Raw genomic sequence first — 57,671 nt, forward strand, 5'->3', positions numbered from 1 at the left:
CCTCAAGTACCGTTTCCTTCTTCAGCGCCTCCGCCTCTTTCTTCGCGTTCTCCACGATGACTACGGCTTCTTTCTCTGCGCTGGAAATCTTAGCTTCTGCAAGGGATTTACGAATAAAATAACCGAATCCAAAGAATGCTGCAGCTACAACGAGAACGACTATGACCCAGATCAATGGATCCATCTGTTCACCTCCTCGTTGATATCCTCCAAGGATCTTCCCTTGGGTATTTGTGCAGTTGTTAAACTATCCGTTCATCACCATACAAAAAACCGGTAATACACCGATTGCCATACTGCACATGCTGCACATGCACATTGCCCGCCTTATCCGGCGATTACATTTCATATGAGTTGTACGCGAACCGGAACATAAGAGTCTGCTTTTTGGGAAGGAAAAAGGAATCTTAGTTTATGCCGATTCATGTTATATTTTATTATTTATAAAAAGACCTTGTCAAGAGAGTCGATAACCGTAATAAAGTCAAGAGAATCAATCCGGGAAGTAAAACTCCTCTTCTTCCCCCTCAGAATCCTGCTCATCCCGCAGAATCCCGATCACTTGGCGCACCATTTCTCCTGAGAATCCCCGGCGCATCAGGAACGCCCCTGTCTTCCGGCGTTTGTCGTTCACATCTCCCCGGAGCGTATTCCATTTCTTCCGTCCGGTCTGCAGCGCGCTCTCCAGCTCCTGCTCGGGTGTGATCTCATCCAGCGCTTCCGCAATCAGCGACTTATCAATCCCTTTTTCCCGCAGCTCCTGCCGGATCCACATCTTGCCCTTACGCTGATTCAGAATCCGCTGCTCCGCCCACTGCTTGGCGTACAAGGGATCATCAAGCAGACGTTCCTCCTGCAGGCGGAGCAGAACTTCGGCAATAACAGTCTCCCCTATTTCCTTCTCCCTTAAACGGCGGGCCATCTCCTGTGCGGTTCTGGGCTTGCGCTCCAGATACCTAAGCCCCTCCACATACGCCCGCTGGCGCTCGTCTGCGGCAACGATATCCTCCAGATCCGCTTTTACAAAAGCACTCCCGGTAATCATCCGGTATTTAATCATGACATCTTCATGAACAGTCATGTTGTAGTCTCCGAAATGGATTAGATAACGATAATTAGACTTCTTAAGCCGCTCTACCTTTGTAATTACCAGCTCTTGATCTGCCGGGAAATCCGCCAGCACCTGCTGCTCATCCTGTTCTTCGAATTCCTCATCCAATTGGATAACCATCCTGCCATTCACCTACTTAAGCTGAAATATTTACGAAAAGGCACCCTGTTATATCTTCACAGGGCGCCTATCCATCTTGACTTCATTATTCAATTAGAAGTAGAGGAGTACTTAATTACTCAATCTCAAGCAGCAGCTTCTCTTCTTCCTCTTGCTCCGCAGCCACAGCCGCTTCAGATGGTGCCTCTACCAGAGTCGTGAGATTACTTGCCTCACGGATCTTGTTCTCGATCAGCAGAGCAATATCCTGATGTTCCTTCAGGAACTGCTTGGAATTCTCCCGTCCTTGACCCAGACGTTCGCCTTCATAGGAATACCAGGCACCGCTCTTGTTGACAATATCCATCTCCGTACCGATATCCACAAGGCTTCCCTCTCTGGAGATTCCTTCGCCGTACATGATATCTACATCCGCTTGCTTGAACGGAGGCGCTACCTTGTTCTTCACAACCTTGATCTTCGTGCGGTTACCCACGACATCGTTACCCATCTTGATACTCTCTACCCGGCGCACATCCAGACGGACAGAGGAGTAGAACTTCAGAGCGCGCCCACCCGGAGTGGTCTCAGGGTTACCGAACATTACGCCGATCTTCTCACGAAGCTGGTTGATGAAGATCGCAATAGTGTTGGATTTGTTAATGGCACCAGACAGCTTCCGCAAGGCCTGGGACATCAGACGGGCCTGCAAACCTACGTGGGAATCACCCATATCGCCTTCAATTTCTGCCTTCGGCACAAGTGCTGCTACAGAGTCAACTACAATGATGTCTACTGCTCCGCTGCGTACAAGCGCTTCAGCGATTTCCAGGGCCTGTTCACCCGTATCAGGCTGGGACAGCAGCAGTTCATCAATGTTAACGCCAAGCGCCTTGGCATACTTGGGATCAAGCGCATGCTCAGCATCGATGAAGGCAGCTTGTCCGCCCTGCTTCTGTACTTCAGCGATCGCATGAAGTGCAACCGTCGTCTTACCGGAAGATTCCGGTCCATATACTTCAATAATACGTCCTTTGGGAAGTCCGCCAATACCTAGTGCAATATCAAGTGCCAAAGATCCGCTAGGTACAACTTCCACTTTCATGTGAGTGGATTCTCCCAGTTTCATTACCGAACCTTTACCGAATTGTTTTTCTATTTGACGAAGCGCCATATCAAGCGCTGCACGACGATCTGACAATCAGACCACTTCCTTCACTGTTTATAGTATTATCATAACGTGTTTTGAAGGGCTTGCCAAGTCTTTTTTAGAACATACATTCGTTTTTTTTGCTCCCGGGGATAACAATCCCTTTTATTGTAAGATGCAGGCCTCCTTCCGGATGCAAAACTCAGCAGGTGCTTCTCTTCCGCTTCTTACGTTAATAGGAACAGCCATAGGATAATTTGTTATACCTAATATAAAACAAAAAACCGCAGCATGATCGCTCAAGCCACGGTTCTTCCGTATACATGAATTATATACCGGCCCGTACAGTTATTGCAAGGCCGAGCCTTCCAGCGGAGTAGCAACCTTGCGTTCTTCCAGGCGGCGCCACAACCGGTACAGCAGCGCCTTGACGGTACGCAGCCGGATGTTCTCACGGGTGCCCTTCAGATTCAGCTCATATACCTCTGTCTTGCAGCCCCGCTCAGCCAGTCCTACGAACACAAGACCCACCGGCTTGCGCTCAGAATATCCCGGTCCGGCTACACCAGTAACCGATAAGCCGAAGTCCGTGTCACCGATCATACGCACCTGCTCAGCCAGTACCTCCGCAACCTCGCGGCTCACCGCTCCCGGGGCATCCGGACCTTCAAGCATGGCGGAAGGCACATTCAGCAGTTTCTTCTTAATATCATTGGAATAACACACGATTCCTCCGGCAAACATGGAGGCGCTGCCCGGAATATTCGTAATGCTCTCCATCAGCAGACCGCCTGTACAGCTCTCGGCAGCACTCAGAGTGAGTCCCGCATCCGCCATCCAGTCCACAATCAGCTGCTCCAGCGGCACATCGATGTTGGCATACAGATTCTCCGGCAGAATGTCCGCAATCGTCTTCTCCAGAGCATCGAGCTTGACCATAGCTTCCCGCTCGGACGGCGCCTTGGTGGAGATACGCACGGTCACTTCGCCTTCCTTGGCATACGGGGCAATCGTTGGATCGCTCTGGCTGCGGATCAGTTCAATCAGCTTGTCCTCCAGCAGCGACTCGCCAATCCCGGCGAACTTCAGCATCTTCGAGTAGAGCGGCATTTCATCAGTAAGTGCATGCTGCTGAAGCCATGGCTTGGCCTTATCCGTGAACATCGGCTTCATCTCCCGGGGCGGGCCGGGCAGCACGATATAATATTTGTCTTCTTCTGCAAAAGCAATCCCTACCGCAAGGCCGGTATCATTGGACAGAGGAGTCGTCCCTTCAATAACAAGCGCCTGCTTGCGGTTATTCTCAGTCATTACAATCTTGCGGTCATCGAAGAAGCGCTGCACATGATCCATGGCCAGCTGGTCGATGTGCAGGGTCCGGCCAAGCGCCGCAGCCAGCGCATCCTTGGTCAGATCATCCTCGGTCGGACCAATGCCGCCCGTGAACAATATAACATCCGCCCGGCTCTGAGCAATCCGGATCGCTTCCAGAAGGCGGTTTTTGTTATCTCCCACAACGGTCTGAAAATAAACGTCAATGCCTAATGCAGCCAGCTCGACTGAAAGAAACTGGGCATTGCTGTTCACGATTTGTCCAAGTAAAAGTTCTGTTCCAACGGCAATAATCTCTGCTTTCATAGCTGACGTTCTCCTCCTGATTGTAGGTATCCTGCAAGGTTAAGCCTGTTCCAGCCTCTCAGGCTTTGTTCAAATCCAGCAGATCCTTATTCTTCACGAAATAATCAATGCCAGAGTAAATGGTAATGATGGCTGCCGCCCAGATGGCAATGTCATCCACAGGGATGCTGACGAACTGGAACGGGAAATTGTTAAGCAGCAGCAGGGAAATAGCAACAATCTGAATCACTGTTTTTACCTTTCCCCATTTGCTTGCAGCCACTACCTTCCCTTCCAGCAGTGCCACCTGGCGCAGGCCGGTCACGGCAAACTCGCGGCTGATGATGACAATGGCAATCCAGGAATCGCATCTTCCCAGCTCGACCAGCGAGATCAGCACGGCCGAGACCAGCAGCTTATCCGCAAGCGGATCGAGCAGCTTGCCCAGATTGGTGACCATGTTATATTTTCTGGCTATGTAACCGTCAATTCCATCGGTACTGGCTGCCAGCAGAAAAATAACTGCCGCGACCAAGTGATTAATTGAAAGCTGAAAGGAGCCCCAATGTATCGGTTCCGGATAGAAGCTGAAGTCCACCAGCAGAAAAAACATCATGATTGGGATAAGGCAAATACGTGCTAATGTGATGCGGTTGGGTAAATTCACTGAAGTTTCCTCCCCTAGTCCATACGAATCCGGTATTCCAGCATTTTCTTCAAAACTGCTTAGCTAGTATATTATAGCCATAAATAAGTGTCAAAAAAACATGAAGCACCCCGCAAGTAAGGTAAGTATACACTGCGGGGCACATGATCTTACTTTAAATTGTTAAACTGTAAATCAAGCGGCAAATCAGCCTTGCGTAAAAGCTGGATAATCTGCTGGAGATCGTCGCGGCTTTTGCCAGTCACACGGATCTGATCACCCTGGATCGTGCTCTTAACCTTCAGCTTGGAATCGCGGATCAGAATATTGATCTTCTTCGCATTCTCCTGGTCTATCCCTTGCCGCAGTCCCAGCCGCTGGCGCACCGTGCCGAGCGAAGCCGGCTCCACTTTGCCGAAATCCATATTCTTCAGCGTGATTCCCCGCTTCACCATCTTGGTCTGGAGGATATCAATAACTGCATTCAGCTTGTATTCATCCTCTGAGGCGATGACAAGCGCATCCTTCTCCAGCTTCAGGCTGCTCTTGCTGTTCTTGAAATCAAACCGGTTATCAATTTCCTTCTCGGTTTGATGAACCGCATTGGTCAGCTCCTGCATATCCATCTTGGATACGATATCAAATGAACTTTCTGAACTCATGGTTCCACATCCTTTACTTCCAATTAGTCTGTTCCTATTATATGAGATAGGGGCTCTTAAGTCTAATACTGGAAAAGAGTGCACCTAAAAACACGCCTCCCGGAACCTGTCCAGGAGACGCTCACCTCTAAATATTATCTGCTGCGTGCAGGAGCCCGGAACATATCCAGAATCCCCAGCAGAACATGTGCCAGTCCAAAGCCCAGAATACCATATCCCCAGGCGCCCGGTGTCAAATAATACCCCAGGAGACTGACAATAATGCCAAGCCCTGTTACAATCCAGCTGACGGTCATGAGAGAATACACCTCACTTTGGCGAGAGAACTGTTAAACACTTCTAGGTTCTCCAATCCGCCAAAGACTATACATCGGATGTATTATTCTCCGGTAGTACTCCCGCCAGCAGCGCCGTCCGTACCGCTGTCCAGTTCAAGCAGCAGACGCGAGGAGGTTTTGCCGTCGGTAATAGCCTGTCCGTTGACCGAAATCGCGGTAGCCGGTGAATATCCCGATTTGATATACATGCCTTCGCTGTCCAGCGTGAAGCTGAGATTATCGCCGGCCTTAGTGTTCCCGAAGCTGAGCTTCTCCCCCTTGGAGTTCTCGCCCTTGTACACTTCAAGCCAGCTGACTCCGGTTGAGGCAATCACGACCTGAACCTGGCTTCCGGCAGGCGCGGAGACCTTATAGATCGTTGTCTTGCCCGATTTACGGTCCTGAGTAACGGTGACAGCACCCGGAGAAGCCGATGGAGACGGCTCTGGAGTTGCAGCAGGCGCAGTGGTTGCCGCGGCTCCTGCATCAGGTGTAGCTGCCGCATCCGCTGTCGCTGAAGGCACTGCACCGCCTCCAGCGGCAGTAGGAGAAGGCTTAGCCTTAGCCGGATCTTGCGTCGCGGTAGTCATGCTTGCATTATCCGCTTTCTCCGGCGAATCATTATTCATCGTGGAAGAGGCATATAAGTAGATGACCACCAGAATCAGCACCGGGAAGGTCCACATCAGCAAGGTCGGGAGCCACTTGGCGTTACGCTCCGTTTCAGGCTTGCGGCTGCGCTTCTGAATCACGGTCTCCATGGTAGTATCGACGGGAGCAGCAGGCACATTGCCGTGCTCCTCCATCAGCTCATCCGGGTTGACCCCGACCGCCTCGGCATAGGTTTTGATAAAAGCCCGGACATAAAAGCTGCCGGGAAGCACTTTATAATCCCCTGCTTCGATGGCTTCCAAATATTTTTTGCGGATCTTTGTTACTTCCTGGACATCATCAAGACTCATCCCCTTTTGCAGACGAGCCTCCTTCAAATGCCGGCCCAGTTCCGACATACCATCACCTCCTGAATGTTGTGTGAGCAATGCTCTTAATGAAATATATTAAAGATCTTCACTGTAGCTTGTCGTAAACGACTCGTACAATATCTCTTCGTTCGGTGAATTGCGCAGCTCAATAATAATATCGAAGTCATCGAAGGTGAATTCGGACTCCCGCACAAAAATATCAGGATGCTCAATCACCTTGGTGCTTGCCATACTCATGACATTCTGCAGCAGGTTATAATGCTTCTCATTCGAGCGGATGGTGCTGACGATCCCGTCAATGATAAATACATTATGCGGATTCATCTCGTCTTCGGCGAGCTGGCTGCGGACGGTCTGGCGCAGCAGCGTAGAGGAGACAAACGTCCAGCGCTTCATCGCACAGACGCTGCCGGCAATAATCGATTCTGTCTTGCCTACCCGCGGCATGCCACGTAGTCCTATAACCTGATTGCCTTCTCTCTTAAACAGCTCGCCCAGGAAATCGACCAGCAGCCCGAGCTCATCGCGGGTGAAGCGGAAGGTCTTGCGGTCATCCGAATCCCGGTCGATGTACCGTCCATGCCGGACCGCCAGCCGGTCCACAAGCCGCGGTGTACGGAGTGCCGTAACCGTTATATTATCAACTTTCTTGAGCATTTCGCCCATCAGCATGATCTTCTCATCGTCGCTGGTTTCCAGCAGCATTCCGCGCGTCTTGCCTTCCACGCCGTTAATCGTCAGAATATTGACTTCCAGCATCCCCAGCATGGAAGCAATGTCGCCTAACAGACCGGGTCTGTTCTTATGTATCTTATACTCCATATACCATTGTTTATATTCCACTTGTGCGCACCTCATAGATTCCTTTTCCCTGCATGTTGTTTCAGATACACGGGTCATGTTAATGATATATAAAAAAAAATTGAAAGGCAAGGACACGATTGTAATAATTGCAGAAAAGCTCCCGCAAGGGGAGCTTCTTCCGCGTACCTATGCGTTTTTCTTCGCCAGTTTGACCATGAGTCCGGCAATGGTATGCTTCTCATCATCCGTTCCGACATCCCACAGCTCTTTGATGGCCCGGTTGGAATAGTTGCCCGGATCGACCTTCTTATCGAGGAATTCCCCGATTTCGAACGCCAGCTTGGTGATGGTCTCGTCGCTCATCCCCATTTTTTCAGCCTGAATGACCCGGTCGCCCAAAAAACTTTTCCAGGTATCAAAGTTCTTCACTACGGAATCTGTTGACATCTTAAATCCTCCTCAGGTTTGTAATGATATTGAGATTTAGAAGCAACAGTTATAATATGTCTCAAGCCGGAAGGTCTTATGCTGGAGCATTTCTCCAGAGCAGGCTCATGGTTCCTGGCATTATACCGGTTATTACGTAATCCAGCCGCCGTTCGGACTGATGACCTGACCCGTAATATAACCGGACTCAGGCAGTGCCAGAAAATAAACAAGCGAGGATATATCCTCAGGGGTAGCCAGCCTCCCCGCAGGGATCTCCTCCTCCAGCATTTTCAGTTCATCCGCCTGCAGATTGGACAGCATGGCCGTGTGAACTGCTCCAGGCGCTACAGCGTTCACAGTGACCTTGGAGGGGGCCAGCTCTTTGGCAAGCGCCTTGGTAAAAGCATTAACTCCGCCCTTACTGGCCGAATAAGCCACTTCACAGGAGGCACCCGAGATTCCCCACACAGAAGACACATTAATGATCCGGCCGTAACGCTGCGTGACCATATAAGGCATGAAAATCTGGCTGCACATGAAGGTGCCCTTCAGATTCACCGCCATGATATCGTCCCACTCCTCCTCGGTCAGATCGGCTAACATGCCATAATGAGCTTTACCGGCATTATTGACCAGGATATCCGGCATCATGCCGCTGCTCTCCAGCCTTTCGGCCATGCGTACGAGCTGACTGCGGTCTTTCATGTCCGCCGCTACGGTCATTACCTTCGCCCCCAGCGCCAGACAGCGCCGGGCCACATCATTTGCCGCTTCATGCGAATTCATATAATGAATCACAATGTTCATTCCCACCGAAGCAAAACGCTCAGCGATCGCGCCGCCGATTCCCCCGCTGCCTCCGGTAATGAGCACTGTCATTTCGCCAATCGGTTTGCTGTCCTCTCCCGGTAACATCATTAAGGACTCACCACCAGCGATACGGCCAGCTGCTCCCAGTTCACATGATCATGGAGCCGGGCATTCACTTCATCCAGAGTGATCGATTCATACAGGGGAAGCACTTCAAACAGATCTCCTCCACGGAACTGGTAACGGGTGAACTCATGGGCAATGCTCTCCGGCGAATTCAGCATCCGCAGGAAGCCGCCGATTTTCTTTTTACGGGCCCGTTCGAAATCCTTCTCCGCGAAGCCCGTCTCCAGAATGCGTCCAACTTCTGCCTTAATCCGTTCAAGCAGCAGACCCGGATCTTTGGTATCGCCGCCGATCGCCGAGAAGGCATACTCCGCAGAGCTGTTAAATTCATGGCCGAAGCTGTCCGAGATCAATTCCTCGTCATAGAGCTTCTGATACAATGCCGTACTGCTGCCAAACAGCAGGTCCAGCATCAGCTTCGTGGTCAGATCACGGCGCACCGCCGCTTCACCGATCAGACCATCCACCTTTTCCTTAAATCCGAACATCATTTTGGGAATGGAGACAGCAAGTCGGCTCTCCACATGCTTCGAGGCTACCTGCTCAGGCTCCTCCGCGAAGATACGCGTAATTTCACCCTGCTTCTCATAGCTCTTGCCTTGCTGATTGCTGCGGATCAGTTCAAATACCTGCTCAGGGTCCACTCCGCCGACAACGAACAGCAGCATATTGCTGGGATGATAGAAGGAGTTGTAGCAGGTGTACAGCGTTTCCTTCGTAATGGTTGAGATGGATTCGATCGTTCCGGCAATATCAATGTGAACCGGGTGAGTAGCATACATGGCTTCAATCAGCCCGAAATAGACGCGCCAGTCAGGATTGTCGGCATACATATTGATTTCCTGCCCAATAATTCCCTTCTCCTTCTCCACGTTCTCATCGGTAAAATAAGGACGCTGCACAAAATCAACCAGCGTGCTGAGATTCTGCTCAATGTTCTCCGTGGCCGAGAAAAGATAGACCGTCTGGTCGAAGCTGGTGAAGGCATTGGCCGATGCGCCATTCGACGCAAAGGTGGCAAAAATGTCGCCTTCCGGCTCCTCGAACATTTTATGCTCCAGGAAGTGGGCAATTCCGTCCGGTACTGTAGTCTCCTCGCTGCCCGCCACCTTGAAGTGATTGTCTACCGAACCGTATTTCGTGGCAAAGGTGGCGTAGGTTTTGAGAAAAGCCGGCTTCGGCAGCACATACACCTGCAGTCCGTTATCCATAACCTCGTGATAAAGCGTTTCTTGAAGCCGTTCGTAATGGAGCTTCTCCATCCCTATTCCTCCTTCCCTGTCAGGAAATAAATCGTATCCAGCTCAAAAGTATCCGCTGCAGCCTTCACTTCAGCCGCCCCCATGCCGTCGACCTGGTCCATCAGCTCCTGGGCAGAACGGTCTTTGCCGGATAGCTGGCGGTTGAAATCAAAGGAAATCATCTCAAACGCCGAATCCTGAATCTCGGACAGCAGGTTGCGGATCATCGCCTTCGTCTGGCTAAGCTCCAGGTCAGTGATATTGCCGGCCTTCAGCTCATCTAGCTGCTTGCGGATAATATCAACGGCTTTGCCGTAGTTCTGGGTCTCGATCCCCGATTGAATCGTTCCGATGCCCTTATGCCCGTCATAACGGGAGGAGGCGTAATACGCCAGACTCTCCTTCTCACGGACATTGACGAACAGCTTGGAATGCGGGTAACCGCCAAGAATACCGTTGTACATCAGCGCGGAAGCATACCGGTCATCCTTGTAGGTAATCGAGGTCCGCAGCCCCATGTTCAGCTTGCCTTGATTCACATCCAGCTTCTCCTCTACCGTCCGCACTTCCGTAACCGATACCGGAGTGAAGTCCGAGGTGTAGCCTCCGGCTTCGGAGTGATGGGCCCGGCCGAAATGAGCTGTCACCAGCTTCTCGACCTCCTCAGGTGTGGTATCGCCCACAACATACAGATCAAGCGTAGCTCCATTCAGCCAGGAGGTATAGCTCTGGTACAGCGTCTCAGGCGTGATAGCATCCAGATCGGCCCGTTGACCGAGGGGATGGAGACGGTAAGGCTCGTTGCGGCACATTTCCTCAATGCAGCGTTCTGCCGCGTAGCGGATTTTGTCATTCACAATGGATTCCAGCTTCTTGCGGATCGTCTCGCGTTCTGTAGCTACATAAGAAGCCCGGAAGCTTCCATTCTCAAGCAGGGGACGGGTCAATACCTCTCCCAGAAAAGCGAAGGATTCCCCAAGCAGGCTCTCCTTGCTCTGCACAAAGGAATCATTGATCGTATCCATCCGGAACTGGACAATCTGGTAATCCCCGCGTTTATAAATATCGAAGCCGAAGCCGGCACCGTACAGCTCCTCCAGACGCTCGCGGAACTGGGTAGTCTCCGGGTAGGACGCTGTCCCCCGGCGGAGTACAAACGGAACCAGTGCGGTAGAAGTCACTGTACTTTCTTCAAGCGGAACGCCTGCATACAGTGAGATGGCGAATGTCTTGAACGCCTTGGTCGGCAGAACATGTATGCGCATGCCTGCGGCATGGCCATGTTGAAATGCATTATTAGTCAAGTCCAAAACTCCTTTGCAGCGTGGATGGATGCTCTATAACAAGTTTATGAAGTATTATCCATTCTAAACCATTCCAAAGTAAGGAAGCAACCGGAGGACAGCGTACCGGTTGCTCTTACGGAGGGTTGTATACAGACACAGTAAGCTACATGCAGAAAATATGCTGGCCGATCGTCTTCACCTGCGGACGGGACCAAATCCACTTGGAAGTCGCCGTCTTGGGATTGAAGTAATAGATACAGCCGCCCGACGGGTCCCAGCCGCTCAGTGCCTGCTGCACTGCCTTGCGTGCCTGTTCATTAGGCTCCAGATAGATCTGTCCGTCAGCAACGGCGGTGAAGGCTCCCGGCTGGAAAATGACGCCCGAAGGCGTATTTGGGAAGCTTGGGGATTTTACACGGTTAAGAATGACTGCGGCTACAGCCACCTGTCCTTCAAAAGGTTCGCCGCGAGACTCGCCGTAAACCGCGTTAGCCATGATCTTCAGGTCGTTTTCGGACAAGCCCATGGTATTTCCGGAGGACAGTTCAGCCGTATTGGTTTTGGCTGCAGCTGCGCCGGAGGGCGCTTTCTTCTGGGCGGTAGACGTCTCGGGCGCTGTCGGCTTCCAGGCTGTAGTCGCATTGTATAGCTTAAGCTTCGTCTTGGCCCCGACTACCCCGTCGGATTTCAGGCCGAATTTCCACTGAAACCAGGTGACAGCATTTTTGGTTTTGGTCCCGAACTGGCTGTCAATCTTCCCGTTAAAATAACCAAGGTACTTCAATCTTCCCTGCAACTCATAGACATCCTGCCCGGAGGAGCCGACCTTAAGCGGAGTTGTGCCGAACACGGGCATGGCTTCCTCCCCTTCATCAGGGCTATCTGCGGCAACCTGTTCTGCTGCATATGGCTTGGCATAGATCAAATCATGATCTTTGAAGACTGCACCGGCAAACGGTGCAGCTGCAAGGGCAAGGGTAACGGCGGCAATGATCCACTGCTTATGTTTTGTCATGGGATTCGCTCTACCTTTCTCTTGGAAGTTCTGCATGAATGGCTAAAGTTATTATGACGACTGGCAGGACTTCCTATGCATGACCGCAAATCAAGGAACCGTAAATTCATTGCAACTGAGAACGATTATCAACTATACTTGGGTTATGAAACAACAGGAGTTGAGAAGAAACATGGATTTTAAGGACCATATTGTACTGTGGAACCATGCTGCTGTAGAAGTTATCGATATCCGCAAGGCCTCATTCATTTCTGGACAACCTCCGCTGAAGTATCGCCTTCCGGCTAGTACATACCTGTATATCGTTCGCGGCAGCGCAAGTCTGCTTATAGATGACAGCCGATATGAAATCAGCGGCGCAACTGTCTTTCACGGGGGCAAAGGCACTACGATTAAATTGCTGAAAACACATGAAATTCTGGATTATTACCTTATTATGTACCGTTCAACGTTAACTCTGCCTACGCGCCGCAATCTTACAGCGCTTTTGGAGCGCAGCAAGCCTTTTACAGCGCCATATCATTGCATTCCGGCCCATCCCCTGCCGCTGTATGAGCTTCTAGACCAGATGTATGGGGAGTGGCAGACAGGGCGCGACCTTGAGCATCTGCATGTCAAAGCCCTGTTCTATCAGTGGGTCCATGAGCTGCTTCATCAGATGCAGGGGCAGGAGCTGCACCTGCTTAGAGCAGATGTGCTCGACCAGGCTGTACGCTATATGCATGATTCTTACAGCAGGCCGTTCACCCTGGATACACTAGCCGACACTTTGGGCACCAGCCCGAGGACATTATCGAGGTTATTCCGCATGCGGCTTCAGAGCAGCCCCGCCCAATATCTGGTACAGATTCGCATGGACAAGGCACGTGAGCTATTGCTGGGCACAGAAGCCACACTGCATGATATTGCAGCTGCTGTGGGCTATCCGGATGCGTATTCTTTTGGCAAAATGTTCAAAAAGCACTTCGGAAACTCACCAGTAAGATACAAAAATTCTGTGCAGGCCGCTTCCCCGTGGCGGGATATGATATCTGCGCTGTCTGCAAATGACATTGCCCGTGAAGGCACTCTCGGATATATTGATGATGATAATCATTATCAATATGATCTAAAAGGAGCGTCATCCATGTTCAGAACGTCTAAGCCATCCCTAATGTTAACCTTGTTGTTATGCTTCACCATAGTGTTAAGTGCCTGTTCCTCAGGAAATGCCACTACAACGACGGCGGGCAACGGCAGCAATACGCCAACCTCTTCGCCTGCTGCGACGGCATCCTCTACAACGTCCCCTGACAACACTGCAGCCGAGGCACAGACCCGGACAATCTCTACAATAAAAGGGGATATCGAGGTGCCTGCCAATCCTCAGCGTGTCGTTGTGTTGTACTTGCTGGGCGATGTTCTGGCGCTGGGCATTAAGCCCGTAGGTGTCTCTAGTGTAAATGAAGGTGCTGCCTTCGAGAACGAATTGAAAGATGTACAGAAGTTGGGAAGTTGGTTCGAGGCCAGCCCGGAAGCTGTCTTATCGCTTGATCCCGATCTGATTATCGTTCCTTCCGAGGAAACCTACAATGCATTGCATGATATCGCACCCACCGTATTGGTGCCTTATGAGAAAATGACAACCGCTGAGCGGGTCAGCTTTATTGGACACACTCTTAATAAGGAAGATCAGGCCACCAGCCTATTAAATGATTTCAATGCCAAAGTGGAGAACAGTAAGCTGAAGCTGAAGGAAGCGGGAATTCTAGATTCGACCATTTCCATCATGGAAGGCGGCGGAGAGCGCAGTATGTTAGTGATTATGAGCAAACAATACGGCCGGGGTTCGCAGGTCTTATATGAATATCTTGGCATGAAGGCACCGGAGAAGATTCAGCAAAAAATAGATAGCAAGACCGATGTCGGCGGGGAGTCTGTATCCTTTGAAGTCATTACCGATTACAGCGGAGAGTATATCTTCCGTTCCTCTTATGACGGAATGACTGACCTGACGGGAGACCCGATCTGGAACAGTATTCCGGCAGTCAAGGAAGGCCGGTTAATGAATATCGACTTCGGATTATCGTATTACAATGATATCTACTCCCTAAATGCGCAGCTTGATTACATGGTTGATGCTCTGCTTGCAGCTCCCCGGGTAAAGTAATAGCAGTTCAACCAACCGTTGCATAACTTATCTTTAGCAAAAAAAGAGATGGCCCAAATATTGGGTCATCTCTTTGCCTATGAACTAAGTCTACCATGCTGATACTGCTCCAGCGACATCAGCACCTCACGCGGCTTGCTGCCCTCGTAAGGGCCGATTACGCCTCTGGCCTCCATCGAGTCGATCAAGCGTGCGGCACGGGTGTAACCGACGCGCATACGCCGCTGAAGCAGCGATACAGAGGCCTGCTTGGCTTCCAGGACAATCTGGACGGCCTGTTCATACAATTCGTCCTGCGGCTCCTGATCCTCGCTCATGGTGTCGTCTACCTCAGGCACAAGCGACTCATCGTAATTCGCTTCCCCCTGGCTGCTGACATACTGTACAATTGTCTCTACTTCCTGATCGCTCATGAAAGCGCCCTGGACACGAATCGGCTTGGAAGCCCCCATCGGCAGGAACAGCATATCGCCGCGTCCGAGCAGCTTCTCGGCACCCGGCATATCCAGAATGGTCCGGGAATCCACATTCGAAGAGACGCCGAAGGCGATCCGCGAAGGAATATTCGCCTTGATCAGGCCGGTGATAACGTCAACCGAAGGACGCTGTGTGGCGATAATCAGATGAATTCCCGCCGCCCGCGCCATCTGGGCCAGCCGGCAGATCGCATCCTCTACATCATTGGCCGCAACCATCATCAGATCCGCAAGCTCGTCCACGATGACCACAATATAGGGCAGTACTGCTGCCGGATTATCCTTCATCAAGTTGTTATAGCCTTCCATATTGCGTGTGCCTGATTTGGAGAACAGCTCATACCGCTTCTCCATCTCCACCACAATCTTCTTCAAGGCCAGACTGGCACGCTTGGGGTCTGTCACTACCGGAGCCAGCAAATGCGGAATGCCGTTATATACATTCAGCTCGACCATCTTAGGGTCAACCATAAGGAATTTCACTTCATTCGGCTTAGCCTTATATAGAATGCTGGTAATAATACCGTTGATGCAGACCGATTTACCGGAGCCGGTTGCTCCTGCTACCAGCAGATGGGGCATCTTGGCGAGATTGCCGATAATCGTCTGGCCGGAGATATCCCGCCCGAAGGCAATGGACAGCCGTGAATCCGCCTCCTGGAAAATCTGCGTCTCCATCACTTCACGCATGGTGACGACCGAGACCTCCGAATTCGGCACTTCGATACCTATGGCTGATTTGCCGGGAATCGGCGCTTCCATACGGATATCCTTGGCTGCCAGTGCCAGCGCAATATCATCGGTAAGATTGACAATCCGGCTAACCTTCACGCCGATATCCGGCTGAATCTCATACCGGGTCACCGCTGGTCCACGAACCACTTCCAGCACCTTCGCCCTTACACCGAAGCTCTCCAGTGTAGCCTCCAGCTTGCGTGCCGTTTGCATATAATCATTCTGATCGCCCGCCTTCGCCCCGTTACTCGGCTTAGCCAGCAAACGGAAGGACGGCAGCTTGTACGGCTTGGGCGGAGGTGGAGGCGGTATAATCGGAGCCGCTTCGCCCTCCTCTGCCGTTCCCGGCAGCCCGTCCAGCTCTACAGGCAGTATACCCTCCGCAGATTCCCCTGACGGAACAGAATCTGCTCCCGCTCTCGTAAGCTCAGCAGCACCTGTTCCGGTGACAGCACCACCACGTGCCGCTGGTGAGAATTCGCTCCATTCCTCCCGGTCCTCGGCATTCAGCCCTTCCGAGCGGATATGCTCGAAGAAGTCCCGGATGATCGGCGTTACAGGCTCAAGCTCCTCATCCGGGAAGTCCTCCTCGCCATACTCCTCCAGAGGAACACCTCCCGCTGCTGTCATTCCGGAGATGACCGGACCACCCCGCGGATCAGTAATGATAATATCCGGCAGTTCTTCCTCCAGATCATCCATGACTTCCGGCTGATTCTGGCGGGCAGCCCCGCTGAACCATCCGGTAATTCTGCCCAGCAGCTTCGACTGTCCGCGTCTTGGCAGCTGCTGACCCGATCTGTCGTCCTCTTCAAAGTAATCGTCATCATCCGCAGGTTCCGGCGTTGTAACTCTGCTGGCTCTGGCCGGTTTGCTGTTGACCACTGGAACGGCAGCCGGGCGGTTCGCCGCCCGGAGCTTAATTCCTTCAATCAGCTTGACGGCCCTTACCCGGAGTAAGGTAAACAGCTCTACATAGGAGAGATTGGTAATCAGCATGAAGCTGATGGCCAGCAATACAATCATCAGCAGCTTAGCGCCCAGATTGCCGAACAGCCACAGGAGCGCAGCGTATTCAAGCGCACCGATGTACCCCCCGCTGATGTCCTTGCCCAACATGTACACGCTGCTGTCGCCGGCGCCCGGTGAGAGTGCGCCGGATAGATCATTATGTATTTGAGACAGTACATTGCCCGGATGCAGCATCCCAAGCGGGCCCAGCTTCTGCTGCATCGCCGATATGGTACTCATCAGGCACATGGACAACAGCAGGAGCAGGCCGCCGGTATAGCGGCTGTTCCAGGTGGACGGCCATTTCCTGTGAATCATTACCATCAGACCATAAAAGGTTCCCGCCAGCGGCAGCACAAAATAGAATCTGCCGAGCAAATAACCTGCCATGCTTGAGAGCGAGCGGCCGACAGCCGCTTCCCCCGACAAAGCAATGACGGAAATCGTAATCAGCAGAATTCCGTAGATTTCATATTTTAAAACACTGCCCAGCAGCGCTTTCTTCTTCTTTCTTCTCCGTTTAGCCACGCCAGCCACCCCCGAGTCAACATTATACCATATAATGGCGTGGCGTACCTATGTTCTCTTTTGTCAGAATATGCATCTTTAGGGGGGTTGTTCGTACTTAGCGGTCCAGCTGAACGATTGCACCCGGGGAGAAGGCCGCATCCAGATATTTATCCAGCGGACACTGCAGCAGCCGGACCACCTTCGCCTGACCTCCATCCAGCAGCTCTACCTGCATCAGCATGCCCTGAATAGTCATCTCCTGCACGGGAGAGGCATAACTCAGTGCCCCCTCGAATACCTGCTCCATCGGCAAAATGGTATAAAAGGTCATTGGGGCAGCCCTCCTTGCGGAAGTGTCTCATTTGTCAGAGTGGGGGCAGCAGCAATCATCCGGTTCAAATGGGCGAGTGCGGCACCTATCCCGCCCACTTCATCCATCAGACCATACCTGACGGCATCCTGCCCGCCCACTGCGGTACCGATGTCGCGGTTCAGCTCTCCGGTCTTGAACATCAGATCCTTGAACTGCACTTCCGTGATGCGGGAATGAGAGGTCACGAATTTCACCATCCGCTCCTGCATACGCTCCATGTACTCGAAGGTCTGCGGCACGCCGATCACCAGACCGTTCATCCGGATCGGATGGATTGTCATGGTGGCACTTTCAGCAATAATGGAATACGTGGAGGATACCGCTATAGGTACACCGATGCTGTGACCGCCGCCGATGACAACTGTTACCGTAGGTTTCGACAAGGAAGCGATCATCTCGGCAATGGCCAGTCCAGCCTCTACGTCCCCGCCGACCGTATTGAGAATGATCAACAGCCCTTTAATGGTCTTGCTCTGTTCAGCTGCAACGAGCTGGGGAATGATATGCTCGTATTTCGTGGTCTTGTTATGCGGCGGCAAGACGAAATGCCCTTCAATTTGTCCTATAATCGTCATGCAAAAAATATCCGGCTCCCCTGTCGGCACCGCCGTCTGCCCCAGCTCCTTCAGCACCCCCACAGGTCCCGGCATTCCTGGAGGAACCGGCTCACTTACTGCTGGTTTAATCTCCCCTGGCAGGATCTCTTCGTTACGCCCTCCGCCCGCCTTGCTTGCTTCTGTGATTTCCATCGTACACAGCGCTCCCCTTCTGCCTGCAACACCCGTCCGTGTGCTTCAGGATTCTGATTTCTATTAGTATGACATTCCGGGGGACTCCCTTATGCACTATATAAATTGCACTTGTATTTTTCTGCTGCTAATTCAAGAGGGCAGCCCCTCTCTTTAAAGGGCCGCCCTCTGTATTTCATATTTAGTATTTGTCCACCACCGCACCCAGCACCGCTCCGCGCACGTATGTCTGGTCCTTGAGGCTCTTTAACCCGTCCGCCGTGCCGGTTACAACCACACCCAGTATGCGAAGATCACCAGCCTCCGGCGCAGCCTTGTCTTTTTTCAAATAATTGAAGATACGCTGATACTCACTGTGATACTTGCCCTTCTTGTCCACACCGGTCTGTACTGCGCCGATGAAATCCTCGGGCTTCGCCTGATCCCAGTCCGGCTGGACGCCGAACCCGTAGACTCCGTAATTCGCACTCATCGGGGTTGGATAGTTCATTTTAGCGGGATCATTCTCATTTGGATACGGCTTGAAGTTGAACCCCTCGCGGTCATCATACGTATCGACCCAGTACCAGACCTGTTTTATGCCTGTAGGCAGCAGGCTCTTCGCCTCTTCAAATGAATAGTCCTTATCAAAGGATAAAGCCAGCTCCACCCGCTTGTCTCCGTTCATCTTGTAAAGTTCGGGGAGATCATTGATAATTTTTCCGTTGTAATCGACTCCCGGGATATAGAAGGCCATTTCTCTTTGTCCATTGTCGGAATTGTAATTCCGGTAATACTCGTACCCCTCCTGCTTCATACGCGGTTCTTCTACAGTCAGGTTTGACACGCCGCCGTACGCACCCGTTGTGAAAGGGAACCACCAGGGATTGTAATTGAGCCATCTGGTTTTCCAGGGGATAGGTACGTCATCGACAATCTTGTAGGTATTCATTTCCAGGACGCCTGACAAAAAGCCGCGATTGTCCTTGTAGCCGGAATCGAATTCATTGGGACTGCTGATCCGCATATACTGCTGCTCGCTATAGTGGACATTTAAGGATAGATGACCTACAAGCTGTGCAGCTCCATAGAATACGATCAACAGCGTAAGTATACTGACTCCGAGTGAAATCACGATGCTGCGGATCATGCTCTTCCGTTTGGTTTTTTTCAGGGTGGTCATAATATTCTGGTCTTCTGCTTCTTCTTCCCATGGGGCAGTCATTCGCCCTCACCTCCGTATAATTGTTGAAATTGCTGCCGCGCCCGGTAGAGCGTAGCCTTCACTGTCCCTTCGGAAATGCCGAGCAGGGCGGAGATTTCCTTATAGGACAGCTCCATTTCATATTTCAGCAAAATCAGCTGCTTATTGACCGGATTCAAGCGGTCCAGCACTCCTTCAATCTCTTCCTTGCGCTCCCGGCGCAGCAGCACCGCTTCCGGGAGCTCATGCTCAGGCGCAGGATGAACCTCCACTTCCTCGCTGTATTGAAACTTCTTCTTCCTGCGGCACAGGTCAAAATACCGGTTGATCGCAACCTTGTACAACCAGGCGCTGAATTTGCGCTCATCGATCGCTTCCAGATACAGCAGCGCCTTGTACACAGTGTCCTGCACAATATCCTCTGCATCTGAGGCCCCGGCGCCGAGGCGGATCAAGTAGCGGCGGATCTCCGCCAGTTTGGGTTGGAGCACCTTCTCCAAGTCTCTTGGCTCCATGCTGCACCTCCTTGCCTGTATAACGGTCAGGTTACCCAAATGTTGTTTTGTGCAGTGAAAAAAACATTAAAAAGCCCCCTTCCCCAGGAAACCGTCCAATATTTCCGGGAAAAGAGGCTATTGCCAAAGCTATATTGTTAAGAAATGCTTCTCTTATACTTCCATAATAATCGGCAGGATCATCGGTCTGCGGCGTGTCTGCTCATAGAGGAAACGGCCGAGGGAGTCTTTGACACTGGTCTTCAGGGAAGCCCATTCATTGACCTTCTCACTCATCAGACGCTGCAGCGTACCCGCAACAATCCGGTTTGCTTCGTCCAGGAGACCTTCCGATTCCCGTACATATACGAATCCGCGTGAGATGATGTCAGGACCGGAGACAATCGCTCCGTTCTGCTTGCTGAGGGTAACCACAACCACCAGAATACCATCCTGCGACAACAGCTTACGGTCACGCAATACAATGTTACCCACATCGCCGACACCCAGCCCGTCGATCAGTACGTTACCGGCAGTTACCTTACCCGCTCTGCGTGCAGCTCCACCGGAGATCTCAATCACTTCACCCAGCTCGGTGATGAAGATATTGCTTGGCTCTACGCCAACAGACTCCGCCAGAAGTGCATGCTTGCGCTGCATCCGGTATTCACCGTGGATCGGCATGAAGTATTTCGGCTTCATCAGGTTGAGCATCAGCTTCAGCTCTTCCTGGCTGCCGTGACCGGATACGTGAACGCCGGAGTTGGAGCCGCTGTAGATAACATTGGCACCCAGACGGAACAATTCATCAATGGTACGGCCTACATATTTCTCATTACCCGGTACCGGTGTAGCCGCAATAATAACGGTGTCGCCCGGCATAATGTCTACCTTGCGGTGGCTGGAACGCGCCATGCGTGTCAGCGCCGACATTGGCTCGCCTTGGCTGCCTGTGCACAGTACTACCACACGGTTGCCTGCCATTCTGTTCATCTCTTCAGGCTCAATGAGCATGCCGTCAGGGATATGCAGATAGCCAAGCTCGGAAGCAATGGATACTACGTTAACCATGCTTCGTCCAATAACGGTTATCTTACGTCCGGTTGCTTCAGAAGCGTTCACTACCTGCTGAATACGATGCACGTTGGAAGCGAAGGTCGCTACTACCACACGTTGTTCAGCTTTGCGGAAAATATCTTCCAGCACGATGCCGACATTCTTCTCCGAAGGCGTGAAGCCCGGCTTCTCGGCATTGGTGCTGTCAGACAGCAGGGCCAGAACGCCCTTCGATCCGATTTCAGCCATGCGGTGCAGATTGGCAAATTGACCGTTGACTGGCGTGTGGTCGAATTTGAAGTCACCGGTATGGACAACGTTGCCCTCAGGTGTCTCAATGCATACCCCGACAGAATCCGGAATACTGTGATTCGTTCTGAAGAAGGTTACCTTAAGCGATGTGCCCAGTTCAACCTCGGAATCCTCGTTAATCAGAATCCGCTTAGTTTCACCCAGCAGGTTCGCTTCCTTGAGCTTGTTCTCCACAAGACCCAGGGTAAGTCTTGTTCCGTATACCGGAACATTCAGGTTCTTAAGCACATAAGACAAGCCGCCAATGTGATCCTCATGGCCGTGCGTAAGAACAATCCCTCTTACCTTATCACGGTTCTCGGTGAGGTAGGAGATATCCGGTATTACGATATCAATACCCAGCATATCTTCTTCAGGGAATTTCAGACCGGCGTCTACGACTACAATGTCGTTGCCATACTGAACTACGTACATGTTCTTACCAATTTCACCGACTCCGCCAAGTGCGAATATCGTCAGTTTGTCGTTGTTGTTATTGTTTTTTTTGGACAAATGAATCTAACCCTCCTATGATGTTGGACGTCATACTTTTTATTTGTTAACAATGAGCTTCAATATTTCAGCGGCGCTGTAATATACATCAAATTGCTGTTAACTCCTTATTTCGACAAGGAATTCCCGGTAAGTCTGTATACTTGCACAGGTCTAAACTCCCGAATCCGGGCAGTAATATCCTCTTGAAGCGGGCAAATGCCCTCAAAATTCCACCACCGCGCCCCTCGCGCGTAAATCCGGCATATTTAGCACAGACTTATTCAAGGACCTATCCTGTCTTACAATGCAACAAATCCGCATTGCCGGAAGATTACCGCATATTCAATTAACCGCACCAAGTCACTTAAGTTCATTATACATGATTTTTTTGGCAAAAGACAAGTCACCCTGTACCTGGTCCTATTCTTTCCTTAACAAACAGCCAATATTTAAGGAAAAGACAAGCAAAAAACGCTGCAATGCCTGACTTTTTTAACATAGAGTTAATCCTGGAGAAATAATTACCATATGCGATTTGCGGCAGCCAGAAGTCCGTAACGTAAAAAATCGGCCGCTCCATAAGAGCGGCCGGTTGCCGTTGTACCTATCTTCGCCTATCCACTTATCCATGCCTGGACTAACTTATCTGAGCAGGGCAGCAATGAAGGCCGCCTCTTCTTCCGTCGGTGAAACCAGCGGCAGGCGGACCGAGCCGACATCCATCCCGCGCAGCCCGAGCGCATACTTCACGGCCGAGGGGTTCGGCAGCGGCTGCGGACACTCGAACAGTCCCTTGAAGACCGGAAACAGCTGCCGGTGAAGCTCGCCTGCACGGCGGACATTCCCGGAGGTGAAGGCCTCGATCATCTCTGACATCTGTGCTCCGACAACATGGCTGGCCACACTGATAATACCGTGTCCTCCCACTGCAAGCGTCGCGAGACCGGCGGAATCATCTCCGGTGTAGACATGGAAGTCTTCAGGACAAGCTGAGGCAATCCATGTAATCTGGTCTACCGAAGCACATTCCTTCGTAGCCACAATATTAGGAATCTCCGCCAGACGCAGGGTGGTAGCTACACTCATGCTTACTGTCGTTCGTCCTGGCACATTGTACAAGATGCATGGCAGTGAAGTCGCAGCAGCAATGGCAGAGAAATGCTGGTAGAGCCCTTCCTGATTCGGTTTATTGTAATAAGGGACGACCAGAAGCACACCGTCCACGCCGATTTTCTCGGCTTCCTTAGTAAGCTCGGTGGAATGTCTGGTGCTGTTGCTGCCGGTGCCGGCAATAATTTTACAACGTCCGGCTGCCTGCTGCTTCACGAAGGAGAACAGCTTCAGCTTCTCCTTATCGGTTAGGGTCGGCGATTCGCCGGTGGTTCCGCAGACTACGAGCGCAGCGGACTTTTGTTCCTCGATCAGGTAATCGACCAGCCTTGAAGTTGCTTCCCAGTTGATTTCACCTTCCCCGTCAAACGGGGTAACCATTGCCGTGATCAGTCTTCCGAAATCCACTTTGAATTCCTCCTTGTCAGCGGTGCAATTCAAACTTGGCATGCAGGGCGCGAACCGACTGCACCATATCTTCTTTTTTCACGAGAACCCAGATCGTTGTGTTGGAATCAGCAGACTGCAGAATCTGGATGTTCTGCGAGCTGAGCGCCTCGACGATATGCGCCATAATTCCCGGAACACCGTTGATGCCCCCGCCGATGACGGAGACCTTGGCACAGCCGGACAAGCTCTTGGGACGCAGGCCCAGCTCCTGCAGCGCAGCAATCGCCTGCTCCGATTTGTCATCGAACACGGTATATACGGCCTCGGTCGGTGTCACATTGATGAAGTCCACGCTGATTCCGTTATCGGCCATGCTTTTGAAGATCTGCAGCTGCACCCCGGTTCCATTGCCCTCCGGACATTCCACCGAGATCTGCGTAATATTGCTGACATAGGCAACCCCTGTGACGAACCGGTCCACCACTCCATGGGATACATCACTGAAGCCCTCGGGATGGGTCACAAGCGTCCCTTCCGCTTCGGAGAAGGTCGAGCGTACACGCACCGGAATCTGCGCCTGCATGGCAATCTCCACAGCCCGTGGATGAATGACCTTGGCTCCCTGATACGCCATGTTACAAATCTCGGTATAGCTGACATAAGTAAGCTGTCTTGCATCTTCAACAATCCGCGGATCAGCAGTGAGTATTCCGTCCACATCCGTATAGATGTCTACCATATCCGCACGCAGCGCAGCCCCAAGGGCTGTAGCTGAGGTGTCGCTTCCTCCGCGGCCCAGCGTGGTGAAATCACCCGCTTCAGTCTGACCCTGGAAACCGGTTACTATTACTACTTTATGCTCACGCAGTTCCCGTAGAATGCGTTCTGTTCGCACGTCCAGGATTCTGGCATTGCCATAGCTGTTGTCGGTCAGGAATCCGGCTTGCGCTCCTGTCAGCACCGTCGACCGGATACCCTCCTGCTCCAGCAGACCGCACAGATTGGCCGCCGAGATGATCTCCCCGCAGCACATCAGCAAATCCCGTTCCCGGTCCGGCAGTGAATTCCCGCTCTGAACCGCCAGATCAAGCAGTGTATCGGTAGCATAGGGCTCCCCCTTGCGGCCCATAGCCGAGACTACGACCACCAGGCTGAATCCGCTGGCCAGCTCCCGTTTGACATGACGGATTACGTGTTCTCTGGCCACTGGTGTGGAGAGTGAGGTTCCGCCGAATTTTTGCACCAAAATACCCATGTATAATTCCTCCATTGCTTCTCTCAGCAGACTTACTGAACCCTACGTGAAATAAATCACCCCGCGAGGCAGAAGTGTTCGTAGCCGCGATAACCTGACTCTTATTATAGCGTAAAATTGTTCGTGCCGCCCCCGGGATGAGGACGGCAGAAATGAAGCTTATGGGTCCGTCAGCTAAAATCCGCTCTTCCGGGCCAATCTTGTACTGATTATATAAGCTATGCAGAATGAAATCGTTGTACTAACATAGGCTGTAACTGGTGACCCTGCAGGGCGGCGTAACAGGCTTCGGGAATGAGATCCATCTGCGCCACCAGCGAATTCGGCTTCCCCTCGGGATTATCCTGTCCGAACGGGACGAAATAAATATGTTTGGCTACCAGGAGCTTCGCAATATTCGCAGCGTTAAGCCCAAGTCCGTCATTCGTCGAGATCGCCAGCACCAGCGGACGCCCGTTGCGCATCTGCGATTTGGCTGCCATCAGCACCGGACTGTCCGTCATCGCGTTCGCCAGCTTGCTTGTTGTGTTCCCTGTGCAGGGAGCAATCGTCAGCACATCCAGCAGCTTGGAAGGACCCAGCGGCTCCGCTTCAACAATTGTAGAAATGATATCATTCCCTGTTATATCTTTCAACTGTTTTAACCAATTTTCCGAGGTTCCAAAGCGGGTATCCGTGTTCAGTACCGAAGCAGACACAATCGGCACCACATTCGCTCCTGAGTCCATGAACCGCTGAATCTGCGGCATCACCTCAGCGAAGGTACAGTGTGAGCCGGTAATGGCATAACCTACTGTTTTTCCGTGCCAATCCATTCATTCATCCCCCCTGATTAAAGTCTCGTCCGATATCGACTGTACCAGCGCACCTGCCATAATGATTCCGGCGCTCTTGGGGGCAACAATCCCGGGCAGGCCCGGTGCCAGCATCGCCTTGATCCCGCGCTTCTCGGCATAACGGAAGTCGCATCCGCCCGGTGCGGACGCCAAATCGATGATCACGCAGTGCGGCTGAAGCCGGGACAGGACCTGTGCGTTGATAATCATAGCGGGTATGGTGTTGAAGATCAGATCCGCCTCAGGCGCATGCAGCAGCAAATCCTCTGTCATAAAAGGCTTCCAGCCCATTTCCTCCGCCCTTGCAAAGTGCTCCTGCTTCCTGACGCCTACTTTGACCGTTGCCCCCATTCCCTGGAGGGTTCTAGCCATGGTGAAGCCGGTCCGGCCCATCCCCAGCACCATCGATGTGGAGCCGTGTATGGTAAAGTCCGTGTTCTGTACGGCCATCACCAAAGCTCCCTCCGCTGTCGGAATAGAGTTGTAGATCGCCACATCATCCCTGTTCAGCAGTTCCACCAGCTTCAGCGAATGTCCGGCACACAGGCCGCGCAAATAGCTTTTAGCCATGCCGGTGTATACCAATGCCCGGGACGGCAGTGCCGCGATGTGCTCCTCCCGCAGCTGGAGGCGTTCCGAAGAATACAGCGCATTAATGTAACCCTCATCATCGCAGCCGACCGCCGGCAGCACCAGCACATCCGCTTCACCTAGCAGCTCGGGCGACAACAGTTCCAGGCTTACCCCCGGGCATGGGGCATCCCATGTATCGAATCCGGCAACGCTTACGGCCGCATCCAATTCCACACATTTCCGAATCACTTCAATTTGTCTCGCGTCCCCGCCCAGGAACACGATCCTGATGCCAGTAAGCATAGGGATGACGCTCCTTTCCACAACCACATTCGACTATAGAGCATCTTATGCCGGAAGCCGCCGATGGGTGAAGAGCGGAGAGGAATTCTAATTACCAACAATACCTATGCACTTAACTAAACTAATAAATAAAAAAAGCTTGCGGCTGCACCCGAGGGTACAATTTCCGCAAGCTTATTAGTACAGCTATGAGTTAAGGACGCTTATTTGCCAGTATGCCCGAAGCCGCCGGCTCCGCGAACCGTGTCAGACAGCTCATCCACTTCCACCAGAGTCACTTCAGGCACAGCCTGGAATACCATCTGGGCGATCCGCTCGTTACGGGCAATCGCAAACGGCTCCTGTCCCAGATTGATCAGCAACACCTTAATTTCGCCCCGGTAATCCGCATCGATGGTGCCCGGTGTGTTCAGGCAGGTGATGCCATGCTTGAGGGCAAGCCCGCTGCGCGGACGGATCTGCGCCTCCAGCCCGCCTGGCATCGCCAGGGATATACCGGTGGGGATCAGCGTCCGCTCGCCCGGAGCAAGCACCACAGGCTCTCCTACAGCGGCATACAGGTCATATCCCGAGGCCTGCTCGGACATTTTGCAGGGTAGCAGCACATCCTCATTCCCCGGTAGTTTGTTAATTTGAACGTAATGAGGCAAGATCATCTCTCCTAACATTGGCTATCGCTTTATCAGTGGAGCCCACCATCGCCAGGGACAACGGCTGTGCGAACATAAAGTCCAGCAGAGCATTGATATCATCCATGGTTACAGCTCCGATTTTAGCTATCATTTCATCCAGCGTATCCTGACGGCCGAGCATCAGCTCATTTTTGCCCATCCGGTTCATCCGGCTGCCAGTGCTCTCCAGACTGAGAATCAGGCTGCCCTTGAGCTGCTCCTTGCCTTTACGCAGTTCGTCCTCGCTCAGACCGTTCACGGCCAGATCACGCAGCATCTCTTTGATCAGCTCTGTTACTTCCTTGGTCTGCTTCGGCGCTGTCCCGGCATACACCGTGAACAAGCCGCTGTCAGCCTGGGCACTGTGGTACGAGAAGACGGAATAGGCCAGACCGCGCTTCTCGCGGATCTCCTGGAACAGCCGCGAGCTCATGCCGCCGCCGAACGCATTGTTGAGGAGTGCCATCGGATATTGCAGCGGCCCGCCGCTGCGGACGCCCGGCAAGGAGATGCAGATGTGATTCTGCTCGGTCTTCTTTTTGTGGAACACCAGCTCCCCCTGATATGCAGGCTCAGTCAGCACCGGCGCTTCACCATGATTCGTGAAGGAACCGAAATGCTGCTCCAGCAGCGGAATCAGACCGTCGTTAATATTACCGGCTACGCTGATCACTGTATTCTCGATGGTGTACTGCTCCTTCATGTAAGCACGCAGATCATCCGGCGTCATCTCCAGCAGGCGTTCCTTCAGCCCGAGAATCGTATAGGCCAGCGGGTGCTCACCGTAAGCGGCAGCACACATCAGCTCATGGACAAGATCATCCGGCGTGTCCTCGCACATGGCGATTTCCTCCAGGATTACATTCTTCTCCTTGGCCAGCTCCTCGGCATCCATTCGTGAGCGGAAGAACATATCTGCCAGCACATCCACGGCAATCGGCAGATGCTCATCCAGCACCTTCGCATAAAAGCATGTATATTCCTTCGAGGTAAACGCATTGACGTTCCCGCCAATGGCATCGAACTGTTCGGCAATATCCTTGGCGCTATAGCGGTCAGTCCCCTTAAAGAGCATATGCTCGATGAAATGGGAAATCCCATTGTTCAGCGGGTTCTCATTGCGGGAGCCCGTCTTGACCCAGATTCCGAAAGATACGGACCGGCCGGTCGGGATCTTCTCGGTCACCACCCGGAGTCCGTTCGATAATAATATTTTGTCCAATGTGTAATCCTCCTGGCACAGCCCCTGGTTCTGTCTGTATTTGTTATTCGCGCCTCTTATCCTATCAGAAATAGGACGTTCACTCAACTTCCGCAGTCATGATACGCTCAGCGGAGAGTGTCTGACTGACAGTTCCCAGCTGCAGGCCCTTGGCTCTAATTCCCCGGATCATCCCTCTCAGCGCTTGCGAGGAGGATGCCGTCGGATGCATCAGAATCAGGGTTCCCGGCTCTACCCGGCTGCTGATCTTGGCAACAACCGATTCGGGGGACGGATTGCGCCAATCGACCGTATCCAGCGTCCACAGCACCGTCTTCAGTCCCAGTGAGGCGGCGATCTCCACGGTCTGCTGGTTAAAGTCGCCTGACGGCGGAGCAAACCACTTGTTCGTCACACCCAGGCTTTCCTTCAGCAGCTTCTGCGTCTTCTCAATCTCGGCAGTAGCACGTGTCCGGCTTAGACTACTCATCTTAGGATGCGTATACGCATGGTTCTCCACCTCATGCCCGCGCTTCAGCATCTCTGCTGCAAGCTCCTTGTTGCGGCTTAACCAGCTTCCGTCCAGAAAAAAGGTAACCTTCACCTTCTCTGCATCCAGAATGTCCAGCATCGGACGGATATACTCATTCCCCCAGGCCACATTAATCATCAGCGAGGCCATCGGCTTCGCCGGATTCCCCCGGTAAATCGGCTGCGCTCCCAGATCATCCAGTGATACCTTAGGCTTAATCTGGCGGTACAATAGCTTAAGGCCTGCTTCGGGTCCCCGTAAAAGCGCGCTCCGGTAGGTTGCCTCTACATCGACCTCCAGCCCGTTATACCCTGGTATGGCTTTCCATACCCGGTCCACAACAGCATTCACCGGCTGCGCATTCAGCGCCTCGGCACGGCGGGTAATCTGCGCGCGCAGATCATCCTCCGCCTGATTCATTGCATAGCTCATCACGGTGGCCTCCGCCTGAGGCTTAAGCCCGGCAATCATCTCTTTCACGGGTCCATTCGTGCTGCCAATTCCAATGACTACTGCGATGCAAGCCAGCACTAGCGCCGCCTTGTCCGTCTTCATGACGTTATACCTCCCCGGCACAAACGGTCTGTTCCGTCTCCGCACCAGGGTCAAGCCGTGCGGGGACGCTTTGTCCCAGCCTATGTATGAAGGGTGCAAATTATGCATACTCGTCAATGCCGCCTCAAGTGGGTATGGTATAACCGTCAGTCAGGACGGTACTGCTGCATATACTTTTCCAAAAAAAAGAGCCAGAACTGTACTGCTTCTGTCTCTTCTTACTCTATAGTCAGGATAGCGGTGAAGCGGCAGCGTAATGCTTACGCCTTCGCTCCGCTCTCTGAAGTCAGCACCGCTTTGCGTGACAGGTTAACGCGTCCTTGCTGGTCGATCTCCGTTACCTTCACGGTAATCGTGTCGCCAATCGCCACAACATCTTCCACTTTCGCCACACGTTCAGTGGACAGCTGGGAAATATGCACAAGTCCGTCTTTGCCAGGGATCAATTCAACAAATGCGCCGAATTTCTCAATGCGTCTAACCGTACCCACATAAATCTCACCAACCACTACTTCCTTCACAATTCCTTCGATGATGCCGCGGGCCTTCTGGATCATAGCTTCGTCAGAAGAACCGATAAATACGCGGCCATCCTGTTCGATGTCGATCTTCACGCCGGTTTCTTCAATGATCTTGTTGATGATTTTACCGCCGGCACCGATCACATCACGGATCTTGTCCGGATTGATATTGATGATAATGATCTTCGGAGCATATTTAGACAGGCTCGATCTTGGAGCAGCAATCGCTTCATTCATTTTACCCAAAATGAACATACGGCCTTCTCTGGCTTGCTCAAGCGCTTCATGCAGAATTTTGCGGTCGATGCCGTCGATTTTGATATCCATCTGAATCGCCGTTACGCCTTCTGCTGTACCTGCTACCTTGAAGTCCATATCGCCGAGGTGATCTTCCATGCCTTGAATATCGGTCAGGATGGACACATGCTCCCCGTCCTTGATCAGACCCATCGCTACACCGGCTACAGGCGCCTTGATAGGTACCCCTGCATCCATCATCGCCAGAATACTGGCACAGATACTTGCCTGGGAGGTGGAGCCATTGGATTCAATCGCTTCGGATACCAGACGGATGGTGTACGGGAATTCAGTCTCACTTGGAATCACCTTGGACAATGCGCGTTCACCGAGTGCCCCGTGGCCGATCTCGCGGCGTCCCGGTGCTCTTAGCGGACGGGCTTCCCCAACGCTGAACGGAGGGAAGTTGTAATGGTGCATGAAGCGCTTGGTTTCAGCCGGATCAATACCATCCAGAATCTGCACATCGCCCAGTGCACCCAGTGTACATACGCTGAGGATCTGTGTCTGGCCGCGTGTGAACAGACCGGAACCGTGCGTACGCGGCAGCAGCGCTGTATCACATTCGATCGGACGGATCTCGTCCAGCTTACGTCCATCCGGACGAACCTTGTCATGTGTAATCAGACGTCTTACTTCATCCTTCACGATATCGTGCAGGGCTTCCTTAACATCCTTAAGAAGCTCTGGGGTTTCTATGTATTTCTCTGCGAAATACGCCACCGCTTCATTGTTCACCAGATCAATAGCATCCTGACGGGCATGCTTCTCGGCAATTCTTACGGCTTCCACCAGACGACTCTCTGCAAAAGCACGAACCTCTGTATTCACATCCGCATTAACCGCATGCAGCTTCACAGCCATCTTCTCTTTACCGGCAACGGCTACGAGCTGTTCAATCACAGCCACAATCTTGCGGACCTCGTCATGTCCAAACATGATCGCTTCAAGCATCACTTCTTCAGTCACTTCATTGGCTTCAGCTTCCACCATCATGATGGCATCCTTCGTACCGGCCACAACCACATAAATATCGCTGATTGCCTGCTGGGCTTGATCAGGGTTGATGATGAATTCTCCGTTAATCCGGCCGACAGCCACGCCGCCGATTGGTCCGTTGAACGGCACATCGGAAATACTGAGCGCAGCGGAAGTACCGATCATGGCAGCAATATCAGGCGCACAGTCCTGATCCACGCTCATTACCAGGTTCAAGACTTGAACGTCATTGCGGAATCCTTCCGGGAACAATGGACGAATGGGACGGTCTGTCAGACGGCTGGACAGAATCGCTTTCTCGCTCGGACGTCCTTCACGTTTGATGAATCCGCCAGGGATTTTGCCTACTGCATATAATCTTTCCTCATAATTCACTGTAAGCGGGAAGAAATCCAGATCTTTAGGCTCACTGGATGCTGTAACCGTACACAATACTGAAGTATCTCCGTAACGCACCATCACGGCTGCGTTCGCTTGTTTGGCCAGACGGCCTGTTTCCAGCACAAGGCGTCTTCCGCCCAGCTGCATTTCCACACGTTGTTCCATAAAACCCCTCCTTGAATGGTAATAATACGTTCTTGTATGTTCTACAAGCAAAAACGGCTTGTCCTCCGCAGAAGTGCTATAGCCGTTTTTGCGAATGCTATCAACTTGTCAACTGTAAAAGTTTACCCTAAATTTTCAAAAAGCAACCCGGCTGTCCCGCTGTCGCTCGTAAGAAGGACATACGGTATACAACCAGGCTGCTTTTGGGCTTAACTTATGGAAAATTAACGACGCAATCCCAGTTTTTCGATCAGGGCGCTGTAACGTCTGATGTCTTTGTTCTTCAAATACGCCAGCAGTTTACGACGTTGTCCAACCATCTTCAGCAGTCCGCGGCGGGAATGATGATCCTTCTTGTGCGTACGCAAGTGGTCAGTCAAATTAACGATGTTCTCCGTAAGGATAGCAACTTGCACCTCAGGGGATCCAGTATCGGATTCATGAGTTTTGTGCTCGTCGATCAATTGGTGTTTACGTTCTTGAGTCAATGCCATCCTGTTCACCTCCTTCATTATAATCGCCAGTAGCCTCGTCACCGTCGGTGAGAACAAGTAACCAAGCTAAGGTTCACATGCTGTCATTCCAGCAACGTTAATCAGTATAGCACCTTCACAGGCAAAAGTAAACGGCTTGTCCGGAAAGATTAGGAATGATATCCCAGCATCCCTTTGGCCGTCTCAGCATCTGCGCCGATCTGTGCAATTAAGGCCTGGATAGACTCAAATTTGCGCTCTGAGCGGATATAGGAGACCAGCTCCACCTTAAGCTCCTGCCCATAGATATCTGAGGCAAAATCAAACAGGTGAACCTCAAAGCTCGGAGTGGTCACGCCTTCGTGAAATGTTGGCTTCACGCCGACATTCATCACCCCGTACAAGACCTCATCCCGGTAAAAGACCTTGACGGCGTATACGCCCTTGGCCGGAATCACATAGCGGTCTTCGAGCTGCAGGTTCGCGGTCGGAAAGCCGATGGTCCGGCCCCGCTTCTCCCCGTGACCGACGATACCGCGCAGGTGATAACAACGTCCAAACCAGGCATTGGCCTTATCCAGTTCCCCGCTCAGCAAGCTCTTGCGGATACCCGAGCTGCTGACCTTCTCTCCTTCAAGCAGGAACGGGGCGACCGTCTCTACCTTCATCGCACCCTGTCCCAGCTCCGAAAGCGTGTCCGCATCTCCCCCGCCCATGTAGCCGAAGCGGAAGTCGAACCCTACAACTGCAGTTATAATCTGCAGCGGAAGCAGCATTACAGAGACAAAATCCGCCGGACTCACCCGGGAGAGCTCTTCATTAAATTCAATGATATATAAAAGCTCAACACCCATCCCGGCAAGCAGCTCCTGCTTATCCTTAGAAGGGGTCAAATATCCCTCATAATCCCCCTTGCCCATAACATCCTTGGGATGGGGGTAGAAGGTCATCACCGCAGCGGGTACACCTGCCTCGCGGGCAAGAGCAACAGCTGATGTGATGACACTGGCATGCCCGAGGTGCAGTCCATCGAACTGTCCCAGAGCAACTACTTGAGGCTGCGCGTACTGTGCTGCCGCCTCAGGCAGCATCGGATAGCTTAACGTTACGGTTCTCACGCTGTTTCTCACCTACATTCGCAAATAAATTAAAGTTTAGACTTGGGCAAACACCTTGACAGGTGCAATAGCTCCGGTAGCCTCCAAAGCATAAATACCGAGGAACTCCCCTTGCTGATCATAGAGACGGAAATCTCCGGCCTGCTTCACTTCCGGCATTACAAAACGGGACGACAGACGCTGCCCCTGCAGGGCTGATTTCTTCTTCTCTGCCGCAACGGTATGTCTGGGCAAATGTGAAATCGCCTCGTCGGCAGCAATCAGATGCTCATCCAGTGTACCGCCTTCCTTGTGTTCGGCAATTTGCTCCAGAGTCAGGCAATGACTGGCCGAGATCCCGGCCGACATCGTCCGCTCCAGCTTCACCATCACACCGGGAAGACCAAGCTTACGTCCGATATCTACACAGAGGGTGCGGATATAGGTTCCCTTGGAGCATAACGCCCGGAAAGTGATCTCCGGATAATTGCCGTTCCAGACCATTTCCTGCATCTCAATCTCATAAATCTCCACTTCACGGCTCTTGCGCTCTACGGTCTTGCCTTCCCGGGCCAGCTCGTACAGACGCTTGCCGTCCACCTTCACTGCGGAATACATCGGCGGTACCTGTGAGATCACGCCCTGAAAGGAGTTCAGCACAGCCAGCACTTCGGCTTCTGTGATATGAACCTCCTCCACAGATTCCGTAATCGTGCCGGTCAGGTCCTCTGTATCGCTGGCCATTCCCAGCCGCAGTGTGGCAACATATTCCTTGGGCAGCTCCTGGATATACTCAACTACTCTAGTAGCCCGTCCCAGACAGAGCGGCAATACACCAGTTACCTGAGGATCAAGTGTCCCGGTATGTCCAATCCGCTTCATGCCCAGAATGCGCCGTGCCTTGGCCACAACATCATGTGAAGTGAACCCTGCCGGCTTATATACAGCCAGAACTCCTGTAAGCTCACTCATAAGTGACGTTTGACCTCCTCAAGCACCTGTGCCACAGCTTCTTCCAGACTTCCATTAAGACGCGCGCCCGCTGCCCGGGTGTGTCCGCCGCCGCCGAAGGCTTGCGCAAGTAACGCCACATCCACCTTACCTGCTGAACGCAGGCTGGCCTTCACCGCATGGTCATCAATGACCTTGAACAGAATGCCTACCTCTACCCCGCGGATATTACGGGGATAGTTGACAATCCCTTCAAGATCCTCATTGGCCGCTCCACAGTCCAGCATATCCTGAGGTGTAACATACACCCAGGCTATATCTCCTTCAGGACTAAGCTGTAATGTGCTAAGTGCGCGGTTGAGCACCTTAACCTGGGGAAGCGTCATCTCTTCCAGCAGGGTCTCTGCCAGGTCCGGTCCATTCACACCCAGTGCCAGCAGCTCGGATACCGCCGCCATCACTTTAGGAGAAGTATTGCTGTAACGGAAACCGCCGGTATCCGTCAACAGCCCGGTATAAATGGCTGTGGCAATATCAATATCCCACTCCAGTTCAAAGGTCTTCAGCAGATCGAACAGAATCTCTGCTGTCGCTGCCGCATCCGGCTTGATGAGATTCACCGCGCCGTAGCCGTTGTTCGTTGGATGATGGTCTATATTCAAGATTAGGGCATCATTGGTGAAATGTTGCTGGGTCAGCCCTACACGCTGGAAATCCGCACAGTCAACACATATCACATGGCCGAACTGGCGGGGCAAAGAACCTTCAGACAGATTGACAATCTGATCGGCATGCCATAAGTATTCCATCCGCTGCGGAATCTGGCCTTCATTCAGCATCAGATATTTTTTGCCCAGACATGAGAGAAGCCAGCCCACCGCGAGGGTGGAGCTGACTGCATCTCCGTCCGGCTGAACATGCGACACTACAAGATAATCGTCGTGTTCCAGCAGAAACTTACGCGTCTGCTGGAGACTTTGTTCATAGCTCTGCATTCGCCGTCTCCTTTATGTTCCGTAGCCTATTCGTTTTTGCCGATTTCGCCGAGCAGCTTCTCAATATGACTTCCGTAAGCAACGGATTCGTCAATCTTGAAGATCAGCTCAGGCGTATGGCGCAGGCGGATCGCTTTGCCAAGCTCCGAGCGGAGAAAGCCATTAGCTTTCTCAATCGCTCTAAGCGAGTCTGACTTCTGCTCCTCGTCCCCGAATACGCTCAGGTATACCTTGGCCTGTGACAGATCGTTCGTCACATCTACGCCAGTTACAGTTACGAACCCGACACGTGGGTCCTTCAGTCCGCTCTGGATGAGCTGGCTCAGCTCTTTCTTAATCTGCTCGCCAACCCGTCCCGCTCTGATTTTAGACATCTTATTTCACCTCTTCGCTTAGCGCTCTACCGTTTCCATGATGAATGCTTCGATGATGTCGCCTTCAAGGACATCATTATAGCGTTCCAAAGTTATGCCACATTCATAACCCTGTGCCACTTCTTTTGCATCATCTTTGAAACGCTTCAAGGTGTCGATTTTGCCTGTGAAGACAACGATACCGCTGCGGATCAGGCGCATTTCAGCATTGCGGGTAATTTTGCCGTCGGTAACCATACAACCTGCGACACTGCCCACTTTGCTGATTTTGAATACGTTGCGCACTTCAGCGTGGCCGATAACGTTCTCTTTAAAGATAGGATCAAGCATGCCCTTCATGGCACTTTCGATCTCTTCAATGACATTGTAGATGATGTTATGCAGACGCACATCCACCTTCTCCTGCTCAGCTGCCGCTTTCGTCTGGGCATCCGGACGAACGTTGAAGCCAATCACAATAGCATTGGAAGCTGCTGCCAGGGTAATATCGGATTCTGTAATCGCGCCGGCACCGCTGTGAAGGATCTTCACGCGTACGCCTTCCACTTCGATCTTGGCCAAGGAGCCCTTAAGCGCCTCTACCGAACCCTGAACGTCACCCTTGATGATTACGTTAAGATCCTTGATCTCGCCGTCCTTGATGTGCTTGAACAGATCATCCAGCGTAACGCGGGTGTTCGTGTTCAGCTCGGACTGGCGCTGCGATGTAGAACGTCTGTCAGAGATTGCGCGTGCTTTACGCTCATCTTCGAAGGCCATGAACGGATCGCCCGCCTGCGGCACCTCGGTCAGACCGGTAATTTCCACTGGAGTGGAAGGTCCCGCTTCCTTGATTTTGCGTCCCTTGTCATTCACCATGGCACGTACGCGGCCGAAGCAGTTACCCGCTACAAATGCGTCTCCGACCTTCAGTGTACCGTTCTGTACGAGAATACGGGCAACCGGTCCACGGTTCTTGTCAAGCTCAGCTTCTATAACAGTACCGCGTGCCCGTTTGTCCGGGTTCGCCTTGTACTCATTCACTTCGGCAACGAGCAGGATCATTTCCAGCAGCTCTTCAAGGTTAATGCGCTGTTTAGCCGACAGGTTGACGAAGATTGTATCGCCGCCCCACTCTTCCGGCACCAGCTCATAGCTTGTAAGCTCCTGCTTCACCTTGTCAGGGTCTGCGCCCGGCTTATCGATCTTGTTAACTGCCACAATGATCGGAAGTCCGGCTGCCTTGGCATGGTTGATCGCTTCTACGGTCTGAGGCATTACGCCGTCATCTGCCGCTACAACGATAATCGTCATATCTGTAACCTGGGCACCACGGGCACGCATTGCGGTGAACGCTTCATGGCCCGGAGTATCAAGGAATGTGATTTTCTTATGATTAATCTCAACCTGATAGGCACCGATATGCTGCGTAATTCCGCCTGCTTCGCCGCCGGATACATTCGTGGAACGGATGGCATCGAGCAAGGTTGTTTTACCATGGTCAACGTGACCCATGATCGTTACAACCGGTGGCCGTGTCATCAGATCGTCTTCGGAATCATTCTCTTCAACGGTCTCGAAGCTGTCTTCATCAACCGGAATCTTCACTTCTACTTCTACGCCGAATTCGCCGGCCAGCAGCAGAATCGTATCGATATCAAGCTCCTGATTGATGGTGGCCATAACCCCCATCGAGATCAGCTTCTTAATCACTTCCGAAGCATCCTTGTGAAGAAGCTTCGCGGTTTCACCCACGGTCATGCTGCCACGGACAATGATCTTCTTAGGTGTGTTGTCAATCTTCTCACGATATACGGTCGGCTGGTTTCTGCCGCGGTTGTTCTTGCCGCCACGGCCGCGATAGTTGCCGCCCTTGTTGTCGTCGTAACGTTTCTGGCCGCTGTTGTTGCCGCCAGGTCTGCCGCCAGTGGTATTCTTCTTAGGACCGTCATTGCGTGAGAAACCTCCGCCTGCATTGCCTTGACCTGACGGACGGTCACCTGTACGTGGTGCGCCGCCTTGTCCTTGCGGACGGCTGCCAGTAGAGCTGCCCTGTGGGCGGCTTCCGCTAGTAGAGCTGCCTTGTGGACGGCTTCCGCCAGTAGAGCTGCCTTGCGGACGGCTGCCAGTGGAGCTGCCCTGTGGACGGCTTCCGCCAGTAGAGCTGCCTTGTGGACGGCTTCCGCCAGTGGAGCTGCCCTGTGGGCGGCTGCCGGAGGAGCTGCCTTGCGGGCGGCTTCCAGTCGAACTGCTTTGCGGACGGCTGCTGCTTGAACTGCCCTGCGGGCGGGAATTCTGAGCGGAGCCTGATGTTTGTGTTCTGCGGGAATCTTGTCCGCTTTGGGGCCTTGGGGACGTCGTCGATTGGTTGTTGTTTTGGTTACTGTTCATACCTACCTGCTTTTCCGAATGAATTTTGTTGGTATTCTGAGCACTGCGTACTTCGGCGGTTACCGCACCGGTAGTCACTACCGGACGGCTGCTGGTGCCGTTGTCCCGCTTGGCTGCAGCGTTTGACTTGATGTCCTTGAAGAATTGTTCAACTTTGTTCACGGAGCCATTCTCCATGACACTCATATGATTATTCACCGGGACATCCAAACGCTTCAGAATGGTAATAATTTCTTTACTGCTCATGTTCAAAGACTTGGCATATTCGTATACGCGCAGCTTATCCTTATTATCTTCTTTAGTCAATAACTCCACCTCCGACAGTATCTCCAAGCGTTCTGGAGATCATTTCCGCGAATCCTTTATCCGTAACGGCCAGCACCACGCGCTGGTCCTTACCAATACTTGCACCGAGTTCATCCCGGTGAAATGCGATTACTAGTGGAATATCGTAGGTTCCGCATTTATCGCGGAACTTCTTCTGGGTATTATCTGAAGCGTCACCTGCCAGGACGACCAGCTTCGCCTCTGAAGACCGCACTGCCTTAAGCACAGCCTCATCGCCGGTGACAATCTTGCCTGCTCTCATCGCAAGCCCTAAATAAGAAAGTGTCTTACTCATTGTCCTCACTATCCTTCGCTGCCAAAAACTGCTCCTCCACGGATGCAAAATCCCGGGCAAGCTGGGCATAGATTTCAGGACTGACCTGACATTTCAATGCCCGGTCAAGTGCTTTGGTCTTCTGTGCTAGCTTAAAGTATTCCAGTTTACCGCAGATATAAGCGCCACGGCCCGACTTCTTGCCTGTCAGGTCGATCAGCACCTCGCCTTCAGGCGTTCTCACCACGCGAATCAGCTCTTTCTTGGGCATCATCTCCTGGCTGGCAACGCATTTACGCAGCGGCACCTTTCTTTGCTTCATAACAAAGCACCTCCCGTCAGTCAGCATTCATTAATCGATGGAGACGGAATCCTGATGCATTTCATCATTGGACGATCTGGGTCTACCGTATTCCTGCTCCGCCTGCGTCTCGCTCTTGATATCGATCTTCCAGCCGGTCAGCTTGGCGGCAAGACGGGCATTCTGCCCCTTGATGCCGATAGCCAGCGACAGCTGATAGTCAGGAACAATGACGCGGGCCATTTTCTCAGCTTCAAAGACTTGAACCTCAAGCACCTTGGACGGGCTAAGCGCATTGGCTACATACTCCTGCACCAGCTCGGAATATCTGACGATATCAATCTTCTCACCGCGAAGCTCAGTCACGATGGTCTGTACACGTGTGCCTCTCGGCCCTACGCAGGAGCCCACCGGGTCCACTTCAGGATTGCGTGAGAACACGGCGATCTTGGAGCGGAAGCCGGCTTCGCGGGCAACGGAACGAATCTCCACCACCCCGTCAAAAATCTCCGGCACCTCCAGCTCGAACAGACGCTTCAGGAGACCCGGATGACTGCGGGACAGCATGATCTGCGGTCCTTTGGTCGTGTTCTCCACCTTGGTGATATAAGCCTTGATGCGCTCGCTCTGCTTGAACTTCTCTCCAGGCATCAGCTCGCTCAGCGGAAGAACCGCCTCGATTTTGCCAAGATCCACATAGATATTGCGCATATCCTGACGCTGTACAAGGCCGGTAACAATATCATCTTCCTTGTCGATAAAAGCGTTATAGATCAGGCCGCGTTCCGCTTCACGGATACGCTGGGTAACCACCTGCTTCGCAGTCTGGGCGGCAATGCGGCCGAAATCACGCGGCGTGACCTCCTGCTCGGCGATGTCCTCCAGCTGGAAATGCGGGTTGATCTCCCGGGCAGCCAGGAGTGAGATCTCGGTCCGTGCATCGAGAACCTCCTCAACAATCAGCTTGCGGGCAAACACCTTGATTACGCCTGTGTTGCGGTTCATATCCACACGCACATTCTGCGCCGCATTGAAATTGCGTTTATAGCTGGAGATCAGCGCCGCTTCGATGGCTTCGAACAGCACATCCTTGCTGATGCCTTTCTCCCTTTCCAGTTCATTCATAGCTTCAATAAACTCCATACTCATGAAATTCCGGTCCCCCTTTCAAGACGTTAAAAAATAATGGCCAATCTCGCACTGGCGACCTTGGCGTAAGGTACCACATGTTCTTTTTTGCCCGCGGAGATGAGCAGTTCCTCGTTCTCGAACGAGAGCAACCGGCCTTCGAATTCTTTGAGTCCTTGAATCGGCTCATAGACCGTTACATATACGTCCTTGCCCACTGCCTTGGCGACATCCGCAGCTTTCTTGAGCGGACGCTCAGCTCCCGGCGAGGAGACTTCAAGGAAATACGCTTCGGAGAACGGATCATTCTCATCCAGCTTCTGGCTGATATATTCGCTGATGGTACCGCAGTCATCGATATCGATGCCGCCCTCTTTGTCTACGAATACGCGCAGAAACCAGTTGGAGCCTTCCTTCACGTATTCAACGTCCACCAGTTCGAAACCATTGTCCTCGAGATAGGACCCGAGCAGCTGCTCTACCGTTTGTTTAATTTTGGATTTGGGTGTGCTCAAAAGAAGATTACCTCCACGAACTTGTCTTTTGCTATATACCAAAGATAAAGAGTGGGTTTCCCCACTCTTTACACAACGGACTTATCTCATTATTACCAAAAAAATTATACCATAGTGAGGCAGCACTGACAAGTACCAGCCCTTGACTCCCCTTTTTAAAGGACTCTATATGCTATCACTTAAGCCAGTTGTTAGAACAGTGAAAGCTGGTTGCTCTCCGGCAATCCCCGGAAGCAGCCCATTCCCGTGAGCAGCTCAATCACCGTTTTACTGGCCTTGGATTTCTGCTGGAAATCCTCAATGGAGAGGAATTCTCCTGCGTCCTTGGCAGCGGCGATATTAATCGCAGCATTATCCCCGATTCCCGCAAGCGAGGAGAATGGAGGAATCAGGCTCGTACCGTCTACCGTAAATTTGGTAGCGTCCGAGCGGTACAGATCAATGTTCTTGAAGGTGAATCCGCGTGCGGTCATCTCCAGGGCCATCTCCAGGACCGGAAGCATAGCTTTTTCCTTAGGCAGCGCCTGGAAGCCCTTGGCTTCGATCTCTACCAGCTGGCGCGCAATGGCTTCGTAGCCTTTGCAGCACAGCTCGATATCGAAATCCGCCGCGCGGACCGAGAAGTAAGTCGCATAGTATTCTATCGGATGATACAGCTTGAAGAAGGCTGTTCGCACCGCTGAAATAACATAAGCCGCGGCATGGGCCTTCGGGAACATATACTGGATTTTGAGACAGGAATCAATGTACCACTGCGGCACCTTGCAATTCTTCATCTCTTCAATCCACTCCGGCGGCAAGCCCTTCCCTTTACGCACGCTCTCCGTAATTTTGAAGGCCAGACTGGCATCCATGCCGGCCTTATAGATCAGATAGAGCATAATATCATCACGGCAGCCGATTACCGTCTTAATGTTGCAGGTGTTGTTCTTGATCAGCTCCTGGGCATTTCCCAGCCACACGCCGGTTCCATGGGACAGCCCCGAAATCTGCAGCAAATCGGCAAAGCTGGACGGCTTCGCTTCGACAAGCATCTGGCGGACGAACTTCGTCCCCATCTCGGGCACTCCATAAGTGGCTACCGGGGTGCGGATCTGATCCGGCCTTACCCCGAGCGCATCCGTAGAGTTGAACATACTCATCACCTTCGGATCATTCATTGGAATGGTCGTCGGGTCGACGCCAGTCAGATCCTGCAGCATCCGCATCATCGTCGGATCATCGTGGCCGAGAATATCGAGCTTGAGCAGGTTGGCATCGAAGGCGTGATAGTCGAAATGGGTGGTCTTCCACTCGGCTGTCACATCATCCGCCGGGAACTGCACCGGAGTGATATCTTCGATCTCCATGTAGTCCGGCAAAACAACGATACCGCCGGGATGCTGCCCCGTACTGCGCTTCACACCGGTACAGCCGGCGGCAAGCCGTCCAACCTCCGCGCCGCGCCAGCGCTTCTGGTGATGCTCCTCATATTTCTTAGTGAAGCCGAAGGCGGTCTTCTCCGCCACCGTACCGATGGTTCCCGCGCGGAATACATTGTCCGGACCGAACATTGTTTTGGTAAAATTATGGGCGTTAGGCTGATACTCCCCGGAGAAGTTAAGGTCGATATCGGGAACCTTGTCCCCTTTGAAGCCCAGGAAGGTCTCAAACGGAATATCCTGCCCTTCTCCCTTAAGCTTGCCGCCGCAATCCGGACAGTCCTTATCCGGTAAGTCAAAGCCGCTCGGCACACTTCCGTCCAGGAACCATTCGCTGTGCCGGCATTCGGAATTGGTGCAGATATAGTGGGCCGGAAGCGGATTAACCTCCGATATTCCAAGGAATGTTGCCACTACCGACGAGCCTACCGAGCCACGGGAACCGACGAGATAACCGTCCTGGTTCGACTTTTTGACCAGCCGTTCCGAGATTAGATAGTTGGCGGAGAACCCGTATTTAATAATCGGGGCAAGCTCCTTCTCCAGACGGGCAACCACAACCTCCGGCAGCTCCTCGCCGTAGATCGATTTGGCAGTGTCATAGCAGGTATTGCGGATCTCATCATCCGCACCTTCAATAATAGGTGTGAAGAGATCGCTTGGGAACAGATCGTATTCCTCGAACCGCTCAGCCAGCTCAACAGTATTCGTTACCACGACTTCCTTCGCTTTGGCTGCACCCAGGTATTCGAACTCGTCAAGCATCTCATCGGTTGTACGGAAGTGGGCATCCGGCTTGTTCTGGTCCTTCAGCGGACTGAACCCGGTAATCCCGTGTATCGTAATATCGCGGAACAGCTTATCGCGCGGCTCCAGATAGTGCACATTCCCAGTGGCTATCACCGGCTTGTTTATCTGCTCGCCAATCTCACAGATTTTACGCACAACTCCCCGCAGGTCCTCAGGGCTCGCTACGAACCCTTTATCCACCAGATGCATGTACATGGTCAGCGGCTGGATTTCCAGCACATCATAGAACTGGGCAACCTCAATCGCCTCTTCTACGGTCTTGTTCAGCACAGCCTCGAAGAACTCGCCCCGCTCACAGCCGGATATGACGAGCAGTCCGTCACGATGCTCTTCAAGCTTCGATTTGGGAATGCAGGGTACCCGCTTGTAGTACTCGGTATGCGACATGGAGATCAGCTTGTAGAGGTTCTTTTTGCCGATGGGATTCAGTGCATAGATGCCGCAGTGAAACGGCCGCACATTCGACAGGTCATTGCCTACATAATCATTCAGCCGGTCCAGCCGGGTCATCCCCTTCATCTTCTCCGCATCGGCCAAGAGACCGTTCAGAATCCCGCCCAGTGCTATCGTATCATCCACCGCACGGTGATGGCTCTCCAGCAGTACCTTGTACTTGTCAGCAAGCGTATTGAGCCGGTGGTTCTTCATTTTGGGGAAGAGCAGACGCGCCAGCTCCAGCGTATCCAGTGAAGGATTCTGCAGCTCCGGCTGCCCCAGCTTCTTCAGAGAAGCTTGAATGAAGCCCATATCGAACCGAGCATTGTGAGCAACGAGAATGCTGTCTCCTACAAACTCCACGAATTCCTTAAGTACCGGTTCCAGATCCGGGGCATCCTTGACCATTTCATCCGTAATGTTCGTCAGCTGCTGGATGTGGTAGGGAATTTTCTCATGCGGATTGACAAAGGTGGTGTAGCGGTCCAGCTCCTTGCCTTCGCACATCTTGATCGCCGCAAGCTCCGTGATGTTATTGCGTGTGATGGACAACCCCGTGGTCTCGATGTCGAAAACGACATAGGTTGCCGTCTTAAGCTCCAGCGGCTGCGCATTCTCCACGATATTGACCGCGTCATTGACGACATTAGCCTCGACACCGTAGAGCATCTTGAGCTTATGCTTATGGGCGGCATGATTCGCATCCGGGAAGCTCTGAACATTGCCGTGGTCGGTAACTGCAAGTGCCGGGTGGCCCCATTTCGCAGCTGTTTTGACATAGGCATCAATCGGTGCTACCGCATCCATCGTGCTCATAGTCGTATGCAGGTGGAACTCCACGCGCTTCTCCTTAGCATTGTCCTTACGGGCAGGCGGTGCCGATACCTCGGTCAGATCCGAAGGAATCATCACCAGCTCGGGAATCTGCATGAACCGGTCATATTCCACTTTGCCGCGCGCCCGGACCCATTTGCCGTTAGCCAGCTGACCCATGATCTTCAGCTCTTCCTTGGTCTTCGCGAACATCTTCATCTGCAGGGAATCTGTAAAGTCTGTGATGCAGAAGGTGAACAGCGTATTCCCGTTACGCAGCTCCTTGCTGTCCAGCCCGAAGATCGTCCCCTGGATTGTAATCTTCTTCTCTTCATCCTGAATCTCCAGAATGGAGACGGCCTGCTCCTTAATGTCATTCCCGATCTGAAGCTTAATGACCTCGCCCGGGTCCCCCGCTTCTTCAGGCTCGTCCGGCTCACTGTTCATCATCATCAGCTCTACCAGCTCACGCTGCTCCTGCTGGAGCTTCTGCTGGAATTCCTCATAGGCATCCGCTTTGTTTTTGGTCTCATCCTCGGACATCTGCAGCTTGACCTTGAGAGGGAGCGCGAAGTATTTATCATAATATTTAATTATGGCGGCTTCGATACCCTTTTTGCGGGCCAGTTCGAGCGACATGGAATCGTTCAGGCTTAGGATGAGCGTGCCGTCCTGCAGCTCCTGGCTGGAGCGCGTCAGCCAACCGTTGACGGACGGAATCTCACGCTGGACCCACTCCAGGAACATGCCCCAGTACTCCTGTACAATATCAGCTCTGCTTACAGTATCATCATATAGGAACAAGAAGCTGACCTTGGCAATATGCTGCAGCTTCTCACGCATTCTAAGGATAAATGCCCGGTAGGTCTGGGCGGGAATCAGGGTTGTCTTCGCAATCACGATATGCCAGTCATGGTTGCCGCGGCTAATCTCCACCCGTTCAATCTGTCCGTCTACAAAATAGGGATCAATCATAGCAGGTGGAATCTCCCCCTGCTTCATCAACAGCTCAAACCTCTTTCTTCTCTCCACGTTCTGCTCCATGCATTCCCCACCTAACTCGGCAATAATTGTAAGAAAAAGCCTCCAGCTTAAAAAGCATTGGGTACTTGCGGCCCGCCGACTCCTCTCGCCAGAAGCTGATATAAAAAAATAACAAATATAAGGTTGCCGATTAATATGCTTTGGCAAATACAACCGTATGCTGAGCAGGCTTGCCGCAGCAAATACAGGTCTCTTTCGTTTCTGACGGGTGGAACGGAATATTACGGCTGCCTGCGCCGGTCTCTTCCTTGACCTTATCTTCACATTCCTCAGAGCCGCACCAGCCTGCAAGCGCAAAGCCGCGTTTCTCCTCCATGGAATCCTTCATCTGTTCAAGAGTGTCTACGGAATAGAAATGATCCTCACGGAATTTCAGTGCCCGCTCGTACATTTCCTGGTGGACCTGCGCAAGCATCGCATTCACTTCTTCAACCAGGTTCTCCTGCTGAATGACCTTCTTCTCGCCGCTGATCCGGGATACGAGCACGCAGACGCCATTCTCCATATCACGCGGTCCAAGCTCCAGACGGACAGGGACGCCGCGCATTTCATATTCATTGAACTTCCAGCCCGGGGTTACATCCGCACGGTCATCTACACGCACGCGGATTCCGGCGCTCTTAAGCTCACCAAACAGTTCGTCGGTACGTCCGATGACTGCTTCGCGGGTCTTAGGCGGTCCGATTGGAATCATAATGACTTGCGTAGGCGCTACCTTCGGCGGCAGAGCCAGTCCGCGGTCGTCACCATGCACCATGATGAGGGAACCGATCAGACGCGTGGTAGAGCCCCACGAGGTGGTATGTGCATGTTCCAGTACATTCTCCCGGTTCAGATATTGGATATCAAAAGCAACCGCGAACTTGGTGCCCAGATAATGTGAGGTAGCGGCCTGTACAGCCCGTCCATCCTTCATCATCGCTTCAATGGAATACGTATCCACAGCACCGGCAAACCGCTCGGATGGCGTCTTCTGTCCGGTCACTACCGGAATAGCCAGAAAGGTCTCCACGAAGTCGCGGTAGTTATCAAGCATCTTCATCGTTTCTTCGCGTGCTTCCGTCTCATTCTCATGCGCGGTATGGCCTTCCTGCCAGAGGAATTCTGTCGTACGGATAAACGGCAGGGTACGTTTCTCCCAGCGGACTACGTTGGCCCATTGGTTGATCAGCACCGGAAGGTCTCGGTAAGACTGAATCCACTTGGAATACATATGGCCAAACATGGTCTCGGACGTAGGGCGGATCGCCAGACGTTCTTCCAGCACATCGCCTCCGGCCTCAGTAACCCAAGGCAGCTCCGGGTTGAAGCCCTCCACATGTTCCTTCTCCTTCTGGAAAAAGCTCTCGGGAATGAACAGCGGAAAGTAGGCGTTCCGGTGACCGGTCGCCTTCAGGCGGCGGTTCATTTCCTCCTGAATATGCTCCCAGATTTCATAGCCGTCCGGTTTGAACACGATACAGCCGCGGACCGGCGAATAATCCATCAGGTCCGCTTTTTTGATAACATCGATATACCAGCGTGAGAAATCCTCGCCCTGCGGCGTGATCTCTGTAACGAACTGCTTGTCTTTGGCCATGTGAAGAAATCCTCCTATTATTCGCCCCTCAGATTGCACATTAGGTGTGAAGCCCAATCAAATGCATCGTGGGATAAAAAAGATATGACATCCGTCAGCCGCTTATGAGGCGTAAAATATCATTATACGTAACAGCGATCATCACCAGGAACAGCAGGGCAAAGCCTACAAAGTGGACCATGCCTTCCCGGCTCGGGTCCACCGGCTTGCCGCGCAGTGCCTCAACACCCAGGAATACAAGCCGGCTGCCATCCAGTGCAGGAATCGGCAGAAGATTGAAGATCCCCAGATAGAGGCTGAGAATAGCCGCCCAATAGGTCAAATACTGAATCCCCTGCTGGGCAATCTGCCCGGTCAATTGGAACGTGCCCACCGGCCCGGAGATATCATCCATATTAAATTTGTTGATCAGCTGCTTGAAGCCGATAAAAATCAGCTTGGTGGTGTCGACCATAGCAGTACCGGACTTGGTAATTGTCTCCCCCACTCCGGCCTTGCGGGTAGGAAGCTCCGGCGTAATTCCAACCTTGCCGCCTTGCTCCCCTTCCATTCCACGGGGAATCATGGTCACATTCAAGGTCTCTTCGCCGCGCTTCAGCGTCCAGTTCATTTCTTTGCCTTTGGAGGCTGAAGTCAGCTTGATCATCTTCTGGTAATCTCCGCCGATGGCCTGCCCGTCCACAGTGACGACGATGTCGCCCTTCTGAAGACCTGCTTCCTGCGCAGGCATCCCTAAGCTGACATCACCGATCTTCACATAGGTCGGATTCTCCACCGGGATTCCGGCCATCTGCAGATGAAGTGCAAATAGCACAAATGCCAGAATGAAGTTCATCACCGGTCCGGCCAGGATCGCTATCGCGCGCTGGCCGACGGTTTTGCTGCCGAACTGGCGGTCTTTGGGCGCAATTTGCGTCTGCTGGGTGCCTTTGATCATCATCGCCTGCGGATTCACATCATAGGTGGTCACTTCACCATCTACATCAAGGCGGATCTTCAGTTCATTCTCCAGATCCGTGAACTGTGCTTCGCCGCGTATAACATTTCTGCGCGTATCCAGGGAATCGAGGTAAATATTCTTTACCTTGTTATCCTGGCCCAGCCGGACAGCAATGGTCTGCCCGGGGCCGATCTCAACCATCTCCGGGTCTTCGCCGGCCATACGGGCGTATCCCCCGAAGGGCAACAGGCGGAGCGTGAACTGGGTTTCACCGCGTTTATAAGAGAACAGTTTCGGACCGAAACCGATCGCAAATTCCCGTACAAGAATTCCGGCGCGTTTGGCAAAATAATAATGTCCCCATTCATGGACAGTCACCAGAACAAAGAACATAAACACCGTTAAAAAAACAACTCTTACCATCTCCATAGCGCAACATTCCCCCTTAAGGTGTAAGACCGAAGTATGTCCTCTTAATTTATCATTATTCCAAGGCAGGGCACAAGAGAATCAACAGTCCACACCTATTTTTCAGGGTACAGCCATATTCACCGTTTCCAAAGGCCTCTTATCCCTTTACAGGACAGCCGCAAGCTCCCGGGAAGCTATATCGCTACTGTGAATCTGTTCCAGACCGGGGTTCGCTTCACCCTGATGACGCTGAAGCACTTCATCAATAATCTCATCAATCCGCAGGAAGGGAATCTCACCGCGCAGGAAGCGGGCCACGGCGACCTCATTGGCTGCATTGAAGGCGGTTGTGAATGTGCCGCCCGCTATGCCGCAGTCAATAGCCATCTTCAGCGCCGGATAACGTTCATAATCCATCTCCCGGAAGGTCAGGCTGGCTACCTGAGCCAGAGACAAACGCTTCGCAGGAGACGGCCAGCGGTCGGGATAGGTGAGCGCATATTGAATGGGAACCCGCATATCAGGAGTCCCAAGCTGAGCAATAATGCTGCTGTCGCAGAACTCCACATAGGAGTGAATGATGCTCTCCGGATGCAGCACCACATCAATCTGCTCATACGGAAGGGCGAACAAATGGTGGGCTTCAATAACCTCCAGGCCTTTGTTAACCATGGTTGCCGAGTCAATAGTAATCTTGGCCCCCATGCTCCAATTGGGGTGGCGCAGTGCGTCCGCTACGGTAACATTCGTAAGCTGTTCACGCTTATAATCACGGAACGAGCCACCCGAGGCAGTAATGGTAATTGAAGCCACATCTTCACGGTTCTCCCCATTTAAGCATTGGAAAATCGCCGAATGCTCGCTGTCCACTGGCAGCAGCTTCACACCTTTGCGTCCAGCCAGCTCTGTAACCAGATGTCCGGCGGTCACCAGTGTCTCCTTATTAGCCAGTCCAATATGTCTGCCGGCTTCAATCGCCGCCAGCGTAGACTGAAGTCCTACACTGCCTACAAGCGCAGTTACGACCGTCTGTGCATCGCCTCCGGCAGCAATCTCCACCAGACCTTCACTTCCGCTGTACAGCTCTACACCGGCAGGCAGACTGGATCTGATCTCCTCTGCAAGCTCCTTCGTGGATACCGATACACGGCGAGGCTTGAAACGGCGGACCTGTTCCAGCAGCAGTGAAGTATTACTTCCCGCCGCCAGTCCATCGACTTCAAAAGCTTCCGGATGCATAGCTACCACATCCAGCGTCTGGGTACCGATGGAACCCGTGGAGCCGAGAATACTAATTCTTTTCACAGTTGCTTTCCTTCTCCCTGTCGTTAATAGTAAGGCATCAGCATTACGATATGTACGAAAGGAAATACGATGATCCAGCTGTCGCAGCGGTCCAGGATGCCACCGTGACCCGGCAAGAGTGAGCCTGAATCCTTAATACCGTACACCCGTTTATAGGCAGATTGTACAAGATCTCCAAGCTGACCCAGCACAGCGCAGGCAATTCCAATCAGCAGCGCGCGTCCGATAGTCAGCAGATCAGGAACCAGTATAGCAAACACAATCGATATGACAGCAGAAATCAATACTCCGCCAAGCGCGCCCTCTATAGTCTTGTTAGGACTGATCGCAGGCCACAGCTTGTTCTTCCCGAAGCTTCTGCCGACAAAATAGGCTCCGGCATCACTGCCCCATATACAGCACAGCAGCAGGATCGTCCAGAAGAGGCCATGGCCATCCCCCGCACCGCGGGCGATTCCCATATACGAGAACCCCATTCCTATGTAAACAATGCCAGTGAACATCATCGCGGTGATTTTGATATCAAGCTTATTCTTACTGAAGACAGTGACCAGCAGGAACAGCAGCAATACCAGCCAAATCCCCTGTTCCCAGGAGAATAACTTATTCGTTCCCAGGAGATCCCAAGGAATCATAAAGCCTACTACAGAGGCATAACCAAATACAGCAGTCAGTCCGAAGGTTGCTGTACCTGTCATTTTCACAAATTCATAATAGCCGATGAGGGCCATCGCAGTCAGCATCAGCTGATACGGCCAGCCACCCCAATAGCATAACCCTAAAAACAAGGCCCCGGCAACAATTCCGGTAATCAATCGCTGCTTCAAAGAATCCCTCTCCCATCAGGCTACTTCAATCCACCATAACGGCGTGTGCGGCGCTGATATTCAGCCACAGCCTGCATCAGATGCGTCTTGTCGAACTCCGGCCAGTACGCATCCGTAAACCAAAATTCACTATAGGCGATTTGCCACAGCATAAAGTTACTGAGCCGCATCTCCCCGCTCGTACGGATGAGCAGGTCAGGATCGGGTAATCCGCTGGATGACAGTCTGTTGTCAATCAGCTCTGAAGTGATCTCTTCAGGTGACAGAATTCCTGCCTGGATATCCTTGCCCAGAGCGCGCATACAGTCCTCAATTTCCTTACGCCCGCCGTAGTTCAGAGCAAAATTAAGTATAAGTCCGGTATTGCTTAGTGTGCGGGCGACCGCTTCTTCCATCGCCTTGCGGGTATGGGAAGGCAAAGCCTCCGTGTTGCCCATTACGCGCACCTGTACATTCTTCTCAATGAGTTCATCCAGTTCAATAGCCAGGAATTCTACGGGGAGGCGCATCAGGAAATCCACTTCATCCTTAGGCCGGGTCCAGTTCTCCGTAGAGAAAGCGTACAGAGTCAAAAATTCTACTCCGAGGTCATTCGCTGCAATCGTAGCACGTTTGACTGCCTTCATCCCGTTCTGATGGCCCACAACCCGGGGCATACCGCGCCGCTTCGCCCAGCGTCCGTTGCCATCCATAATTATCGCTACGTGCCGGGGAATATTATCCGGTGAAATCTCGACTGGCTCCTGCCTGTCTTTACGGCTCAGCCATTCTTGAATCCGTTTGATCATTTCCGTTTCCTCCAAGCTCTTATCAGAAAGAGACAAACCCCACCATTAACGGAGGGGCCTGAAGTCTCATGAATTTCGTTATACTTCCATAATCTCTTTTTCTTTGGACAAGAGCACTTTGTCGACTTCAGCTATGAACTTATCCGTTGATTTCTGGATATCTTCCTGATGTCCATGTGATTCATCTTCTGAAATGCCGTTCTTCTCCATCTTCTTGATGTCATCATTGGCATCGCGGCGGATGTTGCGGATCGCTACCTTCGCTTCTTCACCGAACTTCTTGGTGAATTTCACCAGCTCAGTGCGGCGTTCTTCGGTAAGCGGAGGAATAGACAGGCGGATGATCGTACCGTCATTGGCTGGAGTAATCCCAATGTCGGATTTCATAATCGCCTTTTCGATGTCTGACATTGAAGTTTTGTCCCACGGCTGGATCAGCAGGGTCCGGGAATCCGGTGTGCTGATGTTGGCCAGCTGATTAATAGGAGTTGGAGCACCGTAATATTCAACCTGGATGCGATCCAGCAGCGACGTCGAAGCGCGTCCTGCCCGCAGTGTTGCCAAGTCGCGTTTCAGCGAGAGAATCGCTTTTTCCATACGCTCTTCGGCATTCTTCTTAACCGATTGTGGCATTTAATTTACACTCCCTTTAACGATCGTCCCGATCTTTTCGCCGAGAACGACGCGTTTAATATTGCCTTGCTCTGTAATAGCAAACACAATGAGCGGTATATTATTATCCATGCAGAGTGAGGAAGCGGTAGAATCCATAACCCCCAGGTTTTTGTTCAGAATATCCATGTAAGTAAGCTGCTCATATTTCACGGCTGTGCTGTCCTTGAACGGATCTGCTGAGTAGACGCCGTCTACTTTATTCTTGGCCATGAGGATAACCTCGGCTTCAATCTCGGCTGCTCTAAGCGCTGCCGTAGTATCTGTCGAGAAGAACGGATTCCCTGTCCCTGCGGCAAAAATAACTACGCGGCCCTTCTCCAGATGCCGGATCGCCCGGCGGCGGATATAAGGCTCAGCAATCTGCTGCATGGCAATAGAGGTCTGAACCCGGGTAGGGACATCGATCTGCTCCAGAGCGTCCTGCAATGCCAGCGAGTTCATCACTGTTGCCAGCATTCCCATATAATCGGCTGTTGCCCGGTCAATACCGCTTGCACTTCCGGCGATTCCGCGCCAGATGTTGCCACCGCCGCATACAATCGCAACCTGAACTCCAAGCTCCACGACTTCCTTGACCTGCTCTGCAATAGAGATGATCGTATCGGCATCGATGCCATAGCCATTCTGTCCGGCGAGCGATTCACCGCTTACCTTAAGGACTACTCTCTTAAATACCGGTTGTTCCAATTATATACCCTCACTTTCTACAAAAGACGGAACACTACTTGTATGTGTTCCGCTCTTTTGATGCTTGCCTGTATTCAGTTCTTAATCAATGTCATGCAGTTATTATTGTTTTACTTGTGCCATAACTTCTTCTACGAAGTTGTCGACTTTCTTCTCAAGACCTTCACCCAGTTCGAAACGAACAAAGCGGCGGATTGTGATGTTCTCGCCGATCGTGCTGATTTTTTCATTCAGCAGCTGGGAGATTGTCTTGTCCGGGTCTTTAACGAAGGATTGCTCCATCAGGCAGTATTCTTCATAGAACTTGCTGATGCGGCCTTCCACCATTTTTTCAACGATCTTCTCAGGCTTGCCTTCGTTCAGCGCTTGTGCCTTAAGAATTTCTTTTTCCTTCTCTACGTCTGCAGAAGGTACTTCTTCACGGCGGACATACAGCGGGTTCGCTGCTGCGATTTGCATAGCGATGTCACGTGCGAATTCTCTGAAGGAATCGGTTTTGCCTACAAAGTCAGTTTCGCAGTTAATTTCTACCAGAACGCCAATACGGCCGCCAGCGTGGATATAGGATTCTACAGTACCTTCAGTAGCAATACGTCCTGCTTTGTTGGCTGCTGCGGACAGACCTTTTTCACGAAGCAATTCTGCTGCTTTGGTGATATCGTTGTTTGCTTCTTCCAGCGCTTTCTTACAATCGAGCATTCCTGCCCCGGTTCTTTCACGAAGTTCCTTCACTGCTTTTGCATCTACTGCCATTGTTATTCCCTCCAGGATCATAGTCGTTGTCATACGCAGGCATAAAGTGATACTCGCATGCATTTTAAAAAAAGGGCAGTGAGAGGTTATCCACCTGCCAACCACCCTTTTTCATTTAAGTTTATGTTTTATGTTCCGGTTACTACTTAAGCTGTAGTTGTGTCTTCGCCCTGATGAGCTTCAACAACGGCATCAGCCATCTTACCAGTCAAGAGCTTCACGGCGCGGATAGCGTCGTCATTGCCTGGAATTACGTAGTCAATTTCATCCGGATCGCAGTTAGTATCAACGATAGCTACGATAGGAATACCCAATTTGCGAGCTTCTGCTACAGCAATGCGCTCTTTACGCGGGTCAATGATGAACAGCGCGCTTGGAAGACCTTTCATGTTCTTGATACCGCCCAGGAATTTCTCAAGACGATCTTTCTCTTTGCGGAGAAGGATAACTTCTTTCTTAGGCAATACTGCAAAGGTACCGTCTTCTTCCCAAGCTTCCAATTTCTTCAGGCGGTCAATACGCTTCTGAATAGTCTGGAAGTTAGTCAGGGTACCACCGAGCCAACGCTGGTTAATGAAGAACATACCCGAACGTTCAGCTTCTTCTTTTACGGAATCCTGTGCCTGCTTCTTTGTTCCTACGAATAGGATTGTGCCGTTGTCGCCAGCGACGCTCTTTACAAAGTTGTAAGCTTCCTCTACCTTTTTGACTGTCTTTTGCAAGTCAATAATGTAAATTCCGTTTCTTTCAGTGAAGATATAACGATCCATCTTTGGGTTCCAACGACGAGTCTGGTGACCGAAGTGTACCCCAGCTTCGAGAAGCTGCTTCATGGAGATTACTGCCATCTTCACACACCTCCTAAGTTTGGTTTATTGTGTGTCTCCTCCGCCGCGCGTCATCTTTCAGCAAGACTTTCTTCAGAAGAAAGCACCCCTTGTCGAAATCAACCGGCGTGTGTTTTAACACCGTCAATTAATATATCATAATAAAACAGCCTATGCAACGATTACTTTTTTACGGTAATCAGCTTGTCAATAATGGAGTTGATGCTCTCTCCCTTGGTGAAGCTGTAGCTGCCATATTGAATGATAGTATTCACCTTACGGCTGTTTGCCGTCTGGAGGAACTTATTCTTATCCTCAATAACCCCGGCTTCCGCAAGTAAATCTGCCGTCTGGGCGAGAGTAATTCCAGTGGGAATCTTAAGAGAGATTACCCCGTCAACCGCAGCCACAGGCGCTTCAGGCGTAGCCGGAGCCTTGGTAACAGGTGCTGCGGTGCTCTGCGGCTGTGCAGGAGCTGAAGGCTTGCCCGGAGTCGTTGCGGCGCTTGGCACTGCAGCCGGCTTGGGCGGGACAGCAGGCGTAGATGCCGGTGTTGCTGCTGGCGCCCCGGAAGCCTGGGCCTTGGCCGCTTCCTCCGGGGACGGCGTTGCTGTTGCAGCAGCTTCTGCCGGATCTACAACAGTCAGTTTCAGGCTAGCCGCTTGCCGGATCAGCTCTTCTTTGGTCAGAGGCGCCGTCCGTCCGGCTATCATCAGCTGCAGCAGCAGCGCGCCGGCTATCAGCCCGACCCCTAGTCCCAGCATAAAGAACCGGTTCTTCATCATACGGATTCCTCCTGCTGGGCAAGCTGCAGGATCAGTTGCACCTCACCCCGCTGCAGACCGGCGGTCTTGGCGATAGAATCGATTGATTTCCCTTGCTCATGCAGCTCGAACAGCCGGGGATACCGCAGCTTAATGGAGCTGACGGGTCTTGGCTTAACAGGAGGTTCTGCCTCGGCAGCCTGCTCCCTGCCCTGGGGCTTCTCCGCGTGACCGGACGAAGCTTCCCGCGAGAAGGTGGCTGCCAGCTGAAGCAGTCCCTTCTCTTCTGCGGTCAGCCGCGCATCCATCAGCAGCAGGCTCTTCTGCAGCTCGCCCACCTGCTCCCGCAGTCCACCGATCTCTTCCTGCAGGGCCGCCTTATTGCTCTGTGACTGTGTCTTAATACTGCCCACCAGCTTCAGCAGCTCGGAGTTCTCATGCTCGATATCGGCCATGTAGAGCTCCAGAGCCGCCTCCGTCTCCTTCAGGCTCTTCTTCTCCGAGTCTTCCTTACCCGTTCTGGCCGGCAACCGCAGGGCATAAACAATAGCAACTGCGCCTACCAGCACGATGTATACCCATGGTTCCAAGTGTGTAATCTCCTTCTGCGTTTAATTCATAGGATGCCTTAACTGCATTTGCGGTTATTCTGTCCCAATCAGAGACTGAAATCTATACGGTGCCCTTTATAAGGATGTTCGGCATCATGGGTGTTCTCCTGCTTATCCGGCTTGCGCGGATGAGACTGACTGCCAGAGCCGCTCCCCTTGCCGCCGTCCCGCAGCGCGGATTCTGCGGACTCGTCCACCTCGCTGCTGCGCTGCGCAATCTCCTGGGTCTGCTTGACATTCTGGCCTGCCAATTGCTGCTGGTCGAGTGCAGGACGCTGCTGAAGGTTGTTCTGAACTTTGCCCGCATCATGGGTACGGGGCAAAGCAATTTGCAGTTCCACCGGTTTCAGACTCATAAGATCCCTCTTTTCCACTCATTGGTTACAGAATCAAGGAATAGCAGGCCGCCTCAGCTGCCTGCCTGATTATACATACGGTATTATGGATATATCCCCTTCACTGTAAATGAAGGATACCCGCTCCGTCGGGTCCTTGACGAACCTGGTATATCTGCCGATTACGATCTTAGAGCCTCCATAGATCGTCTTGACGACATCAACCTTAGCTCTGCCGGTGTCCTCCAGCATGCGCTCGATCTCCAGCACACGCTCTTTAATTCTCTTTTCATCACGCATATGGGATTGCTTGGTTGCATTAAGCTTGACGCGAAGCGCCACCTTATCGGGCGATAGCTGGCCATTGTTCGCCAGCTGATTAAGCAGATACAGCGCCTTATTGGTCTTGTCCTCATTCTCAAGAAGCTGACGAAGCTCCTGGCGCAGTTCGTTGATCTCATTTCTCAGCTCGGGAACAACGCCCACTTCAATCGCTGTAGCTGTAGACATGGTATTGCCGATGGTGCGGGCAATCACGTGTTCACCCGCCTGCACAATACCGCCAACAATTAAGCCTTTGGCGCCGTTGCACAACACGTCGCGGCCTGCCCGTATGCTGGAATGCATGATGCTTTGTGAGACTATAACATCCTCCCCGGCCACAACATTGCCATCCTGGATGAACGAGACCTTAACATTTTTACCGGCATGAACGAGCCCTTTATTATATCCGATGATGCCGCCCGTAATCTCGATGGACCCGCCCGATATCAGCTCGGCCCCCTCTACACCGCCGACCACCCGGATATCTCCTGCGGATTTGACGGTGAAGCCGGTAAGCACATTGCCGCGGATGACCACCGTGCCCACGAAATCAATATTGCCCGTGCTGTAATCCACATCCCCATTGATTTCATACACCGGAAATACATTGATCTTGCCCTTGTCTGTCAGCGTGACCAATCCGTCAATCGCCGAATACATGGAGGTCTCTTCCTGATCCACCACCACATTCTTGCCTACCTTGAAATGAGCCTCCTTCCCTGCCCGGAACGGAAGCTCCTCCCCGGTTACCATTTTGCCGCTCACACCGTTCTCTGCCGGAATAACCTTGGCAATAAGCTGGCCCTTCCTTACGTTATGCAGCCGGACCAGCTCTTTGTAATCCACCTTGCCATCCTCTTTCTCCAGAGGCTTGCGGTCCTCCTCCATATCAACGGTCAGCACAATACGGCCATCCTTACCGTTGACAGCAGGCTGTCCAATCGCGATCGGCACCCGGTTCCAGAAGTATTCTTCCGGGTTGCTGCTAATCCGCTGCACAATATCATGCTGGATACCGAAACGAATATTGTGACTGGACAGGAAGCTCTCAAGGTCCTCGACCGAACAGGTGAAATTCTCATCCTTCTTGGTGAACTGAAGGTAAGCAATCCCCTTATCCTCCGAAAAAGTAATGCTCAGGTATTGGCTCAATACATATTGACCGATCAATTTCTGCTCCCCCTTGTCACCGTCACCCGGTTAATCATTTTGCATCAGAAGGTCCCGGTTCTTCTCAAGTGTTCCTCTTAGCCGCAAAATAGCTTTGGAATGAAGCTGGGAGATTCGCGAAGGAGACAGTGACATCACTTCCGCAATCTCGCTTAAAGATAAATCCTCATAATATAAAAGGGACACGACGGTCCGTTCTTTCACTGTTAGTTTCTCGATGCCTTTGGTTAGCGTATCCCGCAGGTAGAACTCATTCACTTTACGGTCCGGATTCTTGGCCTTGTCATCTACCAATATGGACATTCGTGTCTCTGATTCTTCTTCACGTATAGGATCTTCCAATGAACAGAGCGACATTACTGCGACATCCTGCAGCATCGTCTGAAACTCCGTTTCCGAAATATTCAGATACTTGCTCATTTCATCGTCACTTACCGATCTCAAATACTTCTGCTCCAGCTGCTGGTAGGCATCCTCGATTTTTTTCGCTTTTTCGCGTACGGATCTGGGAACCCAGTCACTTTGCCGCAGAGAATCAAGGATTGCTCCCCGAACCCGCCACGAAGCATAGGTCTGGAATTGAAGCCCCCGCTTGTAGTCGAATTTTTCGATCGCATCAATGAGTCCCATGACACCGTTGCTGGCCAAATCGTCCTTGGAGACGTTTTTGGGCAGCCCTACTGCCAGACGGCTGGACACGTAATCAACAATATGGAGATAACTCTCAATCAGCTTTTTTT

53 protein-coding genes and 1 pseudogene (2 of these 54 running past the window's edge) are annotated in these 57,671 nt (G+C 52.2%); 1 reads left to right on the forward strand and 53 read right to left on the reverse strand.

The window, feature by feature from the left end; translation table 11 throughout:
* From rny to sleB, 14 genes are all read right to left on the reverse strand, one after another.
* Positions 1-184, reverse strand: the start of a protein-coding gene (gene rny / locus NST69_RS17205) for a ribonuclease Y (RefSeq protein WP_036724766.1). The gene continues 1,358 nt to the left of window position 1, outside the view; only the first 184 of its 1,542 coding nucleotides appear in the window; the start codon lies at positions 182-184; the stop codon falls past the left edge of the window.
* Between the two features lie 309 nt (positions 185-493).
* The gene (locus NST69_RS17210) at positions 494-1,231 is read right to left on the reverse strand and encodes a RecX family transcriptional regulator (RefSeq protein WP_342546500.1); all 738 of its coding nucleotides are present in this window, start codon (positions 1,229-1,231) and stop codon (positions 494-496) included.
* A gap of 115 nt (positions 1,232-1,346) precedes the next feature.
* On the reverse strand, positions 1,347-2,411 hold the full coding sequence (gene recA / locus NST69_RS17215; protein WP_341185411.1) for a recombinase RecA: 1,065 nt from the start codon (positions 2,409-2,411) through the stop codon (positions 1,347-1,349).
* A 297-nt stretch (positions 2,412-2,708) separates the two neighbouring features.
* The gene (locus NST69_RS17220) at positions 2,709-3,998 is read right to left on the reverse strand and encodes a competence/damage-inducible protein A (protein ID WP_342546502.1); all 1,290 of its coding nucleotides are present in this window, start codon (positions 3,996-3,998) and stop codon (positions 2,709-2,711) included.
* 58 nt (positions 3,999-4,056) lie between these two features.
* A complete protein-coding gene (gene pgsA, locus NST69_RS17225) occupies positions 4,057-4,644 on the reverse strand; it encodes a CDP-diacylglycerol--glycerol-3-phosphate 3-phosphatidyltransferase (RefSeq protein WP_036724758.1) in 588 nt (195 codons plus the stop codon).
* Positions 4,645-4,793: 149 nt separating this feature from the next.
* Entirely contained in the window at positions 4,794-5,285 is a 492-nt protein-coding gene (locus tag NST69_RS17230) for a YajQ family cyclic di-GMP-binding protein (protein ID WP_036724757.1), read from the reverse strand.
* 134 nt (positions 5,286-5,419) lie between these two features.
* Positions 5,420-5,581: a hypothetical protein gene (locus tag NST69_RS17235; protein ID WP_179090467.1), complete on the reverse strand. Its 162-nt coding sequence runs from the start codon at positions 5,579-5,581 to the stop codon at positions 5,420-5,422.
* An 83-nt stretch (positions 5,582-5,664) separates the two neighbouring features.
* The gene (locus NST69_RS17240) at positions 5,665-6,612 is read right to left on the reverse strand and encodes a RodZ domain-containing protein (protein ID WP_339249024.1); all 948 of its coding nucleotides are present in this window, start codon (positions 6,610-6,612) and stop codon (positions 5,665-5,667) included.
* Between the two features lie 48 nt (positions 6,613-6,660).
* A complete protein-coding gene (locus tag NST69_RS17245; protein WP_036724755.1) occupies positions 6,661-7,443 on the reverse strand; it encodes a DUF3388 domain-containing protein in 783 nt (260 codons plus the stop codon).
* Between the two features lie 132 nt (positions 7,444-7,575).
* A complete protein-coding gene (locus NST69_RS17250; RefSeq protein WP_036692667.1) occupies positions 7,576-7,836 on the reverse strand; it encodes a DUF3243 domain-containing protein in 261 nt (86 codons plus the stop codon).
* 132 nt (positions 7,837-7,968) lie between these two features.
* Positions 7,969-8,736 (reverse strand): 3-oxoacyl-ACP reductase FabG, encoded by a 768-nt coding sequence (fabG, locus tag NST69_RS17255; RefSeq protein ID WP_036724753.1) that lies wholly within the window; start codon positions 8,734-8,736, stop codon positions 7,969-7,971.
* Positions 8,736-10,016: a pitrilysin family protein gene (locus NST69_RS17260; protein ID WP_340952182.1), complete on the reverse strand. Its 1,281-nt coding sequence runs from the start codon at positions 10,014-10,016 to the stop codon at positions 8,736-8,738. The genes fabG and NST69_RS17260 overlap by 1 nt, the downstream gene beginning before the upstream one ends.
* 2 nt (positions 10,017-10,018) lie before the next feature.
* Positions 10,019-11,260: a pitrilysin family protein gene (locus NST69_RS17265; RefSeq protein ID WP_339257515.1), complete on the reverse strand. Its 1,242-nt coding sequence runs from the start codon at positions 11,258-11,260 to the stop codon at positions 10,019-10,021.
* A 184-nt stretch (positions 11,261-11,444) separates the two neighbouring features.
* On the reverse strand, positions 11,445-12,296 hold the full coding sequence (gene sleB / locus NST69_RS17270) for a spore cortex-lytic enzyme (protein WP_036724779.1): 852 nt from the start codon (positions 12,294-12,296) through the stop codon (positions 11,445-11,447).
* Between the two features lie 172 nt (positions 12,297-12,468).
* On the opposite strand from sleB, the gene NST69_RS17275 reads away from it, so the two are divergent.
* The gene (locus NST69_RS17275; RefSeq protein WP_342546513.1) at positions 12,469-14,445 is read left to right on the forward strand and encodes an AraC family transcriptional regulator; all 1,977 of its coding nucleotides are present in this window, start codon (positions 12,469-12,471) and stop codon (positions 14,443-14,445) included.
* 77 nt (positions 14,446-14,522) lie between these two features.
* Here the strand turns inward: NST69_RS17275 and NST69_RS17280 are convergent, their stop codons facing one another.
* From NST69_RS17280 to NST69_RS17470, 39 genes and pseudogenes are all read right to left on the reverse strand, one after another.
* A complete protein-coding gene (locus NST69_RS17280; protein WP_342546515.1) occupies positions 14,523-17,195 on the reverse strand; it encodes a DNA translocase FtsK in 2,673 nt (890 codons plus the stop codon).
* Between the two features lie 97 nt (positions 17,196-17,292).
* A complete protein-coding gene (locus tag NST69_RS17285; protein WP_036724745.1) occupies positions 17,293-17,508 on the reverse strand; it encodes a YlzJ-like family protein in 216 nt (71 codons plus the stop codon).
* Positions 17,505-18,299, reverse strand: a complete 795-nt coding sequence (locus NST69_RS17290; protein WP_342546516.1) for an ATP-dependent Clp protease proteolytic subunit — start codon at positions 18,297-18,299, stop codon at positions 17,505-17,507. Before NST69_RS17290 ends, NST69_RS17285 begins: the two co-directional genes overlap by 4 nt.
* A 181-nt stretch (positions 18,300-18,480) precedes the next feature.
* Positions 18,481-19,503: an anti sigma factor C-terminal domain-containing protein gene (locus NST69_RS17295; RefSeq protein ID WP_342546519.1), complete on the reverse strand. Its 1,023-nt coding sequence runs from the start codon at positions 19,501-19,503 to the stop codon at positions 18,481-18,483.
* On the reverse strand, positions 19,500-19,997 hold the full coding sequence (locus NST69_RS17300; RefSeq protein ID WP_342546520.1) for an RNA polymerase sigma factor: 498 nt from the start codon (positions 19,995-19,997) through the stop codon (positions 19,500-19,502). Before NST69_RS17300 ends, NST69_RS17295 begins: the two co-directional genes overlap by 4 nt.
* A 153-nt stretch (positions 19,998-20,150) precedes the next feature.
* Positions 20,151-21,836, reverse strand: a complete 1,686-nt coding sequence (locus NST69_RS17305; RefSeq protein WP_036724742.1) for a ribonuclease J — start codon at positions 21,834-21,836, stop codon at positions 20,151-20,153.
* Positions 21,837-22,460: 624 nt separating this feature from the next.
* Positions 22,461-23,336: a 4-hydroxy-tetrahydrodipicolinate synthase gene (gene dapA, locus NST69_RS17310; protein WP_036724741.1), complete on the reverse strand. Its 876-nt coding sequence runs from the start codon at positions 23,334-23,336 to the stop codon at positions 22,461-22,463.
* A 16-nt stretch (positions 23,337-23,352) separates the two neighbouring features.
* Positions 23,353-24,573, reverse strand: coding sequence for an aspartate kinase (dapG, locus tag NST69_RS17315; RefSeq protein WP_036692638.1), 1,221 nt, complete (start codon positions 24,571-24,573; stop codon positions 23,353-23,355).
* A gap of 218 nt (positions 24,574-24,791) precedes the next feature.
* Positions 24,792-25,388: a dipicolinate synthase subunit B gene (locus NST69_RS17320; RefSeq protein ID WP_036724740.1), complete on the reverse strand. Its 597-nt coding sequence runs from the start codon at positions 25,386-25,388 to the stop codon at positions 24,792-24,794.
* Positions 25,389-26,285, reverse strand: coding sequence for a dipicolinate synthase subunit DpsA (gene dpsA / locus NST69_RS17325; protein WP_036724738.1), 897 nt, complete (start codon positions 26,283-26,285; stop codon positions 25,389-25,391). It abuts the gene before it with no gap.
* 203 nt (positions 26,286-26,488) lie between these two features.
* Entirely contained in the window at positions 26,489-26,935 is a 447-nt protein-coding gene (gene dut / locus NST69_RS17330; RefSeq protein WP_209879021.1) for a dUTP diphosphatase, read from the reverse strand.
* Positions 26,913-28,178, reverse strand: coding sequence for a pitrilysin family protein (locus tag NST69_RS17335; protein WP_036724735.1), 1,266 nt, complete (start codon positions 28,176-28,178; stop codon positions 26,913-26,915). Before NST69_RS17335 ends, dut begins: the two co-directional genes overlap by 23 nt.
* 79 nt (positions 28,179-28,257) lie before the next feature.
* On the reverse strand, positions 28,258-29,244 hold the full coding sequence (locus NST69_RS17340) for a polysaccharide deacetylase family protein (RefSeq protein WP_342546523.1): 987 nt from the start codon (positions 29,242-29,244) through the stop codon (positions 28,258-28,260).
* Between the two features lie 260 nt (positions 29,245-29,504).
* On the reverse strand, positions 29,505-31,607 hold the full coding sequence (gene pnp / locus NST69_RS17345; protein WP_342546525.1) for a polyribonucleotide nucleotidyltransferase: 2,103 nt from the start codon (positions 31,605-31,607) through the stop codon (positions 29,505-29,507).
* 224 nt (positions 31,608-31,831) lie between these two features.
* Complete coding sequence (gene rpsO / locus NST69_RS17350; protein ID WP_019910460.1) at positions 31,832-32,101, reverse strand: 30S ribosomal protein S15; 270 nt, start codon at positions 32,099-32,101, stop codon at positions 31,832-31,834.
* 149 nt (positions 32,102-32,250) lie between these two features.
* A complete protein-coding gene (locus NST69_RS17355; RefSeq protein WP_342546530.1) occupies positions 32,251-33,198 on the reverse strand; it encodes a bifunctional riboflavin kinase/FAD synthetase in 948 nt (315 codons plus the stop codon).
* A gap of 36 nt (positions 33,199-33,234) precedes the next feature.
* Positions 33,235-34,149, reverse strand: coding sequence for a tRNA pseudouridine(55) synthase TruB (gene truB / locus NST69_RS17360; protein ID WP_339249038.1), 915 nt, complete (start codon positions 34,147-34,149; stop codon positions 33,235-33,237).
* Complete coding sequence (locus NST69_RS17365; RefSeq protein WP_342546533.1) at positions 34,146-35,123, reverse strand: bifunctional oligoribonuclease/PAP phosphatase NrnA; 978 nt, start codon at positions 35,121-35,123, stop codon at positions 34,146-34,148. The genes truB and NST69_RS17365 overlap by 4 nt, the downstream gene beginning before the upstream one ends.
* A 26-nt stretch (positions 35,124-35,149) precedes the next feature.
* Positions 35,150-35,497: a 30S ribosome-binding factor RbfA gene (gene rbfA, locus NST69_RS17370; protein WP_036692621.1), complete on the reverse strand. Its 348-nt coding sequence runs from the start codon at positions 35,495-35,497 to the stop codon at positions 35,150-35,152.
* Positions 35,498-35,515: 18 nt separating this feature from the next.
* Positions 35,516-38,173 carry a translation initiation factor IF-2 gene (gene infB, locus NST69_RS17375; protein WP_342550191.1) on the reverse strand — a complete coding sequence of 886 codons (2,658 nt, stop codon included), beginning with the start codon at positions 38,171-38,173 and terminating at the stop codon, positions 35,516-35,518.
* A pseudogene (locus NST69_RS17380) lies at positions 38,171-38,489 on the reverse strand (YlxQ family RNA-binding protein); the annotation flags it as partial. The pseudogene NST69_RS17380 and the gene infB, both read right to left, overlap by 3 nt.
* Positions 38,482-38,790, reverse strand: coding sequence for a YlxR family protein (locus NST69_RS17385; protein ID WP_036692616.1), 309 nt, complete (start codon positions 38,788-38,790; stop codon positions 38,482-38,484). The gene NST69_RS17385 and the pseudogene NST69_RS17380, both read right to left, overlap by 8 nt.
* Before the next feature lie 30 nt (positions 38,791-38,820).
* Positions 38,821-39,918, reverse strand: coding sequence for a transcription termination factor NusA (gene nusA / locus NST69_RS17390; RefSeq protein WP_036724723.1), 1,098 nt, complete (start codon positions 39,916-39,918; stop codon positions 38,821-38,823).
* A 26-nt stretch (positions 39,919-39,944) separates the two neighbouring features.
* Entirely contained in the window at positions 39,945-40,412 is a 468-nt protein-coding gene (gene rimP, locus NST69_RS17395) for a ribosome maturation factor RimP (protein ID WP_036724721.1), read from the reverse strand.
* A 191-nt stretch (positions 40,413-40,603) separates the two neighbouring features.
* Positions 40,604-44,935, reverse strand: a complete 4,332-nt coding sequence (locus NST69_RS17400; protein ID WP_342546535.1) for a PolC-type DNA polymerase III — start codon at positions 44,933-44,935, stop codon at positions 40,604-40,606.
* 130 nt (positions 44,936-45,065) lie between these two features.
* The gene (gene proS, locus NST69_RS17405; protein WP_036724718.1) at positions 45,066-46,514 is read right to left on the reverse strand and encodes a proline--tRNA ligase; all 1,449 of its coding nucleotides are present in this window, start codon (positions 46,512-46,514) and stop codon (positions 45,066-45,068) included.
* Positions 46,515-46,608: 94 nt separating this feature from the next.
* The gene (rseP, locus tag NST69_RS17410) at positions 46,609-47,883 is read right to left on the reverse strand and encodes an RIP metalloprotease RseP (RefSeq protein ID WP_036724717.1); all 1,275 of its coding nucleotides are present in this window, start codon (positions 47,881-47,883) and stop codon (positions 46,609-46,611) included.
* Between the two features lie 147 nt (positions 47,884-48,030).
* Positions 48,031-49,170 (reverse strand): 1-deoxy-D-xylulose-5-phosphate reductoisomerase, encoded by a 1,140-nt coding sequence (locus tag NST69_RS17415; protein ID WP_036724716.1) that lies wholly within the window; start codon positions 49,168-49,170, stop codon positions 48,031-48,033.
* A gap of 23 nt (positions 49,171-49,193) precedes the next feature.
* Entirely contained in the window at positions 49,194-49,997 is an 804-nt protein-coding gene (locus NST69_RS17420) for a phosphatidate cytidylyltransferase (RefSeq protein WP_076078640.1), read from the reverse strand.
* A 20-nt stretch (positions 49,998-50,017) separates the two neighbouring features.
* Positions 50,018-50,785, reverse strand: coding sequence for an isoprenyl transferase (locus tag NST69_RS17425; RefSeq protein WP_036724712.1), 768 nt, complete (start codon positions 50,783-50,785; stop codon positions 50,018-50,020).
* Positions 50,786-50,863: 78 nt separating this feature from the next.
* Positions 50,864-51,418 (reverse strand): ribosome recycling factor, encoded by a 555-nt coding sequence (gene frr, locus NST69_RS17430; protein ID WP_036724711.1) that lies wholly within the window; start codon positions 51,416-51,418, stop codon positions 50,864-50,866.
* Entirely contained in the window at positions 51,419-52,147 is a 729-nt protein-coding gene (pyrH, locus tag NST69_RS17435) for a UMP kinase (RefSeq protein ID WP_036692582.1), read from the reverse strand.
* 102 nt (positions 52,148-52,249) lie between these two features.
* Complete coding sequence (tsf, locus tag NST69_RS17440) at positions 52,250-52,900, reverse strand: translation elongation factor Ts (RefSeq protein WP_036724710.1); 651 nt, start codon at positions 52,898-52,900, stop codon at positions 52,250-52,252.
* Between the two features lie 146 nt (positions 52,901-53,046).
* On the reverse strand, positions 53,047-53,748 hold the full coding sequence (gene rpsB, locus NST69_RS17445) for a 30S ribosomal protein S2 (protein ID WP_036692565.1): 702 nt from the start codon (positions 53,746-53,748) through the stop codon (positions 53,047-53,049).
* A gap of 161 nt (positions 53,749-53,909) precedes the next feature.
* The gene (locus NST69_RS17450) at positions 53,910-54,512 is read right to left on the reverse strand and encodes a hypothetical protein (protein ID WP_342546542.1); all 603 of its coding nucleotides are present in this window, start codon (positions 54,510-54,512) and stop codon (positions 53,910-53,912) included.
* Positions 54,509-55,081 carry a hypothetical protein gene (locus tag NST69_RS17455; RefSeq protein WP_342546544.1) on the reverse strand — a complete coding sequence of 191 codons (573 nt, stop codon included), beginning with the start codon at positions 55,079-55,081 and terminating at the stop codon, positions 54,509-54,511. The genes NST69_RS17450 and NST69_RS17455 overlap by 4 nt, the downstream gene beginning before the upstream one ends.
* A 68-nt stretch (positions 55,082-55,149) precedes the next feature.
* Positions 55,150-55,458, reverse strand: a complete 309-nt coding sequence (locus NST69_RS17460) for a hypothetical protein (protein ID WP_036724706.1) — start codon at positions 55,456-55,458, stop codon at positions 55,150-55,152.
* Between the two features lie 69 nt (positions 55,459-55,527).
* Positions 55,528-56,931 carry a FapA family protein gene (locus tag NST69_RS17465; protein ID WP_036724705.1) on the reverse strand — a complete coding sequence of 468 codons (1,404 nt, stop codon included), beginning with the start codon at positions 56,929-56,931 and terminating at the stop codon, positions 55,528-55,530.
* A gap of 30 nt (positions 56,932-56,961) precedes the next feature.
* Positions 56,962-57,671, reverse strand: partial view of a FliA/WhiG family RNA polymerase sigma factor gene (locus tag NST69_RS17470; protein ID WP_036724703.1) — the 3' portion only. It continues 79 nt past the right edge of the window; only the last 710 of its 789 coding nucleotides appear in the window; its start codon lies off the right edge, out of view; its stop codon occupies positions 56,962-56,964.

Source organism: Paenibacillus sp. FSL P2-0089 (assembly GCF_038595095.1).
In the GTDB taxonomy this organism is placed as follows: Bacteria; Bacillota; Bacilli; order Paenibacillales; family Paenibacillaceae; genus Paenibacillus_AQ; species Paenibacillus_AQ silagei.

Coding starts and splice junctions, on each gene's coding strand:
- NST69_RS17210 (WP_342546500.1), bottom strand. CDS start 1,231: ATGGTTATCCAATTGGATGAGGAATTCGAAGAACAGGATGAGCAGCAG.
- NST69_RS17220 (WP_342546502.1), bottom strand. CDS start 3,998: ATGAAAGCAGAGATTATTGCCGTTGGAACAGAACTTTTACTTGGACAA.
- NST69_RS17230 (WP_036724757.1), bottom strand. CDS start 5,285: ATGAGTTCAGAAAGTTCATTTGATATCGTATCCAAGATGGATATGCAG.
- NST69_RS17235 (WP_179090467.1), bottom strand. CDS start 5,581: ATGACCGTCAGCTGGATTGTAACAGGGCTTGGCATTATTGTCAGTCTC.
- NST69_RS17240 (WP_339249024.1), bottom strand. CDS start 6,612: ATGTCGGAACTGGGCCGGCATTTGAAGGAGGCTCGTCTGCAAAAGGGG.
- NST69_RS17245 (WP_036724755.1), bottom strand. CDS start 7,443: ATGAGGTGCGCACAAGTGGAATATAAACAATGGTATATGGAGTATAAG.
- NST69_RS17250 (WP_036692667.1), bottom strand. CDS start 7,836: ATGTCAACAGATTCCGTAGTGAAGAACTTTGATACCTGGAAAAGTTTT.
- fabG (WP_036724753.1), bottom strand. CDS start 8,736: ATGATGTTACCGGGAGAGGACAGCAAACCGATTGGCGAAATGACAGTG.
- NST69_RS17260 (WP_340952182.1), bottom strand. CDS start 10,016: ATGGAGAAGCTCCATTACGAACGGCTTCAAGAAACGCTTTATCACGAG.
- NST69_RS17265 (WP_339257515.1), bottom strand. CDS start 11,260: ATGCGCATACATGTTCTGCCGACCAAGGCGTTCAAGACATTCGCCATC.
- sleB (WP_036724779.1), bottom strand. CDS start 12,296: ATGACAAAACATAAGCAGTGGATCATTGCCGCCGTTACCCTTGCCCTT.
- NST69_RS17275 (WP_342546513.1), top strand. CDS start 12,469: ATGGATTTTAAGGACCATATTGTACTGTGGAACCATGCTGCTGTAGAA.
- NST69_RS17285 (WP_036724745.1), bottom strand. CDS start 17,508: ATGACCTTTTATACCATTTTGCCGATGGAGCAGGTATTCGAGGGGGCA.
- NST69_RS17290 (WP_342546516.1), bottom strand. CDS start 18,299: ATGGAAATCACAGAAGCAAGCAAGGCGGGCGGAGGGCGTAACGAAGAG.
- NST69_RS17295 (WP_342546519.1), bottom strand. CDS start 19,503: ATGACTGCCCCATGGGAAGAAGAAGCAGAAGACCAGAATATTATGACC.
- NST69_RS17300 (WP_342546520.1), bottom strand. CDS start 19,997: ATGGAGCCAAGAGACTTGGAGAAGGTGCTCCAACCCAAACTGGCGGAG.
- dapG (WP_036692638.1), bottom strand. CDS start 24,573: ATGGGTATTTTGGTGCAAAAATTCGGCGGAACCTCACTCTCCACACCA.
- NST69_RS17320 (WP_036724740.1), bottom strand. CDS start 25,388: ATGGATTGGCACGGAAAAACAGTAGGTTATGCCATTACCGGCTCACAC.
- dpsA (WP_036724738.1), bottom strand. CDS start 26,285: ATGCTTACTGGCATCAGGATCGTGTTCCTGGGCGGGGACGCGAGACAA.
- NST69_RS17340 (WP_342546523.1), bottom strand. CDS start 29,244: ATGAAGACGGACAAGGCGGCGCTAGTGCTGGCTTGCATCGCAGTAGTC.
- pnp (WP_342546525.1), bottom strand. CDS start 31,607: ATGGAACAACGTGTGGAAATGCAGCTGGGCGGAAGACGCCTTGTGCTG.
- rpsO (WP_019910460.1), bottom strand. CDS start 32,101: ATGGCATTGACTCAAGAACGTAAACACCAATTGATCGACGAGCACAAA.
- truB (WP_339249038.1), bottom strand. CDS start 34,149: ATGAGTGAGCTTACAGGAGTTCTGGCTGTATATAAGCCGGCAGGGTTC.
- NST69_RS17365 (WP_342546533.1), bottom strand. CDS start 35,123: ATGCAGAGCTATGAACAAAGTCTCCAGCAGACGCGTAAGTTTCTGCTG.
- rbfA (WP_036692621.1), bottom strand. CDS start 35,497: ATGTCTAAAATCAGAGCGGGACGGGTTGGCGAGCAGATTAAGAAAGAG.
- NST69_RS17385 (WP_036692616.1), bottom strand. CDS start 38,790: ATGAAGCAAAGAAAGGTGCCGCTGCGTAAATGCGTTGCCAGCCAGGAG.
- nusA (WP_036724723.1), bottom strand. CDS start 39,918: ATGAGTATGGAGTTTATTGAAGCTATGAATGAACTGGAAAGGGAGAAA.
- NST69_RS17400 (WP_342546535.1), bottom strand. CDS start 44,935: ATGGAGCAGAACGTGGAGAGAAGAAAGAGGTTTGAGCTGTTGATGAAG.
- proS (WP_036724718.1), bottom strand. CDS start 46,514: ATGGCCAAAGACAAGCAGTTCGTTACAGAGATCACGCCGCAGGGCGAG.
- rseP (WP_036724717.1), bottom strand. CDS start 47,883: ATGGAGATGGTAAGAGTTGTTTTTTTAACGGTGTTTATGTTCTTTGTT.
- NST69_RS17425 (WP_036724712.1), bottom strand. CDS start 50,785: ATGATCAAACGGATTCAAGAATGGCTGAGCCGTAAAGACAGGCAGGAG.
- frr (WP_036724711.1), bottom strand. CDS start 51,418: ATGCCACAATCGGTTAAGAAGAATGCCGAAGAGCGTATGGAAAAAGCG.
- tsf (WP_036724710.1), bottom strand. CDS start 52,900: ATGGCAGTAGATGCAAAAGCAGTGAAGGAACTTCGTGAAAGAACCGGG.
- rpsB (WP_036692565.1), bottom strand. CDS start 53,748: ATGGCAGTAATCTCCATGAAGCAGCTTCTCGAAGCTGGGGTACACTTC.
- NST69_RS17450 (WP_342546542.1), bottom strand. CDS start 54,512: ATGATGAAGAACCGGTTCTTTATGCTGGGACTAGGGGTCGGGCTGATA.
- NST69_RS17460 (WP_036724706.1), bottom strand. CDS start 55,458: ATGAGTCTGAAACCGGTGGAACTGCAAATTGCTTTGCCCCGTACCCAT.